Here is a 57671-nt window from a genome sequence, read left to right on the forward strand (position 1 = left end):
AGCGCGTGCAGCGCGTCCCCGTGACGCTCGGCCTGCGGGACGACGTCGCACAAAAGGTGGAGGTGCGCTCCGGGCTCCAGGCGGGAGACGTGGTGCTGCTGGGCTCGGCGCGCGACGAGGTGGGCGAAGGCGCGCGCGTGAAGGTGGAGGCCCCGCGTCCGGAGCAGCAGCAACCCGTGGCGGATGAAGGACCGGGCGTGGGCGGCTCGGAAGCACCTCCTCCTCACTGACCCGCCCGCGTCCATCGCTTCTTGACGGGAGTCACCCCGTGTTCATCTCCGACTTCGCCATCAAGCGTCCCATCGTCACCATCACCGCGATGGTGGCCCTGGTCGTCTTTGGCCTCGTGGCCCTCTGGCAGCTCGAGACGGACGAGTTCCCGGACGTCCAGCAGCCCGTCATCAACGTCACCATCGTCTACCCGGGCGCGTCGCCGGACACGGTGGAGCGCGAAATCGTCGAGCCCATCGAGGACGCCATCTTCGCCATCAACGGCGTGGACCCGAAGGAGACGACGTCCACGGCGACGGACGGCCTCGCCACCTTCACGGTGTTCTTCAACTTCGAGAAGGACATCCAGGAGGCGTCACAGGACATCCGCGACGCCATCTCCAGCAAGCGCGCGGACCTGCCGCAGGAGATGGAGGAGCCCATCCTCACGCGCTTCGACCCGGCGGACCAACCCATCGTCTCGCTGACACTGACCTCGGACCAGCTCGACGTGGCGGCACTGTCGCGCGTGGCGGACCCGATGGTGGTGGGCGAGCTGCGCTCGGTGCCCGGCGTCGCGCAGGCGGACGTGGTGGGTGACGTCGAGCGCGAGATGACGGTGCAGCTCAAGCCGCAGGCGATGCAGGCGGCGGCCCTGTCGGTAGCGGAAATCGTGGGCGCGCTGCAGGCGCAGAACCTGGCGGCGCCGGTGGGGCGCATCAACTCGAAGCTGTCCGAGGAGTCCATCCGCCTCAGGGGTCGCCTGGAGCGCGTGGAGGACTTCCGCGACATGGTGGTGGCCACGCGTAACGGGCAGGCCATCCGCCTGTCGCAGGTGGCGGACGTCTTCGTGGGCTCGGAGGAGCCGCGCACGCTGGCGCTCTATGACGGCGCCCAGGCCGTGGGCATCGACGTGCTGAAGTCCAAGGGCTACAGCACCACCGAGGTGGCGGACGCGGTGCGCGAGCGCGTGGCGGCACTGCAGAAGCGGCTGCCCGCGGGCGTGAAGCTGGCCATCGTCCGCGACGCGGGCGTGCGCGTGGAGAACGCGGTGGAGAACGTGCAGTCCGCGCTGCTGGAAGGCGCGGTCCTCACCGTGCTGGTGGTGTTCATCTTCCTCAACTCGTGGCGCTCCACCGTCATCACCGGCCTGGCGCTGCCGGTGAGCGTGCTCGCGGCCTTCATCAGCGTCTGGGTGTTCGGCTTCACGCTCAACACCATGTCGCTGCTCGGCCTGACGCTGGCCATCGGTATCCTCATCGACGACGCCATCGTCGTGCGCGAGAACATCGTCCGCCACGTGGAGATGGGGAAGGACCACTACACGGCATCGCGCGAGGGCACGGCGGAAATCGGGCTCGCGGTGTCGGCGACGACGTTCTCCATCGTCGCGGTGTTCGTCCCGGTGGCCTTCATGTACGGCGTCGCGGGACAGTGGTTCAAGCCGTTCGCCCTGACGATTGCCTGCGCGGTGCTGGTGTCGCTGTTCGTGTCCTTCTCGCTGGACCCGATGCTCAGCGCGTACTGGCCGGACCCGCAGGTGGAGCAGGGCGCGCGGCGCGGCTTCATCTCGCGGCAGCTCTCACGCTTCAACAGCTGGTTCGACCGGCAGGCGGACCGCTACAAGCGCATCATCGCCTGGGCGCTGGACCACCGGCTGGCCATGGTGCTGGTGGCGGTGGGCTCGCTGGTGGGCGCGCTCGTGTTGCAGGGCACGGTGGGCGGCGCGGGCTTCGTGCCGGTGAGCGACCGCTCGGAGGTGGAAATCCTGGTGGAGACGCCGCCGGGCTCAAGCCTGGACTACACGCGACGCAAGGTGGAGGACGTGGTGCGCCGCACCCGCACGCACCCGGAAGTCGCTTACACGTACAGCACCATCGGTGTGCCGCTGCCGCTCAGCGCGCCGGGCGTGGACCAGGCGCTGGTGTACGTGCGGCTCACGCCCAAGGCGGACCGAGACGTGAGTCAGGACGCGCTGGGCCGCATCCTGCGCGACGAATTGAAGACCCTCGGCGGCGCGAAAATCTCCGTGTTCACCTCCGGCTTCGGCGGCGCCTTCAAGCAGATTCAGTTGGAGCTGCGGGGGCCGGACCAGAAGCTGCTGACGCAGCTCGCGCAGCAGGTACAGAAGCAGGTGGAGCAGGTGCCGGGCGCGGTGGACGTGGGGTTGTCCACGCGCGGGCAGAAGCCGGAGCTGGAGGTGGACCTGAACCGCGGGCTGGCGGGACAGCTCGGGGTGACGGTGGGGCAGGTGGCGCAGGTGCTGCGGCCGGCCTTCGCGGGGCTCGACGTGGGCGACTGGGTGGACCCCATCGGCGAGACGCGTGACGTGATGATTCGGCTGGCGCCCGAGGCGCGCGACAACCCGGAGGACCTCGCGCAGCTCCCCATCCGGGTGGCCGGCGTGCAGGGCGGGCCGATTCAATTGGTGCCACTGGGCCAGGTGGCGGACATCCGCGAGACGCTGGGGCCGGCGCAGATTACGCACCTGGACCGCGAGCGCGTCATCAACATCCAGGCGAACGTGCAGGGGCGCTCGCTGAACGAGGTGATGCGGGACATCCAGACGCAGGTGAAGAACGTGCAGCTCCCGTCTGGCTACACGCTCACCACGGGCGGCGAGTCCGCGGACCAGGCCGAGGTCTTCTCGCGCGTGTTCATCGCGCTCGGGGTTGCGGTGCTGCTGATGTACCTCATCCTGGTCATCCAGTTCGGCTCGTTCCTGGACCCGCTGGCCATCCTCCTGTCGCTGCCGCTGTCGCTCATCGGCGTGGTGCTGGCGCTCATCGTCACGCGCGACACGCTCAACATCATGAGCCTCATTGGCGTCATCCTGCTGATGGGCATCGTGGCGAAGAACGCGATTCTGCTCATCGACTTCGCGAAGTGGTCCCACGAGAAGGGCATGCCCCTGCGGGACGCGCTCATCGAAGCGGGACGTATCCGCCTGCGGCCCATCATCATGACCACGTTCGCGCTGGTGGCGGGCATGGTGCCGGTGGCCATTGGCGCGGGCGAGGGTGGTGACTTCCGTGCGCCGCTGGGCCGCGCGGTGATTGGCGGCACGATTACGTCCACGCTGCTGACGCTGCTGGTGATTCCGACGGTGTACGAAATCCTCGTGGACGGCCGGAACTGGATGAGCCGCAGGCTGCGCAAGGTGTTCCACATGCGGCCTCCGCACGAGCAGGGCCCCCACGGCGGCGGCGAGCCCCGCCCGGTGCCCCAGGCGCGTCAGGACTGAGGGGCTCACCTCGTCAGGCCGCGCCCCACCGCCGCGTCCCGTCGGGCCACAACCGACAAAGGACACGGACACATGGGCTGGGCCACGGATGCGCTTCACGCGCTCGAACGGGGTGAGCCTGGTGAAGCAGGCCACGAAGGACCGGGTGCTCATCGGCAACAACGTGGGCCGCATCAACGGGTGGGCCATGCGGACGTCCGTGGTGGGCCGGCTCGTGAAGGTACCTCCGCTCGGTTCCTGAGCGCAGGGCGTGGACGCGGTGCCCCGGGGCACTCCGGACGTTGATGTTGAACGTCTGGCCCAACGGGACGTTGGCGGTCCGCGCGCGGGACTCTAGGGTGGACCGCTGCCCCTATGGCTCCAGCGCCGCTGCCCGAAGACCACCACCGACTCGTCACCGAGGCCCTCGCCGCGCTCGACATCCGCAACTGCGTGTTGAGCATCCACGACCCGAGCTTCCCCAGCCTCCCCGAGGAGGACACGGGTTGGGGCTCGCCGTACTCGGAAGGGGCGGCGCGCTTCCTCGCCTTCGCGCGGGAGCTGGGCTTCAACGGCATCCAGCTCGGGCCGCAGGGGCAGACGACCGAGTTCAACGCGTCGCCGTATGACGGCGCGCTCTTCTCGCGCAACCTCCTCAACGTGGCGCTCGCGCCGCTGGAGGAACCGGAGCCATGGGGGGCACTGTTGCCACGCGGACGAGTCGCCGCGCTGGCCGCGAATCGTCCGCGCGGTGCTTCTCCTGGGGAGCGCTACCGCCACGCCTTCCGCACGCACCTCATGGTGCTGCACGAGGCGTGGGAGTCCTTCCGCCGCCAGCGAGAGGCGCCGGATGCGTCTCCCGCGATTCACGCGCTGGCCGGACGCTTCGCCACCTTCCGTCAGCAGCACCACGCATGGCTCCTTCGCGATGCCCTCTTCGACGTGCTCTGCGAGGAGAAGCACGAGCCGGACTGGAGGCGCTGGAGCGACTCGCTCGATGGGCGACTGTGGAGCCCCCGCCGTGAGGAGGAAGCCGCGGCCGCCGCGCGCGTCGTGGAGTTGGAGGCGCGGTATGCGGAGGCGCTGGAGCGCTACGCCTTCTTCCAGTTCCTCGTGCACGTGCAGCACCAGTCCCTGCGCGAGCGCACGGCAGCGTGGCGATTGAAGCTGTACGGCGACTTGCAGATTGGCTTCTCGCCACGAGACACATGGGCGTGGCAGGGGCTCTTCCTGCGCAGGTACCTCATGGGTGCGCCGCCCAGCCGCACGAATCCGGATGGGCAGCCGTGGAACTACCCCGTGCTGGACCCGGAGCAGTTCTTCGAGCCAGACCACGCGGGCGTGGCCGCCGGGCAGCGGGCCGGTCCGGTGCTGCGCTTCATGAACGCGCGCATGGACAAGAACCTCGGCGAGTACGACGGACTGCGATTGGACCATCCGCACGGGCTCGTGTGCCCATGGGTGTACCGCGCGGACGTGCCGGACGCGCTGTGGTCGGTGCAGCACGGAGCGCGCCTCTTTTCGTCACCCGACCTGCCGGACCACCCGGACCTCGCGCGCTACGCGTTGGTGCACCCGGAGCAACTGGACCGCACGGTGCCTCGCTACGCGGATGGAGAGGTGAAGTCGCTCACGCCGGAGCAGGTGCGCCGCTACAGCGTCCTCTTCGACACGGTGGTGGGGGCGGCGCGGCGCAACGGGCGTGATTTGGGAGACCTGCTCGGCGAGGTGCTCAGCACGCTGCCGTATCCGCTGGAACGCGTGCTGGCGCAGTACCAGTTGGGACGCTTCCGCGTGACGCAGAAGGCGGACCTGAGCAATCCGAAGGACGTGTACCGCAGTGAGAACGTGGCGTGCGAGGACTGGGTGATGGTGGGCAACCACGACACGAAGTCCCTCTGGCGTCTGGTGGGCGAGTGGCAGTGGCGCGGCACGCACCAGGCTCAGGCGGACTACCTCGCGTGGAGACTGTGCCCGGAAGAATCGGAGCGAGAGGTCTTCGCGCGCAGGCTGGTGGAGGACCCGGGACTGCTCGCGCAGGCGAAGCTCGCGGACCTGTTCGCGAGCCGTGCGCGCAACGTCATGGTGTTCTTCACGGACCTGCTGGGAATGACGGAGACGTACAACACGCCCGGCACGGTGGACGAGCGGAACTGGTCGCTGCGAGTGCCGTCAGACTGGGCGCGCGAGTACCGCGAGAGGCTTCAGCGAGACGCGGCGCTCAACATTCCCGCCGCGCTGGCCATGGCCCTGAAGGCGAGGGGCACGGAGACTCGCGAGAGGTACCAGACCTTGCTCAACGGCCTGGACCGACTCGCGAGCGAGCTGCGCACCACTCCGTGATGTCAGTGCTGCACGTCCACCACGAGCCGCGCCGGCTCCTTCAATTCCATGACGCGGTACTTGTTCGGGTGCTTGTTGCCGAGCACCCACGTCACCTCGCCCTCGAAGTCACACGTGCGCTCCAGCTCCGCGATGACGGGCAGGCTCGGCTTCATCTCCCGCTCGGCGACGGTGGCCTGCCCCTTGTCGTCATGTCCGCGCGCGGGAGTGAGCGTCACCTGGAGCCAGCCCTGGCCGGCCACGTCCGTCGGGTCTCCCGAGCCGCACTTGATGATGGGCTTGTCCACGTACTCCAGCCGGTAGCCGGGGAGCTGCGCGCCGTCGAACTCGAACACCACGCGGTCGAAATCCGCATGGGTCCCCGCGCGCACCGAGCGCAGCGTCACGGGCATGCCCGGCGCGCGCTTCAGCGTCACGTTGCCCGCCGTCCACTCGCGGTTCTTCAAGTCCTCCGAAGTCTGCCCCGCCGAGGTTCCTGCCCCCTGCGCTGAAGTCCCGCCTCCAGTGGCTGTGCTCCCCGTCGTGGGCGCGGACCCTCCGGAAGGACCTCCCGCCGTGCTCCCTGAACCCGGAGCCGCTGTTCCGGAGGGAACGTTCCCTCCGCCAGCAGGGCTCCCCGTCGCGGACTCGGCCCCCGGAGTCACCTCCTCGGGAGGCGGCCCGCGCACCACGCCTCCATCGACCACGACATGGACGGGCGGCTTCGCGGCGGCCTCGCCCTCACGGGGCAGGGTGCCTGGCGGCGGACCCGAGGGCTGCGCGGGCAAATCATCCGGAGCCGGCAGCTCCGCGGCCGGATGCGGAGGCCCCTCCTCCTTCTTCGAGCACCCCGCGAATGCGACACACCCCGCGAGCCACAGCGACGTCAGCCTGCGCATCGTCCCTCTCCTGGCGGCCCGCTCGGTGAGGGCCGGCGGCCTCCCTCTCTCACGAAGCGGCGCCCGGGTGCCAGCCTCACCGCGCGGAAAGAGACGTCCCGGAAGACAGCGGGCCCTCCGTCCACACAGGGACGAAGGGCCCGAGCACACCTCACACGGCTCCGTGCCTCACTGCTCCGCGGGCGTCGCGGGGATGAGCGCACCGAGGTCCGCGTCGCGCAGGGAGTTGACGAGCACGCCGTCAATCTTCCGCACGCCATTCACCACCACGGTGGGCTTCTCGAAGAAGAGGTTGTTCCAGACGAAGTCGGCCAGGGCCTGCTCGGCGCTCGCGGGCCAGCTCGCGTCCATGGGCCCCTGGTAGTACCCGAGCTTGTGCAGCGCGCGCTTCACCACCTTCGCGTTCTCACGGTCCAGGGGCACGAGGTCCGCCGCGTACGTCACGGCGATGCCGGCCTGGTAGCGGTTCAGCTGCACCTCCAAGTCACGCAGCGCCGTCGTGCTGAGGTGGGTGACGGCGTCCGCAATCACGTGCGTGTAGAAGGCCGAGTCGTCCGTGCTGTTCCACACTCGGATGACGCCGGAGCGCTCGCCATTGCGGTCGCCGCCCACGCGCGAGCCGGCCTTGAGCGAGGCGAACAGCCGCTGCGGCAGGCTGCCCCGGGCCTTGTCGAAGGCCTGGGCCATGACGCGGCACATCTCGGCGGTGGTCTGGTTGTTGGCCTGCACCACGTAGGTGGCGCCCTTGATGGAGCACCGGAACTCGGCGCTCTCCTCACCCGTGCGCTGGCCCACCGTCACGGTGCCGTCGGGGTTCAGCTTCACCGCGGCGAGCTGGCGGTACGCGCCATACGGGTCCGCGGCCATCACCGCGTCGACGGCGGCCTGCGCCGTCTCGCCCGAGTCGATGCGGCTGATGATGGCATTGGCGTCATCCACCGACGGGAGGTACATGCTGGCCACCGCCACGTCCGAGCGCCCGTAGGGCACCAGTCCGCTCACGCCTGCGGGGAACGAGATGACGGCCGTGCCGCACGACTTCTCCACGGGGTCGCACGCGACGATGGCGCGCGTGCCGAACAGGCGCGAGTTGACGGCGGGGCGGTCCGCCGCGGCCGCGGTGGAGGACGCCAGCAACAGGGATGAGAGGACCAGCAGGCCGCGCTGTAGGAGCTTCATCGTCGGGACCTCGGGACGAGGGTGTCCGCTCCGCGCGCGCCAGGTGGCACGGCGGTGGAGCCCTCATGGATGGGAGGAGTTGAATCCCGGGGTTCGGCTGTCACCGTCCCCGGCGCTGTCAGGGCGGAAAACGCAGCACTCCTCCGCGCATATCGGAGAAACGCGACGGCTTGGGAATACGGTCAGGCAGCTCACTCAGGGCGCGGCCATCAGCCTCACCGCGCGTCCGCGGCGGGCGGCGTCCTTCGTGGAATGAACGTTCATTCCGGCATCCCCAGCGCCGCCCGACGCCCGCTTCCCGTCACCGCTGATGGCTATCCCGGCCTTTCCGGAGAGGGCCCGATGTCCTGGCTGCCTGGCGCGCGGCGGGGCCGTGTGGGCTTCTGTCCGGAAAATTGAAGCAGCGGCAATCCGGCGAGCGGATGCAAATGCATGACACACGCGAGGCCGCGCCGCGGTTATGGTGCGCGCCCGGCCGCAGTGCGCGTGCCCCCGCTAACGCGAACGAACCGGAGAGCAACACCCCATGGCAATCGACCTCACCTCCCTTCCCCGCCCCTCACGGGATGACAACACCGTGGGCACCATGGCGCGGGGTCTCGTCGGCAGCGAGATCCTGAAAATCGCCGCGCAAATCCGGGAGCTCGTCGCCAAAGGCCAGAAGGTGTGCAACCTCACGGTGGGCGACTTCGCGCCGAAGGAGTTCCCCATCCCCGACGGGCTGCGGGCGCACATCGCCACCGCGCTCCAGGGCGGGGAGACGAACTACCCGCCGTCCGACGGCGTGCTCGACCTGCGCCAGGCGGTGCAGCGCTTCTACGAGCGCGCGCTCGGCCTGAAGTATCCGCTGGAGGGCATCGTCATCGCCGGCGGCGCGCGTCCCATCATCTACGGCACGTACCGCAGCGTGGTGGACGAGGGAGAGACGGTCGTCTACCCGGTGCCCTCGTGGAACAACAACCACTACGCGTACATCATGGGCGCGAAGAGCGTGGTCGTGGAGACGGACCCCGCGCACGGCTTCATGCCCACCGTGGAGCAACTTGCGCCCCACCTGAGCACCGCGCGGTTGCTATGCCTGTGCAGCCCGCTCAACCCCACCGGCACCATGATTGCGCCGGACACGCTGGCCGCCATCTGCGAGCGCGTCGTCGCCGAGAATCGTGAGCGTGAGAAGCGCGGCCAGAAGCCGCTCATCCTCATGTACGACCAGATTTACTGGGTGCTGAGCTTCGGCGCGGTGAAGCACGTGACGCCCGTGGAGCTGGTGCCCGAGGTGGCGAAGTACACCGTCTTCGTGGACGGCATCTCCAAGGCCTTCGCCGCCACCGGCGTGCGCGTGGGCTGGGGCGTGGGCCCGCCGACGATTATTGCCCGCATGCGCGACGTGCTGGGCCACGTGGGCGCCTGGGCGCCCAAGGCCGAGCAGGTCGCGGTGGCCCGCTACCTCGATGACGTGCCGGCCACGGAGGGCTTCCTCAAGGTCATGCGCGAGCGCGTGGACGAGCGCCTGGAGGCGCTGCACAAGGGCTTCACGCGGATGCGCGAGGCGGGGCTGCCGGTGCAGCACATCGCCCCGCAGGGCGCCATCTACCTCTCCGTGCGCTTCGACATGATTGGCAAGGGTGGCTTCAAGACGAACGAGGACATCCGCCGGCTGCTGCTGGAGAAGGCGAGCTTCGCGGTGGTGCCGTTCCAGGCCTTCGGCCTGCCCGCGGACACCGGCTGGTTCCGCCTGTCCGTCGGTGCCACCTCGGTGAAGGAAATCGAGGAGGCGCTGCCCCGCGTGGAGGCCGCCCTCCGCGAGGCGCTCGGCGCGAAGTAGGCCCGCGTCAACACGCGGAGTCCGGGCGGGGACAGTCCAACCGATGTCCCCGCTCTCGGGCCCGGGGCCTGGAGAACGGACCCCGGGGCTTCGAGTCGCACGGCATTTTCGGGGAAGACGGAAGACATTCTCTGGACGGGGAACCCGGGAATACACTGCGCGGGCTTCCGTTGGTCCGCGCACGTGCCCGGCGGGACACAGGCGTCCGGGCTTTCCTCAACGCGTGCCATCTTCACCATGCTCAAGCGATTCGTGGACGTCCGGGACGAGGAGGTGGGCGCGGTCCTCGGCTCGTTCCTCTACTTCTTCACGCTGATGTGCGGCTACGCCATCCTCAAGCCCATCCGCACGGAGCTGGGCACGGCGGGCAGCGTGAAGGACCTCCCCGAGCTGTACACGGCGACGTTCCTGGTGATGCTCGCGGTGGTGCCGGCGTACTCGGCCGTGGTGGCGCGCTGGCCCCGGCGCATCGTGATTCCCCGCGTCTACCGCTTCTTCCTCCTGTGCCTGGTGGCGCTCTTCGCGCTGCTGAAGCTGGAGGTGGCGCCGGTGCTGGTGTCGCGCGTCTTCTTCGTGTGGCTCAGCGTCTACAACCTGTTCGTGGTCTCCATCTTCTGGAGCTTCATGTCGGACGTCTTCGCCAGCGGCCAGGGCAAGCGTCTGTTCGGCTTCATCGCCGCGGGAGGCACCACGGGCATGCTCGTGGGGCCCTTCCTGGTGGGGCGCCTCGCGAAGCCGCTGGGGCCGGTGAATCTCATCCTCATCAGCGTGGTGCTGCTGGAGGTGAGCGCGCAGTGCGTGCGCCACCTGTCGCGCTGGGCCCATGACGTGCAGCACCAGCCGCCGGCCGCGGAGGGGCCCGTGGGCGGAGGCGTGCTCGCCGGGCTGCGGCTGCTCCTGACGTCGCCGTTCCTGCTCGCGCTCGGCCTCCAGGTACTGCTGTACGCGGCCACGTCCACGTTCATCAGCTTCCAGGAGGTGCGTCTCGTCGCCGAGGTGGGCAGGGACGCCGCCCACCGCACCGCGCTGTACGGGGACATCGACTTCTACGTGCAGCTCGCGACGCTGGTGCTGCAGGCCGCCGTGACGGGGCGCTTCATCTCCAAGCTGGGGTTGGGCGCGGCCATGGCGGTGGCGCCGGTGCTGACGGCGCTGGGCTTCCTGGGGCTGGCGGCGGTGCCGGTGCTGGGTGTGCTCATCGCCTTCAAGTCGCTGCGCGGGGCGAGCCACTACGCGCTGGAGCGCCCGTCGCGGGAAATCCTCTTCACCACGGTGGACCGCGAGGCCCGCTACAAGTCGAAGAGCTTCATCGACACGGTGGTGTACCGGGGCAGCGACACGCTGAGCGGCTGGCTCCAGGAGGGCCTGAAGGGCCTGGGGATGAGCATGACGGGCCTGTCGCTGGTGGCGGTGCCGCTGGCGGGGCTGTGGCTGGCGGTGTCGCTGTACCTCGCACGGCATCAGCGGAATCACCCGGGCACTCCGGCCGCGCTGGCGCCCGCGGTTCCCGATAATGTCCCGGCCCGCTGAAGCGCGCGGCCCCGCCGGGCGATGTGACTTCTAGATGCAACAGGGCAACAGGAGAAACACGGCATGAAGCTGTCCCGCAGAGGAGTGATTCAGGGAGCGGCCGCGGTGGGCTCGCTCTGGATGCTGGGCTGTGCCTCGTCGAGCAAGAGTGGGGCGGGGGGTATGGACGCGGAGGCGGGCGCGCAGGCCGCGAAGCTGCCGCCGCCCTCCAAGCCGCAGAACATCCTCATCCTCGGTGGCACCCAGTTCCTGGGCCCGGCGCTGGTGGAGTTCGCGCGCTCGCGTGGCCACACCGTCACCCTCTTCAACCGCGGCCGCACCAACCCGAGCCTCTTCCCGGACGTGGAGAAGCTGCAGGGCAACCGCGACCCGAACCGGGACGACGGCCTGAAGGCGCTCGAGGGGCGCAAGTGGGACGCGGTGGTGGACACGTCCGGCTATGTGCCGCGCATCGTCAAGGCGTCGGCGGAGTTGCTGGCGCCGAACGTGGAGCACTACGTCTTCGTGTCGTCCATCTCCGTCTACAAGGACCTGTCCCAGTACGGCATCGACGAGTCCTCGCCGCTGGCGACGATGGCGGACGAGACGAACGAGAAGGTGATGGAGAACTACGGCGCGCTGAAGGCGCTGTGCGAGAAGGCGGCGGAGACGGCGATGCCGGGCCGCGTCCTCAACGTGCGCCCGGGCCTGATTGTCGGGCCGGATGACCCGTCGGACCGCTTCACGTACTGGCCGGTGCGCGTGGCGCGCGGCGGCGAGGTGCTGGCGCCGGGCGATGGGCAGGACCCGGCGCAGTTCATCGACGCGCGCGACCTGGCGCAGTGGATCATCCTCAACGTGGAGCGCCGCACGGCGGGCGTCTTCAACGCCACGGGCCCCACCCAGCCGGTGCTGATGAAGGACTTCCTGGAGCTGTGCAAGAAGACCACGGGCGGCGAGGCGAGCTTCACGTGGGCGGACACCACGTTCCTGGACAAGCAGAAGGTGGCGGCGTGGACGGACATGCCGGTATGGGTGCCGCGCACGGGTGAGGAGAAGGGCCTGGGGCACGTGGGCATCCAGAAGGCGCTGGCCACGGGCCTGACGTTCCGGCCGGCGGCGGACACGATTCGCGACACGCTGGCGTGGTTCCGCACGCTGCCGCCCGAGCGTCAGGCGAAGCTGGACGCGGGCCTGACGGCGGAGCGCGAGAAGGAAGTGCTCGCCGCGTGGCACCAGGAGCACCCGGGCACCGCGAAGGCGGGCTGAGAGGCCGGCATCAAGCGCGGATGACGGTGACGGGGAGGCCCGAGGGCGTACGGGCCTCCTCGGCGCGGGTGCGCTCCAACCTGGACCGCCATGCAACGGTCCACCCGTCCAGTCCTTGCACCCAGGCGAGCACGTTGGCAGGACAGGGACGCGGCTCGGCTCGCCTTGCACGGTGCAGCCCATCCGCCGCGAGGGAGCGACGATGACGCCCGACCTGCACCTCCTGTCCCGAGCCCGCGTGCTCGCCCTGCTCCTCTCCCTGGCCCTCGCGGCTTGTGGTGGCAAGGAGGTCCGGCCAGACGGGAGCGGTGATGACACCGACGCGGGCACGGAAGAGTCGGACGCCGGCACCGTCCCGGAGGGCGCCTGCGCTCCACTGAAGCTGGAGCGCGACGTGCAACTCGATGGCTTCCGTACCGAGCGCTACACCTGGCGCGACGCGGACTGCCACCCTCGCTCCGCCGCGCTCGTGCGCAACGACGCCACGGACCCCGCGGGGTGGAACGGCGGTTACCTCCGCCGCTACACGTACGAAGTCTCCGGCGCCACGCGCACCTGCGACGGCGCGCATGACCAGGTCCCCGGCTGGGGCATGGTGGTGTGCCACCTCAAGGACGGCGCCACCTGGGGCAACTGGACCGAGGGCATCCGCGGCACCGGCCGCACCGTCTTCGAAGGGCGCCACCACGCCCTCCACGAGTTCCGCTGGCCCCTCCCGCTCGACGGCCACGTCGTCAACGTGACGGTGCACTACCTCTTCGCCACCGGCCGCAGCCACCCGCTCTACGCGATTACGCACGACGCCTCGGGCATCCAGGCCGACGTCATCCAGGCCGACGTGCGCTCCCCGTACGGAGACCTCCTCTTCGACGCCAACGCCAACGCCGAAATCGCCGGCCTCGGCTGGGGGGACCGCAACCGCTTCGTCACGCTCTCCTCCCCGGTGAGGATGAACACCGGCTGGGACTACACCGCGCCCAACGTCGTCCCCTACACCCGCATGTGGACGGCCGCGCCCGACGCGGAGATGGGCGTGGTGCAGACGCAGACGTGGGAGCAGAAGCCCGCGGGCGGATACTGGTTCTACCCGAGCCGCGGTGCTCGCGACGCGGACGGCCCCATGCCCGTGGACTACAACTGGACGTACCAGCTCAACCAGTACGAGCTGTCTGGCACCACCCGCTCACACCGCCTCGCGTGGGGCAGCAACTTCGGCGCCGTGGGCCAGCGCCAGTACCCGCGCTATGGCGACGACGCCAACCTCTCCGGCTACCCGTACCAGAGCTACTCCACCTTCCTCGTGCTGGGCACCCACGCCGAGGACCCGGTGCTGAAGCTCGCCGCCGAGGTGGAGGCCTGGCAGGGCGTGCGCCTGTCCGCCACCGAGGGCACCGTCGCCACCCGCGGCCCCGGCGGCGTGGCGCGCAACGACGCCGTGACGTACGACGTGCCCGGCTACAACCCCGTCTACGCCACGTGGGAAGCGCAGGCCGCCAGCAACCGCGCCACGCTCCGCTTCGAGGTGGGCACCCGCACCCTCATGCACCCCGTGCTGGTGCTGCGCGGCTACACCGCGTCCTCGCCGCCCACCCGCGTCACCCTCGACGGACAGGCCCTCACCGCAGACGTGGACTACTTCGCCTCGGTGGACACCGCCGGTGACGCGCTGTGGCTCACCGTGAATCGCGCCCTCACCGGCACCCGCACGCTGCACGTGGAGTGACGCCGAAGGCCGCCGTGCCCCGAAAAAAGCTACGGGGGGTGCTCCGATGGACTCGGAGCACCCCCCGGAAAATGACCCAATCAGGAGTCGGCTCTCCCCCTCTTGGCGAGCGTGACTCCGGGTCCCCCTACCGCGGACGCCACCGCCCCCGCGATGACGTCCTCCTACCCGCCCCTGAGTGTCCGGAGGGCCTTGGACCCCTCCAGCGAACCTGCATGCGTGACGCGCATCCCCCCGGTGCGCGTTATGTCCCCACCCGGTGCGTGTCCGGTACCCCCAGTACCGACACCCGCGTGGGGCGTGATTCCTTCTTCGAGCGCTCGGCGTCCTCCCAGGGCACCGCGGGCCGCGAGAGTGCTCGCAGTCGCGCCAGCGTCTGGGCCCAGCCGAACGTCTGCGGGCGCATGGATGCGACCCGCGTCACTTCCCCCATGACTTCGCGAAGTAGCCCGGTTGCGGTCGACTTCGAGAGCACCGCCAGTTGCGCCCGCTTCGCCCCCGCGAAGATGGCCAGCAGCGGTACTTCGATTCCCCCTTCTTCCCCCTCGACCGCCCGCCGCCACTCCGCCCGGGACGGACGCCCCGGACCGCGAATCTTGGCCCCTGTGTCTCCGTGCGACATGGAGCGGGCCTTCGTGTTTCCCCCCGGAATCCGATGGCTCGACTCATGCGCAACGTGTGACATCTGCTTCCCCCCAGCACCAACAGTGAAGCTGCTGCTCCCCCTGTCACCCAGCGCCGTTGGCGATTGGCGACAACGGCATACTGACCCAGGTGGCGGGAGCAGTTTTCTTTTGCCGCGCCAAGTGCTTGCGCGAAGGCGCCAGCGCGATTGTGGCCACTCCGTCACGGCGGAAAGCCCCATTCCTCCCTCCCGTTTTCCCCAGACCTGGAGCGTTGGGGACTGTCGCGAGCGGATGTGAAGGGCGCGCCCGCGGCGCTCCTCGGTCGACAGGGCAGCGGGCAGGCGTGACAGGTAGGGACAGCGGGGGCTCGGACATGTCAGCCTGACGCGGTAGGGAGGTGGGCTTCCGCGGTGCGCCAGGGGACGACCCGGGGTGTGGGCGGAAGCGGGCGGGAGGGGAGTGGGCTTCATGAGGTGGGACGAGATGGGCGAGTCGCCCCGCGAGGACAGGCACGGGAGCAGGGACGGCGCGCCGGCGCGTGCCGGAGGGCGGGCGTCCGTCCTGGCGGTGCTGGCGGAGAAGCCGGCCGTGGCGCGCGACATCGCCCGTGTGCTGGGCGCGCACGAGCGCGGAGACGGCTACCTCCAGGGCAACGGCTACGTGGTGACGTGGGCCATCGGCCACCTGGTGGGGCTCGCGCAGCCGCACGAGATTCGCGCGGACTGGAAGAAGTGGAGCCGCGCGCTCCTGCCCATGCTGCCGGCGGAGTGGCCGCTCGTCGTCTCCAAGGAGACGCACACGCAGTTCGGCGTGGTGAAGCGCATCCTCAACGCGCCGGAAGTCTCGGCCGTGGTGTGCGCCACGGACGCGGGCCGCGAGGGCGAGCTCATCTTCCGCTACATCTACGAGGCGGCCGGGTGCCGCAAACCCATCCGGCGGCTGTGGGTGTCCTCGCTGACGGAGCGGGCCATTCGCGACGGCTTCCAGAAGCTCGCGGACGGGCGCGACTACGAGCCGCTCGCCGCCGCGGCCATGGGACGCAGCCGGGCGGACTGGCTGGTGGGGATGAACCTGTCGCGCCTGTACACGCTGGCGCACGGCGGGCACGGGGAGATGCTGAGCGTGGGGCGCGTGCAGACGCCCACGCTGGCCATGTTGGTGGAGCGCGAAATCGCCATCCGCGACTTCGTGCCCCGGGACTACCTGGAGGTGGTGGCCACCTTCGTGCCGCGCTCGAAGGCGGTGCCCGTGGGGGCGCAGTACAAGGGCACGTGGTTCCGCTCGGGGCCGGACGGCAGGCCGGTGGTGAAGCCCGGTGACTCCCCGCGCGAGGCCCGCCGCCTGGACGCGGACGGCGTGGAGGCGCAGGCCATCATCGACCGCGTGCGGCGCGGGAGCGCGGCGATTGAGTCGCTGGAGTCGGAGGAGAAGCGGATGCCGCCTCCGCTCCTCTACGATTTGACGGAGCTCCAGCGGCACGCCAACCGGCTCTACGGCTTCAGCGCGCAGCGCACGCTGGAGGTGGCGCAGGCGCTGTATGAGAAGCACAAGCTCTTGAGCTACCCGCGCACCGCGAGCCGGCACCTGTCTCGCACGGTGGCGGACACGCTGCCGGAGGTGGTGAACGCCATCCGCGCGCCCTACGAGGAGGACCTCGCGCCGGGCACGGGCGGGCGGCCGCTGGGCAAGCGGTACGTGGACGACGCGAAGGTGACGGACCACCACGCCATCATCCCCACGCCCACGTCGCCCGAGGCCGTGCGCCTGTCTCCGGACGAGCAGCGCATCTACGACCTCGTGTGCCGGCGCGTGCTCCAGGCGTGGCACGAGGACCATGTCTGGCGCGTCACCACGGTGATGACGGCGGTGACGTCCGGAGGCGCGGCGGCGCCGGTGGTGGACCGCTTCCAGAGCACCGGCACGCAGGTGGAGCGGGTGGGCTGGAAGGTGCTGGACATCGGCGGCGGGCAGAAGGCGCCGCGCCCGAAGGCGGAAGGCAAGAAGGGCGAGGACGAGGAGCGCGAGCCGGACGACGAGCCGCAGTCGCTGCCGACGGGACTGGAGCGCGGGCAGCCGCAGACGGTGGAGGACGCGGAGGCGGTGAAGAAGCGCACGCGCCCGCCGCCGCGCTTCACGGACGCGTCGCTGCTGACGGCGATGGAGACGGCGGGCAAGGCGCTCGACGAGAAGGAGCTGGCGGACGCGATGCGCGAGACGGGGCTGGGCACGCCCGCCACGCGCGCGGCCATCATCGAGGTGCTCCTGGACCGCGAGTACCTGCGCCGGCGCGGCAAGGTGATGGAGGCCACGGAGAAGGGCATCCACCTCATCCAGGTGGTGCACCCGCACGTGAAGTCGCCGGCCATGACGGGGCAGTGGGAGGCGTGGCTCCAGCGGATTGAACGCGGCGAGGGACAGCTGGACGAGTTCCTGCGCGGCATCGAGAAGTACGTCATCGAGGTGGTGGGGCAGGGGCCCGCGAGTCCGGCCGGGTCACCGGGGCCGCGCTCCTTCCAGGCCTCCGCGCAGGCGGATGAGGCGCAACCTTCCTTCCGCCCAGGCTCCGCGCCACGCGTGCCAGCGCAGGCGGCTCCGCGCTCGTTCCAGGATGCGCCCTCGTTCACGGCTGCCTCGTCGGGTGCTCGGGGCACTCAGCGCTCACCCCAGGAAGCCGCCGCGTCCGGTCAGCTCTCGGTGGGGCCGTGGTCCGGAAGCCAGGGCGGTCCGCGCCGTGCCGTGTCGAATGCGTTCTCGGATGCCTCGGTGGTGATGTCCTCGCCGGGCCGCATGGGGGCCCCGGGGCCCGAGGCCACCTCCGGCCGTGCAGGCGCTCCAGGAGACGCGGGCGCGCCGGCCCGCTTCTCCGTGCCCGCCCAGGGTGGCATGGCCGTGGACCCGACGGTCTCCCGGGCCTGGCGGGGCGCCGAGCCGGAGGAGGACTCGTGGAACCGGGGCGCCACGGGACGCAGGGCCTCTGCGCGGGCCGCCGCCGCTCCGTCAGCCCAGGCGCGCCCCGCGCGCGTGAAGCGCGCACCCACGCCGCCGGACCAGCTCCGCTCGCTGCTGAAGGAGGCCTTCGGCTTCTCCGACTTCCGTCCCTACCAGGAGGCCGTGTGCCGCGCGGCCACGGCGGGCGAGGATTTGCTCCTCGTCATGCCCACGGGCGCGGGCAAGTCGCTCTGCTACCAGCTCCCGGGCCTGGCTCGCGCGGGCACCACGCTGGTGGTCAGCCCGCTCATCGCGCTCATGGAGGACCAGGTGGCGCGGCTCCAGTCGCTCGGCTTCGCGGCGGACCGCATCCACTCCGGGCGCGACAGGGCCATGTCCCGTCAGGTCTGCGCGGACTACCTGGAGGACAAGCTCGACTTCCTCTTCATCGCGCCCGAGCGGCTCGGCGTGCCCGGCTTCGTGGAGTTCCTCGCGCGCCGCACCCCGGCGCTCATCGCCATCGACGAGGCGCACTGCATCTCCCAGTGGGGCCACGACTTCCGTCCGGACTACCGGCTGCTCGGCGCGCGGCTGCCGCTCCTGCGCCCCGCGCCCGTGGTGGCCCTCACCGCCACCGCCACGCCGGACGTGCAGCGCGACATCGTCCAGCAGCTCGGGCTGCACGGGCCCGGCGGCAAGGCGCGCACCTTCATCCACGGCTTCCGCCGCACCAACATCGCCATTGAAGTGCGTGAGCTGAACCCCGGCGCGCGCGGAGACGCCATCCGCTCGCTGCTGTCGGACGAGGAGAACCGGCCCGCCATCGTCTACGCGGCCACGCGCAAGCACGCCGAGCAGCTCGCGGAGATGCTCTCCACGGAGGAAGAACTGACCTGCGCCGCGTACCACGCGGGCCTCCAGCCCGCCGAGCGAGACCGCGTGCAGGCCGAGTTCCTCAAGGGCGCGCTGGAGGTCATCGTCGCCACCACCGCGTTCGGCATGGGCATCGACAAGCCGGACGTGCGCACCGTCATCCACGCCGCGCTGCCGGCGAGCCTGGAGGGCTACTACCAGGAGCTCGGCCGCGCGGGCCGAGACGGGAAGCCCTCGCGCGCGGTGTTGCTGCACTCGTACATCGACCGGCGCACGCACGAGTTCTTCCACCGCCGCGACTACCCCGAGCCCCACGTCCTGGAACGGCTGTTCCACGCCACGGGCACGCAGCTGGAGCCGAAGGTGGTGCTCCAGGGGCGCGTGCGCGGGGACCCGGAGGTCTTCGACAAGGCGCTGGAGCAGCTCTGGATTCACGGCGGCGTGGTGATGACGCCCGAGGAGACGGTGGCGCGCGGGCGGCCGGGGTGGCTGGCCTCGTATGCCTCGCAGCGCGAGCGCAAGCTGCTGCACCTGGAGCAGATGGGGCGCTACGCGGAGGCGCACGGCTGCCGCATGAAGCAGCTGGTGCAGCACTTCGGTGACGTGCAGGACTCCGGCGAGGCGTGCGGCCTGTGTGACGTGTGCTCGCCCGAGTCGTGCGCCACGCTGCGCTTCGTGGAGCCCACCGCCGCGGAGCGGCACTTCATGGAGCGCATCCTCGAGTCGCTGCACGAGCGCGATGGACAGGCCATGGGCCGGCTCCACAGAGAGCTGTTCGGCGAGTCCCTCCCGCGCCGCGACTTCGAGCGGCTGGCGGGCGGGCTCGTGCGCGCGGGGCTGGCACGGCTGGACGTGGACTCGTTCGACAAGGACGGGCAGGTCATCAACTTCCAGCGCCTGTCCCTGACGGACGAGGGCCGGCGCACCCGCGAGGTGGACCCGCGCCAGGTGTTCCTCCCGCTCCCGCTGGAGAAGGCGTCGAAGAAGAAGCGCCGCAAGTCGGACGCCGCGGGCACGGGCACGAAGCGCACGTCCCGCAAGCGGGGCTCGCGCTCGGGCGGGGATGACGCCGCGCCGAAGAAGCCCTGGCGCGCGAATGCTCCCTCGGGGGACTCGGCGGAGGGACGCTCCTCCTGGAATGCCTCGCGCGGTGGACGCACGGACATCGTCCATGACGACGCGCCTTCTCCCACGTCGCGCGGACGGCGCGCGGTGGTGAGTGACTCGGATGGGGCGGAGGCCTCTCCGGCGCTGGTGGAGGCGCTGAAGGCGTGGCGGCTCGCGGAGGCGCGCAGGCGCAAGGTGCCCGCGTTCCGCATCCTCACGGACCGGGTGCTGGGCGCCATCGCCGAGGCGCGGCCGGAGAATGGCCGCGAGCTCATGGCCATCCACGGCGTGGGCCCCGCGCTCACCGAGCGCTACGGCACGGAAATCCTCTCCCTCGTCTCGCGCCGGCGCTGAGGGGCTTCTCCCGGGGCGGCGCGGGTGTCACCCGCCGTCCACTCCGTCCGCCCTCACACGTCATGCGTCCGACAGGGGGTTCGCCCTCGAAGCCTGCTCGTACTCGCGGCATGACCGCATCGTGCACAGATGTGTCGCTGGCCATGACCTTGGAGGCAGCGCATGCGCGGTGCTCGGTGGGCGAAGGCGTGTGGCGCGGCACTGGTGGCGGCCCTCGTGGGCGGCTGCGAGCCGCTGCTCGATGATGACGCGGTCCACGTCACCATCTACGACTGGCACTACCAGCCCACGCACATCCGCGTGAAGCCCGGGCAGACGGTGGCCGTGCTCAACCTGGACACGGCGCCGCACTCGGCGACGAGCTCTTCGCACCCGGGCAGGTTCGTCCCCGGCGAGTCGGACGGCATCTTCTTCGACACGGGGCCCTTCCTCGGCGAGGAGCGCTCCTTCACCATTCCGGTGGACGCCGTGCCCGGCGCCATCGTCCCGTACTTCTGCACCGTCCATCACGACTTCGAGCACGGCGTGGGCCGGCTCATGGTCGTCGAGTAGCACCACGTCCCCCTCCCCCGTGGAGCGGCCGGCCAGGCGGGAAATCCTTTTCCCTGCACGTAGAGGCACTGTGCCGCCATGTGCACGGGCTTCACCTTTCGGCGCATCCGGCGCGGGGGCGCGCGGGGGAGGGGAAGCGCGAGATGGAACTGGGTTTCGAGACCATTGGCAATGCCACACTCATCTGTCACGACAACGGTCCGGTGCTGGTGACGGACCCCTGGATGGACGGTGGGGCGTACTTCGGAAGCTGGACGCTGTCTCACGAAGTCCCCGAAGCGCAGCGCGACGCCATCCAGCGGAGCGAGTACGTGTGGCTCTCCCACGGCCACCCGGACCACCTCAGCATGGAGACGCTGGAGAAGCTGCGGAAGAGCACGCTGCTGGTGCCCAACCACTTCGGCAACCGCATCCGCGATGACCTGCGTGGCCAGGGCTTCAGCGTCCACGTGCTCGCGGACAGGGTGTGGACGCAGCTGTCCCCGCGCATCCGCGTCATGTGCCTGCCGGACATGAACCAGGACGCGGTGCTGCTGGTGGACGTGGGCGGACGCCTCGTCATCAACCTCAACGACGCGGGGGACCGCGGCTGGGGCCGCTACGTGCGCGGCATCGTCCGGGGCTACCAGGAGTCGTACCTGTTGGCCCTGTCCGGCTACGGCGACGCGGACATGATCAACTACTTCACCGAGGACGGGCAGCGCATTCCCCCGTACGCCGCGGCGAAGAACCCCGTGGGCCGCACCATCGCCCGTCAGGCCGAGTTCTACGGCGCCCGCTACTTCGTGCCCTTCAGCTCCATGCACAAGTACCAGCGCGCCGACAGCATCTGGGCCTCCGAGTACACCACCACGCTGGAGGACTATGGCCGCGGCTTCGAGTCCCAGTCCTGCGCGCTGCTGCCGGCCTTCATCCGCCAGGACTTCATCAAGGACAGCACCGAGCTCATCCGCCCGAAGGAGCGCGCCCTCGTCCCGGTGGACCCGAAGTTGTTCGGCGACGACTGGAGCGAATTGCTGGAGGCCGACGAGGCGAAGGCGCTGTGCGACTACTTCCGCTCCATCGAGCACCTGGGCACCGCGCTGGACTTCCTCCGCTTCCGCGTGGGCGGGCAGGACCACGTCATCGAGTTCCACCGGCGCCGCTTCCGCCGCGGCATCACCTTCGAGGCGCCGCGCAACTCGCTGATGACGGCCGTGCGCTACCAGGTCTTCGACGACTTGCTCATCGGCAACTTCATGAAGACGACGCTGCACGGCGACTTCGGCGAGGGGAAGCTGTACCCGGACTTCAGCCCCTACGTGGCCAAGTACGCGGACAACGGCCGCGCCCGCACGCGCAACGAGCTGAAGACGTACTTCTCCGACTACCGCAATAGAGACCCGGTGGGCTTCCTGCGCGCCAAGGTGGAGGCCCACTGCGTGCGCCCCCTCCAGACGCAGTCCGCGGAGCTCCTGCGCACCCTGCTGCCCGCCGACTCCGCCGCCTTCCGCGCCGCGAAGGAGACCTTCTGGAAGGTGCGCCGCGCCCTTTTGTAACCCGCATGACGCAACTTCCCGGCGCGGTGCGCCGATACTCAAGAATCCGGCCGCAACGCGTCGGAACAGGTGACGCACCCGGACTCAGTCGGAGTCTGGGCGACTCGCACTTGCCGTATGGGCTGTCCGGCGTGTCCTGGCTCGGGACGCGCTGGCCACGTGGGGCAGGTGACCGATTACAAGACAGCACTGTCCGTTTATGGCACGTCCCGGTGCATGAGGGGATTCCCTTATGTTCACGCGGACTTGGCGCTGAAAACGTCACCTGGATTTACATCCGGGGCACTGGGACATGGAGTGCGGATACTCCAGGTTAAACAGTGTTTGCGGTTTTCACCCTCTGAAAACCTCTTGGCCCGTCAATTGCTCATCGGCGGGGCGCGCCGGACCGCGGCTGGTGGACGCCAGGCGGCCGGCGCGTCCCCCGCAGTTGTTTTCAGAGGAACCCCGATGCTCAAGTTTTCCAAGTTTGCGCTGCTGGCTGGTGTTGCCCTTCTCGGCGCTGCGTGCGGTGGCCCCGAGGCCTCCGAGACGCAGGCCCCCACCGTGTCGTGGGAGGAGTTCCGCGCGAGCGCCCACCAGGAGGCCGAGGGCGGCAAGTTCATCGTCGACGGCGACCTGGCCTTCGACTCGATGGACGACGTGAAGGCCTTCTATGACGACAACGTCGCCAAGGAGAATGGCACCAGCAACGACGGCCTCGCGGTGTACTACGTGAGCGGCGCGGACGTGAAGTGGAGCTCCACCCAGAAGGGCAACCTGACCTACTGCGTGAGCACCACCAGCTTCGGCACCCGTAAGACTTCCGTGGTCAACGCGATGAACAGCGCGACGGCGGCCTGGGAGGCCACCGCGAGCGTGAACTTCGTCCACAGCACCACCTACGACAGCAACTGCACCGCGTCCCAGACGGGCGTGCTGTTCGACGTGCGCCAGACGAGCGACACGTCCTACCTCGCGCGCGCGTTCTTCCCGAACAACGCCCGCTCCAGCCGCAACATCCTCATCTCCACCAGCGCCTTCGGCAACGTCTCGCCGTACACGCTGACGGGCATCCTCCGCCACGAGCTCGGCCACACGCTGGGCTTCCGTCACGAGCACACCCGCTCCACCGCGAGCGGCTGCTACGAGGACGCCCAGTGGCGCGCGCTGACCACGTATGACCGTTCGTCCGTCATGCACTACCCCCAGTGCAACGGCACGCAGACGGGCGACCTGGTCCTCACCAGCCTGGACAAGACCGGCGCTCGCGCGCTGTACCCGTAATCAGGTTGCGCATTGCTGACGCACCCGCCGGGGCATGAGCCCTGGCGGGCCGCGTGGGCCTTCGAGGCCGGAAGCGCTCCCCCGAGCACGAGGGGTGACGCCTTCCGGCCCTCGTCGTTTTCGGAGCGCGCGCGGCCCCTCACATGGTCGCGCCGAGCTCGTCTCCGGCGCTCGACTGCTCGAAGAAGATGAGCGTCTTCACGTGGTCCGAGCCCTCGATGTCGAGGCACTCCAGCTCGCCGCTCTCGCTCTCGTCCGCGTAGATGTGGTCCGGCGTGGAGACGCGGTGGGTGATTTCGTCGCCCGGCCGGCCGACGATGATTTCCACGGCGCCCGAGTTGCTGCCCTTCTCCTCGAGGGCAATCTCGATGAGCGGCAGCCGGCTGGCGAGCGGCTGCTCACCCAGGTCCGGGCTCTCCGTCTCGATGCGGACCCAGTGGTCCTTCTCCAGGTTGCTCAGCAGGGCGAGGTAGTCCGCCCACCCCTCCCGGGGAATCTCTCGCGTGTGGTGCATGTGCGCTGCCTCCGGCTTCCATCGCTTCTGTGGAAACCGTAAGGCGTGCGCGCCCGGGGTGAGCGGCGGGCCTGCCCTCCCGGCGTGACAGGAGGGCCGCCACCGCGCCCTCGCAGCGCTGGCCGGTGGGGGGGGCCGGAATCATTCCGCCAGCGCCCGTACCTCCTCGCCCTCCATGGCGAGACGGATGGTTCCGGAGGCGTCCGTCCGGCCGAAGTGCTCGTACGCGGCGCGCTCCAGCAGGGGGGACAGGGTGGCGCGCAGGCCGCGGGCGCCCGTCTCGCGCTTGAGGGCGCCCGCCACCACGTGCTCGCGCACGGCGGGCTCCACCAGCAGGCGCAGGCCCTCCTGCTCGAACTCGCGCTCGTACGCGCGCAGCACGTTGTGCTGGAGGATGTCGCTCAGCGTGGCCGCGTCCAGCGGGTTGAAGGACACCAGCCGGTTGAAGCGGCCGATGAGCTCCGGGATGAAGCCGTAGCGGGCGAAGGCGGTGGTCTGCTCCAACTGCTCCGGTGACACGCTCGCGGCGATGGTCTCATCCCGCATCGCGCGCGGCTCGCGGCCGAAGCCCAGTCGCTCGCTGCGGGCCATGCCCTCCGCGGTGGAGCGCAGCCCGCTGAAGGCCCCGCAGGCGATGAAGGTGAGGCAGGACAGCTCCATGTGCTCCGGCTGCAGGCGGCTGGTGAAGCCGAAGTCCGCGGGGAAGTCCGCGCTGGAGGCGGACAAGAGGTGCAGCAGGCTGCGCTGCACGCCGAAGCCGCTGACGTCCTTGGTGGTCTGCTGCCCGGCGAAGCGGCTGTCGGAGCGGCTGGTGGCGAGCTTGTCGAACTCGTCCATGCAGATGACGCCGCACGCGGCCCAGTCCGCATCCTTGTCCGCGACCTCGTACAGGCGCGACAGCAGGGTGTTGACGTCGTCGCCCACGTAGCCCGTCTCGGAGAACTGGGTGGCGTCCGCCAGCACCGTGGGCACCGCGAGGATTTCGCGGAACAGGAGCTCCACGAGGAACGTCTTCCCCGCGCCGGTGGGGCCGAGGAACAGGCAGTTCTCCCGCTGGCCCGGCTCCGGGGCGAGCCCCTCCAGGTGGAGCCGGCGGATGCGGCGCAGGTGGCGGTAGGCGAGCACCGAGGCCGCGCGCCGCGCCTCGTCCTGCCCGCGGTAGCCCAGGTCCGTCAGGCGCGCGTCGATTTCGCGCGGCGACAGCACCTCGATGGCGGCGACGCGCTCGCGCACGTCCTCACCGCGGGGGATGGGCCGTGGCTCCAGGCCAGTGCGGGCGATGCTCATTGCGGGGGCGCTCCAGGGAGGGCGCGGACGGCGATGGCCGGACCGGGCCACGCATCATCCCGGCGGACCCGCGACGTCTCAACACGGATTACCGCCCGCGCACTGGCGTGGGGCCGGCCGTCCCCGGAGGTGACGGCCCGTCAGGCGGTGGGGATCAGCGCTCCTCCCGCCCATGATGCCGGCGCGTCGGGAGGGTCATCTGGACCCATCCTCCATACCCGGCTGCTTTGAGTTCAGACAACTTCGCGCGATTACATAAACACGCGAAAATATTATTGTTTATTGAAATCTTGTAAAATGATTTTGCATCCCGGCCAGGTCTCCTGGTGGACCGAGGCTCCAGGCGGGGGCGAGGCTGCCCGTCCAAGCCCCTGGAAACAGGATGTTTTTCCCCTGGACCTGTTCTTGCTCTGCGTCCGCACCCACCCGGGTGGACAGGAGACCCCGCCCGCCCGGCTTCAACCACAGCCACGAGGGTTCGAATGCACAAGTTCCGCTCCATTGCTCTGCTCGCCGGTGCCGCCCTGCTGGGGTCCGCGTGTGGTGCTCCCGAAGGGGGCGCGCAGGACGCGCAGGCCGTCACGTACGAGGAGTTCCGCGGGCAGGTGTTCCAGGAGCCCGAGACGGGCGGCTTCGTGGTGGATGGCGACATCTACCTCCCCGCGGAGGCCCAGCTGCGTGAGTTCTACGAGCAGGCCGTCAGTGGCAGCGGCACGCAGGAGTCGGGGCTGGCCGTCTATTACAGCGGCGGCAAGGACATCAAATGGACCGCCACGCAGGCGCAGAACCTCACCTACTGCGTGAGCACCAAGTTCGGCAGCAACTACACCAAGGTCGTCAACGCGATGAACAGCGCGACCGCGGAGTGGGAGGCGACGGCGAACGTCAACTTCACCCACGTCAGCGCGCAGGACTCCAACTGCACCAACCGCAACACGGCGGTGCTGTTCGACGTGAACCCGACGAACTCCACCCAGTACCTGGCGCGCGCGTTCTTCCCCAACTACGCCCGCCGGGACAGCAACGTCCTCATTTCCACCAGCTCCTTCGGCAACATCTCGCCGTGGACGCTGACGGGCGTGCTGCGCCACGAGCTGGGCCACACCCTCGGCTTCCGCCACGAGCACACGCGCCTCACCAGCACCGGCTGCTACGAGGACGCCGCGTGGCGCGCGCTGACGTCGTACGACTCCAGCTCTGTCATGCACTACCCGCAGTGCAACGGCACGCAGACGGGTGACCTCGTGCTGACGAGCCTGGACAAGTCCGGCGCCCGCTCGCTGTACCCGTAGTCCACGGCGTCCCGCTTCGCTTTCGTGAAGCACCCACGGGCGGCTCCTCGCGAGGGGGGCCGCCCGTCGTCTTGGGGGCGCACCTGTGTCCGCGCCGATGAAGGTCCGTGGGCGCGCACGCGGCTGCGCCGATGAGGGCCGCCCGTTGTCTTGGGTACGCACGCGGCTGCGCCAATGAAGGCCGAGCGTGACGCGGGAGCTGGCCTGGCCTCCGGGCAGCCGGGGGGCCGCATCCGGACGCGCGTAGGGGCGCTGCCTAGCGTGTGGCCCATGAGCACCGTCGTGCAACACGTCGCAGCGCCTGTCCTCGCGCCGAAGCGGCGCCGGCTGCGCGAGTGGCGGGCCCTGTTCGCCCGCCTCCCCACGCCCTCGCGCGAGTCGCTGCCCGGACGTTACCGGGGAGAGCTCGTGGGGCCCGCGTGGCTGCGGCTCGGCTCGCCGGTGCTGCTGGCCGTGCTGGGCATGCGCGGCTGGTGGGGCAAGGACCTCGCGGCGGGCGCGTACGGCGGCGTCAACCTCGTGCGTCGAGGAGACGGTCTGCGCCCGTCCGTGCCGCTGCTGCTGCGCGAGGGGACTTCGCGGGCCGACGGCCGTGCGAGCCTCCAGGTGGAGTACCCGCGCGAGGCCGGCTGGCGGTGGCGTCCCTTCGTGGACGAGCTGCGCTGGCTCGACGGCCGCACGCTGCTCGCGCTCACGCACCTGGAGCTACCGGTGCTGCGGCGGCTCACGCTGCCCTTCCTGCTGCACCGTGAGACGGTGGCGCGCTGACGTTCCGATTCAGGCTCTCGCCTCGCCGAGGCAAGCGGCGCGGCTGTGCATGAAAAGGCTGTCGGAGTGGGCCTCCCCGGAGGCCGCCACATTGTCCTGACAGGAATTGTCACGGGTGCGTGCCGTGTGACGGATTTCGCCGCGAGGGCCTGTTGCGCCAGGGCCGTCATATCCCGGGCTTCGCCCGGCGTCCATGCCGCGTAGGCGCGTCTGACAATTCATTGCCCACTGAATGCTTTCCTGACTTTCTCCCTGCCTGCTAGGAACCCGAGCGAACGTCAGATTGTCGGACACTCCATCGTCGTCGTGGCCGGCACCGACGTCGCACCGGGAGACTTCATGAAAAGGCAGCAGTCTGTAGGGAGAGCCATGCCTTTCTGGCTGGCTTTGGGATTGTTCGCGGGAGCGGGATGTGGAGGCGCGGCATCCAGCCCACCCCCGGAAGCCACTCGGGCTCAATTACAGACGCGCCCGAGCGCGCTGCAACCCGGGCCGGACCTGGTGGTGACGGAGATTTCCGCCCCCAGCAGTCTGCTGACAGATGAGCCCTTCACGGCCACTGTAAAGGTTTGCAATCAGGGTGCGGACCCGGCGGCCACGTACTTTGAGCCACCCTGGCTGGAGTTGTACCTGTCCACGGATGCCTCGCTGTCGATTCCGGGAGGCGCGCCGCTTCCGCCGGACCAGCGGATGATTGGCAGTGTGCCTGTGCCCCCGCTGGCCTCGGGGCAATGCGTGTCGCGGAGCATCCAGGCCCATGCGTCCCTGCCGCCGGCCGCCTCGGGGGAGGGGGCGTACTATCTGGGTGCCATCGTCGATACGCTCCTGGTGCTCGACGAAGCGGACGAGACGAACAACGCCTTCGTGTCCGGTCTGATGGGGGTGGGCTACGACGCGGACCTGGTGGTCACGAAGGTGACGGGCCCGGCCAGCGTGCGGAACGGCGATTCCTTCACCGCCGCCGTGACGGTGTGCAACCAGGGCACCGAGTACGCGTCCTCGCCCGACGTGGAGCTGTACCTGTCCACGGACGCCGCCCTCTCGTTGCCGCCCACGGACCCGAACACGCCGCTGCCCACGGACCAGCGGCTGATTGGCCAGTTGAGCCTGCCCCCGCTGGGCGCGGGGCAGTGCGTGACGCGCAACTCGAATGTCAGCGCGAACCTGCCCCCCGACGCGCAGGGCGATGGGGCGTACTACCTGGGCGCCATCGTGGACCCCCACCAGTCCACGCAGGAGCTGCGCGAGGACAACAACGCCACCGTGGGCGGCCTGATGGGCGTGGGTGACCGCCCGGACCTGGTGGTGACGGAGGTGCGCGGGCCCGCGAGCGCGCAGCACGGCGGCCCCTTCAGGGCGACTGTCACCGTGTGCAACCAGGGGATGGGGTACGTCTACAACCCGCCCCCGGTGGAGCTGTACCTGTCCACGGACGCCACCCTCACGTTGCCGCCCACGGACCCGAACACTCCGCTGCCCACGGACCAGCGTCTGATTGGCCTGGTGTTCATGGCCCCAATGGGGCCGGGGCAGTGCCTGACGCGCGGCGTGGAGGCGAGCGCGTGGCTCCCGCAGGATGCGCAGGGCGATGGGGCGTACTACCTGGGCGCCATCGTCGACCCCTTCCAAGCCGAGCAGGAGCTACGCGAGGACAACAACGCCCACGTGTCCGGCCTGATGGGTGTGGGCCAAGGCGCGGACCTGGTGGTGACGGAGGTGAAGGGGCCGGCCAGCGTGCGGTACGGCGATTCCTTCACCGCCGCCGTGACGGTATGCAACCAGGGGACGACGTCCTCTGGTGGCTGGGGTAGCACCTGGGTGAGCCTGTATCTGTCCACGGGCACCACGCTCACGCCTCCCGAGCTCACCTTCCCGGGCTCGCCGATGCCCGGCGACCAGCAGGCGATTGGCTCCCTGTCTCTGCCTCCACTCCAGGCAGGGCAGTGCGTGACGCTGAAGCACAACGTCTTCGCGTACCCGCCTCCCGACCTGCAGGGCGATGGCGTCCTCCACCTGGGGGCCATCGTGGACCCCTATCTGGTGGAGCCGGAGCTGCGTGAGGACAACAACATCACCGTGGGTGGCCTGCTGGGCTTTGGCTCTCGTTCGGACCTGATGGTGACGCAGGTGACGGGGCAGGCCAGTGCACAGCCGGGTGCCCCTTTCACGGCCACCGTGACGGTGTGCAATCAGGGCACGCAGTCCACCTCCAGCTGGCCTGTCGTGGAGCTGTACCTGTCCCTGGGCCCCACGCTCACGGCTCCCAGCCCCGGGACTCCGCTTCCCTCGGACCAGCAGGCCATTGGCTACGTGTCCGTGCCCATGCTTGGCGCGGGGCAGTGCGCGACGCAGAGCGCGAACGTCCCCGCGTTCCCGCCGCCTGAATCGCAGGGACACGGAGCGTTCTACCTGGGCGCCATCGTGGACCCGTCCCAGTCCGAGCTGGAGCTGCGCGAGGACAACAACATCACCGTGGGCGGTCGGATGGGCGTGGGCTACGGCGCGGACCTGGTGGTCACCCAGGTGACGGGTCCGGCCAGCGCGAAGCCGGGTGACCCCTTCACGGCCACCGTGACGGTGTGCAACCAGGGCACGGCTCCCGCCTTCAGCGCTCCCTCCGTGGAGCTGTACCTGTCCCTGGACACCACGCTCTCGCCTCCGCGGCTGAACGGGCCGAGCATGCCGATGCCCACGGACCAGCAGCCCATTGGCACGGTGAGCCTGCCGCCGCTGGGCGTGGGGCAGTGCGTGACGCAGGGCACGAACGTCAACGCGTCCACGCCCTCCGCGTGGCAGGGCGTTGATGCCCTCTACCTGGGTGCCATCGTGGACCCGCTCCAGTCCGAGCAGGAGCTGCGCGAGGACAACAACATCACCGTGGGCAGCCTGATGGGCGTGGGCAACGCTTCGGACCTGGTGGTGACGCAAGTGACGGGGCCGGCCAGCGTGCGGCCCGGTGACTCCTTCATGGCCACCGTGACGGTGTGCAACCAGGGCACGGCTCCCACCTCCCGCGTTCCCTTCGTGGAGCTGTACCTGTCCCTGGACACCACGCTCTCGCTTCCACCTCCCGCTGACCAGCAGCGGATTGGCTTCGTGAGCGTGCCTCCCCTGGACGCGGGGCAGTGCGTGACGGACATGGCGTACGTCACCGCGTACCTGCCTCCCGCGTGGCAGGGCATCGAGGCCTTCTACCTGGGCGCCATCGTGGACCCGTCCTGGGACGTGCAGGAGCTGCGCGAGGACAACAACGCCACCGTGGGCGGTCTGCTGGGCGTGGGCCTCCGGTCCGACCTGGTGGTGAAGGAGGTGACGGGGCCCGCCAGCGTGCGGCCCGGTGACTCCTTCACGGCCTCGGTGACGGTGTGCAACCAGGGCACGGAGCCCACGTCCAGTGCGCCCTCCGTGGAGCTTTACCTGTCCACGGACACCACGCTCACGCCTCCGCAACAATCTGGCCCAGGCGCTCCGCCTCCCTCGGACCAGCAGCCCATTGGTATGGTGAGCCTGCCGCCGCTGGGCGCGGGGCAGTGCGTGACGCAGAGCACGAACGTCAGCGCGTCCCCGCCTCCCGCGTGGCAGGGAGGCGGCGTCCTCTACCTGGGCGCCATCGTGGACGCGTATCAGTCCGTGCAGGAGCTGCGCGAGGACAACAACGCCGCCGTGGGAGGCCCGTTGGGCGTGGGCAATGCCTCGGACCTGGTGGTGAAGGAGGTGAAGGGTCCGGCCAGCGCGAAGCCGGGTGACCCCATCACGGCCACCGTGACGGTGTGCAACCAGGGCACTGCGACCAACACCAACTGGCCCGTCGTGGAGCTGTACCTGTCCCTGGACACCACGCTCACGCCTCCGCCGCAGCCGGGCTCGGGCGAGCCGCCTCCGACGGACCAGCAGTCCATTGGCTACGTGGTCGTGCCTCAGCTGGGCGCGGGGCAGTGCGTGACGCAGAGCACGAGCGGCAACGTGTCCCCGCCTCCTGCCTGGCAGGGTGAAGGCGTCCTCTACCTGGGCGCCTTCGTGGATGCGCACCAGTTCGAGCCGGAGCTGCGCGAGGACAACAACGTCGCTGTCGTCTCGATGGGGTTGGGCAACGCTTCGGACCTGGTGGTGAAGGAGGTGACGGGGCCGGCCAGCGTGCGGCCCGGTGACTCCTTCACGGCCACCGTGACGGTGTGCAACCAGGGCACGGCGCCCACCTCCAGCGCTCCCTCCGTGGAGCTGTACCTGTCCACGGACACTACGCTCACGCCTCCCTGGCTGAACGGGCCGTGGGCGCCGATGCCTCCGGACCAGCGGTCCATTGGGAATGTGAGCCTGCCGCCGCTGGCCGCGGGGCAGTGCGTGACGCAGAGCGCGAGCGCCGCCGCGTTCCCACCTCCCATGGCGCAGGTGGACGGAGCCGTCTACCTGGGCGCCATCGTGGACGGGGCCCGGTCCGAACCGGAGCTGCGCGAGGACAACAACATCACCGTGGGAAGCCTCATGGGCGTGGGCCTCCGGTCAGACCTGGTGGTGACGGAGGTGAGCGCCCCGGCCAGCGTGGAGCCCGGCATGCCCTTCACTGCGTCCGTGACGGTGTGCAACCAGGGCACGGAGCCCGTCCAGAACTTCTCCATCGTGCACCTGTACCTCTCCACCGACACGTCGCTGGCGATGCCCATGTCGTCGTCGTCCCAGTGGAGTGACCAGGTCCGGGTGGGTTCCACGTACCTGCCGCCACTCACTCCGGGGCAGTGCTCGACGTTCCCGATGCCGGCCACCGCGACTCCGCCTCCGGACGCGCCGGGGGATGGCGCCGTCTACCTGGGCGCCATCGTCGACGCGTACCAGGTGGAGCCGGAGCTGCGCGAGGACAACAACGTTCTCCTCGGTGAGCGGATGGGCGTGGGCCTCCGTTCGGACCTGGTGGTGAAGCAACTGAGTGCCCCCACCTCGGTGCAACTGGGCAGCTTCTTCACCGCCGTGGTGGAGGTGTGCAACCAGGGGACGACGCCCGTGGGCTCCACCCAGGGCACGCCCACCCTCGGGCTGTACATCTCCACGGACACCACGCTCACGTTCCCGGGTGGCCCGGGCCCCTTCCCCGAGGACCAGTTCCAGGTGGGCACCGCCCAGGTGAGCCCGCTGGCGCCGGGACAGTGCGAGACGCTCAACGTGCAGGGGTTGGGTTACCGGCCGCATCTGGGCCAGAGCCCCGGCACCTGGTTCGTGGGCGTCATCGTGGACGCGTACCAGACGGAGCCGGAGCTGCGTGAGGACAACAACGCCCGCGCGGACTTCGCCATCGCGCTGGTCCCGTAGCAGCGCTTCACTCCGCGGAGGGCGGGGCCGGTGTGGCTCCCGCCCTTCGCGGTGGAGCGTCAGGGTGCTCGAAGAACGCGACGGAGGCGCGGGCCATGCGGGCCTCGGCCTCCGTCGTTTCACCTCAGTGCCTGAAGCCTGTCAGAGCGCGACGGCGGACGTCAGCGTGAAGGCCACGTTGGATTGGGCGCCGCCGGTGGTGGTGACGCTGGCGGGGATGCCGGGGTTGGTGGTGAAGCCCACGCCCTCGGGGCCCGCGATTTCCACCTGGAAGGCGCCGGGGATGAGGTACTTGAAGTTGGCCTCGTAGGTGCCGTTGCCGTCGGCGTCGGTGAGGGCCAGCGGCTCGCGGCTGCCCTCGGCGTTGATGAGCACCGCGCTGAAGGCGGACAGCTTCACCTGCGCGTCGCCCACCACGGGCAGGGTGACGCCGGCGCCCAGGGTCAGGCTCACCACGACGTTGGAGGAGAACTCCAGGTCCGCGCCCTTGATGACGGGGCTCATCACCCAGCGGTTGGAGCCGCCGGCCGAGTGGCCGAAGCTCTGCGCGACGTCGAAGTCCACGAGGATGACCTTCTGCTCCTGCTCGCTGGACACCGTCACGTCCGCGTCGTTGGCGAACTTCACCTTGAGGCCGGACGTGGCGAGGCTGGGCATCTGCAGCGCGCCGTCCACCGTGACGCCCTCGGGGACCTGGTCATAGTCGTCGGTGGCGTAGACGTGGCTCTCGCCGTCCTCCTGCACCTGTACGTACGCGCCGGTGATGACGAAGCGCAGCTCGCTGTAGGTGCCCTGCGGTACCTCCGCGTCCTTCACCAGGTCCGCGGTGTCGTTGGCCAGCGTGAGCAGGTCCGTGGTGATGGGCTCGTCGCGCAGCACGACCTCACCCTCGGCGCCGCCCTTCAGGTACACCTTGGAGATGGTGACCACGGCCTTCTCGAAGCCGTCGCCCGGCGCGTCCGTCAGCTTCACCGAGACGCGGGAGTTGTCGTCGCCACAGGCGGCGAGCCCCAGCATGCCGACGGCGAGCACGAGGGAAGAGAGCAGGTTGCGTTGGGTCTTCATCGAGGAAAGCTCCAGAGAAGGTCGGGATGGGCACCGGCCTGGCCCACCCGCGCTGTGTCGGGCGAAAGACCTGCCGATGCCGGGAACGGCCACCGGCTGTCTGCTTTCGCCCCGCCGTACGAAGTGGCCGTGGACTTCCCCGGGGAGTCCTCTCTCCCGACATGTCTCGCTCTGTCTTCGTGCCTGCCCACCGGGTCCGTGCTGCTTCACTCGCACCCTGGCGCCGGAGGGCGTGGGTGCTCGCACTTGCGGTGCTCGTGGGTTGTACGGAGCAGCGTGACGCGCGCACCGTCGAGTCTGGCTCCCCGCTGTGCGAGCAGGGAGCGAGCGCTTCACTGGATGCGCTGTACGTGAGCCACTTCGCGGCCAGCGCCTCCACCGGTTGCGCGAGCTCCGGCTGTCACGGCACGGGCGCGGGCGGGCTGACCTTCACCGACGCGCGGCAACTCTGGGCCGCGACGGTCAACCGTCCCGCCGCGGATGGTGCGCGACAGTTGGTGGTGCCCGGCGCTCCCGAGCAGAGCCTCCTCTATACGAAGCTGCTTCCGGACGCGGCGGGCCGCATGCCGCAGGGCGGGCCGTACCTCGACGACGCGGCGCTCGCGCAGGTGGCGGCATGGATTTGCGCCGGAGCGCCCGAGCCTTCCGACGCGGGCGTGGTGGAGCCGGTGCCCGGAGGCCCCGCGCTCACCGGCCTCACGCCGGACTCGGTGGTGGTGGGCAGCGCGGACGTGAGCGTGCAGTTGGACGGCGCGCGCTTCGAGTCGGGCAGCCGCGTGGAGCTGGATGGTGCGCCGCTGCCCGCGCGCTTCGTGAGCGCGAGCAGGCTCACGGCCACGGTGAGCGCGGCCATCAACGCGCAGGCCGCCGAGCACCGCGTACGCGTGGTGAATCCGCCGGACGGAGGCATCAGCGAGGAGCGTGTGTTCCGCGTGCTCAACCCCGTGCCCACGCTCGAGGTCATCGCTCCGGACACGGTGGCAACGGGCGGCGCCGCATTCGACCTTTCTCTTTCAGGCGGCAACTTCACGGCCAGCTCCGTCGTCCTGCTGGATGGCACCGAGGTGAGCACCACGTGGGTGAGCGGCACATCCCTGCGCGCGCGCATGCCGAGCTTCTCCGCGCCCGGTGCTCATCAGGTGACCGTGCGCACGCCCGCGCCCGGAGGCGGCACCAGCGTGGCGCGCACGCTCACCGCGGCGCTCATCGACGGGCCCACGATTACGGGGCTCAGCCCGTCGCCCGGAGAGGCGGGCCGGGCCTTCCGCCTGAGCGTCACCGGCTCCGGCTATGACTGCGCGCCCACGAAGCCCACCGTGTTGTTCGATGGCAATGCGCTCACGCCGGCCACGTGCGCGGCCACGCGGCTGGACGTGGACGTGCCCGCCACCGCCGCGGGAGAGCACACCATCCAGGTGCGCAACGCCGACGCGAAGGTGAGCGGCACCGTGACGCTTTCGCTCGTCGCGCCCAACCCGGTGCCCGCGCTCACGGGCCTCACGCCCTCCGAGGCGAGCCAGGGTGGAGCGGCGCTCACGCTCGGCGTGACGGGCATCGGCTTCGTGTCCGGCACCACGCTGCGCTTCAATGGCGTGTCGAGACCCACGAGCGTGCAGGGCGCGGGCGCGCTGAGTGCCACGCTCACCTCGGCGGACCTGACGACGGCGGGCAGCTTCCCCATCACGGTGGTCAGTCCCACGCCCGGCGGAGGCACCAGCAACGCGCTGAGCTTCACGGTGGTGCGTCCCAACCCCGTGCCTCGTGTCGATGCGCTCTCGCCCTGCGGCATGGTGGCGGGTGGCGCGGGCTTCACGCTCACGCTGGACGGACAGGACTTCGTCTCCGGGGCGAGCGTCACGTTCAACGGCACCGCGGTGAGCGTGTCCACGCAGAGCGCCACGCGCCTCACGGTGACGGTGCCCGCGTCACTGGTGGCGACGGCGCCCGCGTCCGGGGCCGCCTCCGTCGTCGTCACCAATCCCACGCCCGGCGGTGGCGCTTCCTCGCCAGCGTGGTTCGGGCTGGCCACGCGCGCCGTCTCGCTGGCCACGCACGTGCAGCCCCTCTTCGACAAGAACTGCAACTCCGGCTGTCACGGCAGCCCGTCCACGCCGGTCAACCTCACCGCGGGCCGCGCGTATGGCGAGTTGGTGGGACAGCCGAGCAGCGGCTGCACATCCACGCTGCTCGTGAAGGCATGTGGGCCGCTGCGCGGCCAGAGCGTCCTCATCGACAAGGTTCTGGCGACGAACAGCAGCCCGGCCTGCTCCGGCGCGCCCATGCCGAAAGGGCAGCCGCTCACGGCGGCGGAGAAGCAGACGCTCATCGACTGGGTGGCGCAGGGCGCGCCTCCTTGAGCCCCGCGGGGTCCACCGTCCTCCGGTTCCCATTCGGACGGGGTGGCTGCCCAGCCGTGAACACCTCACGGGTATGAGAGCAGGCAGGTGTGCGCGGAACTCCTCCCAACTTCGCGCAGCAGCATTACAAGAAGCAGCCACATGGTTTCTTCGGACAATTTTCGGGCGACCGAGGTGGCAGTGCCCCGGCTCGGGGCATGGGTGGAGGATGGGGCAAGGGTGCGGTGGCGTGTCTGGGCGCCGGGTCACCAACGCATCGAGGTGGTGATTCACGATGCGCGGGGACAGCCCGGGCGCATCCTCCCGCTGACCCAGGAGCCCGGTGACTGCTTCGGCGCGGTGCTGGAGGGCCACGGCGCCGGCACGCTCTACAAGCTCCGCGTGGACGGAGAGGGCCCGTTCCCGGACCCGTGGTCCCGCTCGCAACCGCTGGGCGTGCACGGCCCGTCGGAAGTCACCGTCCCCGACTTCGAGTGGACCGATGCCGGCTGGAAGGGCGTGGAGCCTGAATCACTCGTCATCTACGAGGTGCACGTCGGCACCGCCACGCCGGAGGGCACCTTCGAGGCCCTCATCTCGCGCCTGCCCGGTCTGCGCGAATTGGGCGTCACCGCGCTGGAAATCATGCCGGTGGCCGCGTTCCCCGGCGTGCGCAACTGGGGCTACGACGGGGTGGACCTCTTCGCGCCGCTGGCCGCGTACGGAGGCCCGGAGGGACTGCGCCGCCTCATCGACGCCGCGCACGCGCGAGGGCTCGCCGTCCTCATCGACGCCGTCTACAACCACTTCGGCCCGGACGGGAACTACCTGCGCGTGTACTCGCCGCACTACTTCACCGGCCGTCACCACACGCCGTGGGGCGACGCGGTGAACTACGACAGCGAGGGCAGCGCCTGGGTGCGCTCGCTGGTGCTCTCCAATGTGGAGATGTGGATTCGCGACTACCACGCGGACGGCCTGCGCCTGGACGCCGCGCACGCGATTGTCGACGAGAGCAGCCCCCACCTCCTCACCGAAATCGCCGAGCGCGCTCGCGCCAGCGCGCCCGGGCGCCGCGTGCTCGTCATCGCCGAGGACGAGCGCAACGAGCGCAAGCTGCTGCGGCCTCCTCCAGAGGGCCACGGGCTGGACGGCGTCTGGGCGGATGACTTCCACCACCAGATGCGCCGCGCCTTCGCGGGCGACAGCGAGGGCTACTACCAGGACTACACGGGCAGCACGGAGGACATCGCCCGCACGCTGCGCCAGGGCTGGTTCTACGAGGGGCAGGTGTCGAAGAACCTGGGCCACGCGCGCGGCACGAAGGCGGAGGGCCTGGAGCCGTGGCGCTTCGTCCACTGCATCCAGAACCATGACCAGATTGGCAACCGCCCCTTCGGCGAGCGGCTGGGGCACGACGTGTCCCCCGCGGCCTTCCGCGCCATGAGCACGCTGCTGCTCCTGTCGCCCTTCACACCGCTGCTCTTCATGGGCCAGGAGTGGAACGCGAGCACGCCCTTCCTCTACTTCACGGACCACAACGCGGAGCTGGGCCGGCTCGTCACGGAGGGGCGTCGCAAGGAGTTCGCCGGCTTCGCGCGCTTCGCCGGCGCGGAGGTGCCGGACCCGCAGGCGGTGGAGACCTTCACCCGCTCCAAGCTGGACTGGAGCGAGGCGGAGAAGCCGGAGCACGCGGGCGTGCGCGCGCTGTACCGCGAGCTGCTCCGCCTGCGCGCCACGGCCCCCGTGTTGAAGGACGTCCGCCCCGGCGGTCACGACGCCCGCGCGTTGGGCCCGGACGCGCTGCTGCTGGAGCGGCGCGCGGGAGGTCATGGCGTCCAGGTCATCGTCTCCGTGCGCGGCACGCTGGAGCACCGCGTGCCCGCGGGCGCGGAGTTGGTGCTGTGGAGTGAAGCCCCGCGCTTCGGCGGCACCGTCGAAGCCGCGCCGCTGAAGGACGGCATACTGCGGTTGCAGGGCCCCGCGGCCGCCGTCGTGCGCTTCACCACGAAGCGCTGAGCAGGACGTGGAGCGCTCCTCCGCGTGCATGCGGCACGAGCGGAGGAGCAGGCTTCGACTCACGACCGCGTTGGGAATTCCATTTCGGGACAAAGGGTACTGGGGCCCGCAGTCCGAAACGTTGACCAACCAACGCCGCTGACCGTGGCGGGAAGAGGCCTTCCTGGGCGTCTTCCGTGCGGCGGTCCGCGGATGGAAGCCCAACGCGCCGTGGGGGAACGCGGCGCACCGGGGTGAAGACATCCATCCCGGAGAGTCGTGGCACCACACGGCCTCACCTGAGGTAGTGACTTGAATCGACAGCACCTGACTTCGTCCTGGAGGGGATGGAAGCGCTTCCGCATGCCGGTAGGCGCGCTCTCCCTGGCCGCGTTCGTGGCCGCGACACCCGCCCTGGCCGCCGGGGGCTTCACTTCCACCACCGCCAGCGGGAACGACGGCAACGTGCCGGCCAATGCCATCGACGGCAATCTGTCCACGCGCTGGTCCTCCAACGGCATCGGTCAGTGGATTCGCGGCGACATGGGCGCGGTGAAGGCCATCAACGCGGTGGACATTGCCTGGTTCAACGGCACCACGCGCACCAACAAGTTCGTCATCGCCACCTCGACGGACGGCACCACCTTCACGCAGGTGTTCTCCGGTACCTCCTCCGGGAAGACGGCATCCTTCGAGCGCTACACGTTCGCCACGGTGAACGCCCGCTACGTGCGCGTCACCGTCAACGGGAACTCGCTCAACACCTGGGCGAGCATCTCCGAGATGGCGGCCATCGCAGGCTCCACCTCGCCCACTCCGACGCCCACCCCGGACCCGACGCCGACGACGGGTAAGGACAAGTTCGGCGTGACGATGGTCTATCCGACGAAGTCCGGCGGTGAGCAGTGGTTCCTCGCGGACAACGCGACGAGCGACTCGCGCTTCGACCCGCAGAACACGATTACGCGCAACTCGGACGGCTCCTGGAAGATGAAGAACAGCCAGGTGCGCATGAGCGTCTTCACGTCCACGGGCTACAGCTCCTCGAAGATTCCGACGTATGACCGCGACGTGCTCGCCAGCCGTGGCTACATGCAGGCCGCCAACGACTGGAAGAACATCGAGATGACCGGCTTCGTGAAGCTCAACGCGGCGCAGGACGGCTCGGACAACTTCGACTGGTACGCGCGCGGCGGCAAGCACAACGACAACAACTCCGGCTGCGAGGGCAGCAGCTACAAGGGCGGTCTGCACTATGACGGCCGCGCCCGCTGGCAGAAGGAGACGTGGCACGTCTCCTACGAGCAGGCCTCGTACAAGCCCGCCACCACGGCGCTCAAGGGCCGCTGGGTGGGCTTCAAGGCGGTGATGCGCAACACCACCGTCAGCGGCAAGGAAGCCGTGCGCCTGGAGATGTACGTCAACGAGAACGCCGACAAGGTGACCTGGAAGAAGGTCTACGACATGGTGGACTCCGGCACCTGGGGCGGCGACGCCCAGCACTGCGGCGGTGCCGTCGGCGCCATGCCGATTACCTGGGGTGGCCCCATCGCCACGTTCCGTTGGGACAACGCCAACGACGTGGACTTCAAGTGGCTGTCCGTTCGTGAAATCCAGCCGTAGTCGGGGATTCAAACGCTGACACGCGAGGGCGCGGAGGGGAGCACGGTCTCCTTTCCGCGCCCTTTCGCGTTGCGGGCCGGCGAAGATGCGCGCCTATGGAAGCCCTCGAGCGCTGGTTCCATCTACGGGAGCGCGGCACCACCGTGGCCACGGAGCTGCGGGCCGGCGTGACGACGTTCCTGACGATGGCGTACATCCTGCTGGTCAACCCGCAGATTCTCGCGGTGGCGGGGATGCCGGCGGAGGACGTGGTGTTCGCCACGGCGGTGGGCTCGGCGGTGGCCACGTTCATCATGGGCGTGTACGCCAACTTCCCCTTCGCGCTCGCGCCCGGCATGGGCATCAACGCCTACTTCACCTACGGAATCGTAAAGGGGCTGGGCGTGGACTGGCGGGTGGCGCTCACCGCCGTGTTCGCCGAGGGGCTGCTCTTCCTCATCCTGTCCTTCGGCGGCGTGCGCACGGTGCTCATCAACGCCATTCCCCAGACGCTGAAGCTGGCCACCACCACGGGCATCGGCCTGTTCCTGGCGCTCATCGGCCTGCGCAATGGAGGCCTGGTGGCGGCGAGCCCGGAGACGTTGGTGCAGTTGGGCAACCTGCATTCGGGCAGCGTGCTGCTGGGGCTGGCGGGGCTCTTGCTCATCGGCGTGCTGGTGACGCGGCGGGTGAAGGGCGCGCTGCTCATCGGCATCGCGGTGGTGGCGGTGTCGGCGTGGGCGCTGGGGCTGTCACCCGCGCCTTCCGGTGTGTTCCGCTGGCCGTCGCTGCCGCGCGAGACGCTGGGCGCGCTGGACTTCAGCGGCCTCTTCACCGCGAAGGTGCTGGGGGTGACGCTGGCGCTGCTCTTCGTGGACGTGTTCGACACGGCGGGCACGCTGCTGGGCGTGGGTCGCATGGGCGGCTTTCTCACCGCGAAGGGCGAGTTGCCGGGCGCGGGCCGCGCCTTCGTCGCGGACGCGCTGGGCACCATGGCGGGCGCGGCGCTGGGGACGAGCGCCATTACGACGTACATCGAGTCCGCCGCGGGCGTGGAGGAGGGCGGGCGCACCGGGCTCACGGCGGTGACGGTGGCCGGGCTGTTCCTCCTGTCGCTGTTCTGCATCCCGCTGCTGTCCGCCATCCCGGCCGTGGCCACCGCGCCCGCGCTGGTGGCGGTGGGGGCGATGATGATGTCCGGAGCGGTGGAGGTGCCGTGGACGCGCTTCGACGAGGCGCTGCCAGCCTTCCTCACGGTGACGATGATGCCGTTCACGTACTCCATCGCCCACGGCATCTCCGCGGGCATCGTCAGCTACGCGGTGCTCAAGCCCCTCACGGGGCGCCCCCGGGATGCCCACCCGGTGCTGTACGTGCTGGCGGTGTTGCTGGGCCTGTATCACGCGCTCGCCTGAGCGGCGGACGGAAGCGAGCCAGATAGGCGCCATCAGCCCGGAGGCGGGGTAGGCTGGAGGACGAGGGCTTTTCCGCTCTACCCGCGGGGTTCCCGCAGTCGACAGGGCCCGCACTCCGTGCTCTGCATCCTCACGCCATGGCCATCAACGTACAGACCGCCACCGAGTCATCCGACCGCATCTGGGAGAAGGAAATCCTCCCGGCGCTCGAGCGCTACATCCGCATCCCCAACAAGTCCCCCTCCTTCGACCCGGACTGGGTGAAGTCCGGCCACATGGCTGCCGCGGTGCAGCTCATCGCGGACTGGTGCCGCGCGCAGGCGCAGCACCTGCCGGGCCTGGAGCTGGAGGTCATCCAGCTCAAGGACGAGAAGGGCAACCCGCGCACGCCCGTCATCTACATGGAGGTGCCGGGCACGAAGGGCGACGACACCGTCCTCTTGTACGGCCACCTGGACAAGCAGCCGGAGATGACCGGCTGGCGCCAGGACCTGACGCCGTGGACGCCGGTGCGCGAGGGCGACAAGCTCTACGGGCGTGGCGGCGCGGATGACGGCTACTCCTCCTTCGCGTCGCTGGCGGCCATCCGCCTGCTGAAGGAGCAGGGCATTCCGCACGCGCGCTGTGTCGTTCTCATCGAGGCGTGCGAGGAGAGCGGCAGCTACGACTTGCCCGCGTACATCGAGGCGCTGGCGCCGCGCATCGGCAAGCCGTCGCTGGTGGTGTGCCTGGACTCGGGCTGCGCCAACTACGAGCAGCTCTGGACGACCACGTCGCTGCGCGGCATCGTCGGCGGCAACCTGCGCGTGGACATCCTCACCGAGGGCGTGCACTCGGGTGACGCGACGGGCATCGTCCCTTCGTCCTTCCGCATCCTCCGGCAGGTGCTGTCGCGCGTGGAGGACGAGTCCACGGGCCACATCAAGGTGGAGGGCCTGCACGTCGAGATTCCCGAGGCCCGGCGCCAGCAGGCGCGCGAGGCCGCGAAGGTGCTCGGCGAAGAGGTCTTCACCAAGTTCCCCTGGGTGCCCGGCGCGCGGCCGGTGTCGCAGGACGGCGCGGAGCTGGTGCTCAACCGCACCTGGCGTCCGGCGCTGGCGGTGACGGCCGTGGACGGCATGCCGCCCCTGAGCAGCGCGGGCAACGTGCTGCGGCCCTTCACCACCTTCAAGCTGTCCATGCGTATTCCGCCGCGCCTGGACCCGAAGGCGGGCCTGAAGGCGCTGAAGGAGGCGCTGGAGAAGGACCCGCCGTACGGCGCGAAGGTGACCTTCGAGGGTGAGAAGGCCAGCGTCGGCTGGGACGCGCCGCCGCTCGCGGGCTGGCTGAACCGCGCGGTGGAGTCCGCGTCGAAGTCGTTCTTCGGCCAGCCGGCCATGTCCATGGGCGAGGGCGGCACCATTCCCTTCATGGGCATGCTGGGCGAGCGCTTCCCCGAGGCGCAGTTCGTCATCACCGGCCTGCTGGGCCCCGGCAGCAACGCGCACGGGCCCAACGAGTTCCTGCACATCCCCACCGGCAAGAAGCTCACCTGCTCGGTGGCCAGCATCATCGCGGACCACTACAACCGCTAGGCGGCGCGAGACACGGCCCCGCTCTCATCCTGGAGGGCGGGGCGCGTTTCGCCGCGTGGTGACGGCTCAAAAACAGTCGGTCAGTCCGTTGTAGATGCTCTGCTCCGAGCGGGGTAGTGGTCTGCGCTGCAGCAGCACCAAGATGGAAACACCCGCGCCGAACGGAGGAGTCCCGATGAAGCTCTATTTCAATCCGAGAAGCCGTGCCGTGATTGCGAAGTGGATGCTCGACGAGTGCGGCGCGAAGTACGAGTTGGTGCACATCGACCTGCAGAAGCGTGAGCAGAAGTCGCCCGAGTACCTGAAGGTCAACCCCGCCGGAAAGCTGCCCGCGCTGGTGGACGGAGATGCGCGCCTGTTCGAGAACGCGGCCATCTGTCTCTACCTCGCCGACAAGTTCCCCGAGGCGAAGCTCGCGCCGAAAGTCGGCGCGCCGGAGCGGGGCCGCTACCTGTCGCTGGTGGTGTACTCGACGTCGCAGCTCGAGCCCTCCATGGGCGACCACATGATGAAGGCCCAGACGCCGCCCCAGCGTGGCTGGACGGACTACGAGAGCGCGCTCGATGCGGTGGAGCGCGAGCTCGGCGATGGGCCCTGGCTCTTCGGCGACTGGTTCACCGCCGCCGACGTGATGATTGGCGCGATGTTCATCTACCAGCGCATGCTGGGCGGGAAGACGGGGCGTCCGAAGCTGGAGGCCTACGTCGACCGGCTGATGGCCCGCCCGCACGGCCTGAAGCTGGGCTGAAGCAACACGGGGGACCCGCCAGGAGGCAGGGTGGGGGAGGGGGATGTTGCGAACCCCACCTCCCGGCAGGTCGGAATCGCGAAGCCGCGTCAGCTCAGTCCAGGTAGCCGATGGTCTCCGCGCGGCTCACGCCCTCGCCCTGGACGGTGTAGCCGGAGTACCAGGACGTGTCGTTGGTGCCGAGCTTGTCCTGCTGCAGGTGCGAGTGCGGACCCGTCACGTTGCCCGTGCCGCCGATGTTGCCCACCTGGCAGCGGTCACACGTGCGGTCGTACGAGTCGCTCGTCTTGATGAAGTGCCACTGGCGGAACGTCCAGCCGCTCGCCCAGACGTGCTTCGCCTCGTTCTGGTTGCCGCTGCCGCTGCCGTAGCACACGACGCCGGTGGTGCGGATGGTGACGTTCCAGGACACGGAACCCACGACGCCCGTCTCCGCGCCCCAGTAGTTGCACGTGCCGCCCGAGGCGATGTCCACGGCGCCGTGGAACTTGCCGCTGCTCGGATAGTAGGTGGTGGCGGACACCGTGCCGGTGTGCGTGCCACGGACCTCGTGGGCCGTCACCGCCGCCGGCACCAGCGCCACAGTGGCCAGCGCGGCCAGCCCCGTCTTCATGATGCTGCGCATCGTCGTTCCTTTCGGGCCGGCGAGGAGCCGGCCTCCGGGTGGACTGCTCTGCTACGGAGCCTGCTGCATCCGCTGCTTCTCCCTCAGGATCAGGCTCCACTCCTGAAGGCCCAGGCCGAGAGCCCGAATCCACGCGTCCACCTCGGGCGCCAGCGCGGGGTCCACACCGCGCAGCTGCTGGAGGTCCGGAATCGCGCCCGCGAAGCCGAGCTGGGCGATGCTCTGCAGGAGCATCTTCCGCACCCCGGTGTCCGGCTCGTCGCGGTACATGGCGAGCAACGTCTCCCGCGCGCCGGCCATCTGCTCCGCGGGCACGCCGCCCAGCGCGTTGGCCGCCGCCGCGCGCACGCTCGCGTCGTCACTGCGCAGGAGCGACTGGAGCCGGTCCGCGGACGCCGCGCTGATGTGCTCGGTGGAGACGTTGTCAAGGATGCGCGCCGTCACCTTCGCATCGCTGGACGCCGCCGCCGCCGTCACCGCCGCGTCCGCCGCCGGGCCGTGGTGGCCCGAGTAGACGTACTGGTTGTCCTCGATGAGATTGGTCGCCATCTCCTGGCGCACCTCGGGCGAGGCGTCGCGCGCCAGGCGCTCGTACAGGTCACCCGTGTTCTCCGTGGCGCTGGTGCGGCGCAGGGCGCGCAGCGAGGCGACGCGCAGGACCGGGTCTCTCTCCTCCAGGATGCGCTTCGCCACCACGCCCATGGCCGAAGGGTCCGCGCCGCGCTCGGTGCGCGCCACCAGCGCGGCGGCGAGGTGCTCCACCATGACGGGGTCCGTCTCGCACTCGAAGGCCGCGCGCAGCTCCGCGTCCGGCAGCGTGACGGCGGACTCGCGCAGCAGCGTGCGCAGGTACTTCTTGTACGCCTCCGACTTCGATTGCAGGCCCCGGCGGATGCTGTCCATCAGCCCCTCGACGGAGCACGCCTCGGCGCGCAGAGAGGGCGCGGGCTCGGACGCGGAGGCCACGGCGGGAAGGAGGTGACAGAGCGCGGCCAGGCCGAGCGCGCGCAGGAGGGCGGTGGTGCGAATCATGGCGGTGGTGGCTTTCGGGCTCAGTCGTGGCGGTCGAGGCAGCCGAACGGGTCCTGATCGGGCAGGCTGTTCCACACCCGCACGAAGTCGAGGGTGCCGCTCGCGTAGATGCGCTCGAAGGTCTGGTAGAGGGGCTGGAAGCGCGCGTCGGTCATGGCCATGTTCGCCATGACGGGCAGCGCGTCCCGTCCGGCCACGCGCGCGGCGAAGCGGAAGAGGGCCCAGCGCACGCAGACCTCCTGCTCCGTGACGAAGGACCGCGCGAAGAGCTCCAGCGTCTTCGCCTTGTCGCCGCCGGACACGGAGAGGTTGTGCGCGGCGGCCTCGCGTCCGTCGGGGCTGCCCTCGGTGGTGAGGATTTTCGCGTAGCGCGCGTGGGCCTCCTCATCCAGCACGGGTGTGGCGTGCATGGGCATGGAGAGCGCGAGGTAGCGAATCTGCTCGTCGGGCGACTCGGTGCCGATGGTGAGCAGCTTGTCCATGTACGGCGCCACGCTGCCCTTCGCGCCGAAGTCCCGCTTCATCACCCGGGCGATGGTGCGCGTGGCGGCCCAGCCCGCCTCGCCGGAGACGGGGTCCTTCGCGAAGTCGGCCAGCTTGCCGAGCATCCCCGCGTCGAGCCGCTTCTGCGTGTCCAGCGCGGAGAGGATGCCCGCGCGCCGGGGCCCGTCGAGCGTGGTGTCCAGGCCGCGCTCCAGGAGCTTCGTGGCCACCTGCGGCTGGTGCACGGCCTGCGAGTCGCGCAGGGCCATCATGATGACGTTGAACTCGCGGGGGCCCGCGTCGCGGCTCCACTCCAGCACCGTGAGCGCATGCGCCGCGTCGTTGCCGATGAGCTCCGTGAGGCGCTCGCGCAGGTAGTCGCGGACGTTCGGGTCTCGCGAGGCGAGCAGCGGCGCGGCCCAGTCGCGGAAGTTCGCAATCGTCACCGACGCGTTGAAGCGCTCGATGTCCTGCCAGCAGACGGTGGAGTCGAAGCGCGGTGGCGGCGGCACGGCCTCGGTTGCGCCCTGGCCGGAGTGCCCAGCTCCGCCGCCCGTACCCGACGGACCTCGCGCGTGGGCCGTGGGGGCGGCGCCGCCTCCAGAGGCCGCGTCGTCACCTCCAGTGCCCCAGGCAATCAGGCCCACCGCGGCGAGCAACGCCACCGCGCCGAGCCCCACCCAGACGAGGGGAGGGCGCCGGGCGCCCGTCGGAGGGGAGGCGGTGCGATGGACGGATTCTGGGGTCATGGCGGTCGAGGGCCCGTGGTGAATTCCAGCCCACCCTGGAGGGCCAGGACCCGCCGCCATCTCAAAGAATCATTTTCTAGGGATTTTCCGGGAGCTCCTTTTCCGTCTCCCTGCCTGTCCTGTTACGGAGCGGCCGGGCAGGCACACACCAGGAGCACGGGCGTGCCTCTGCTGGTCCCCGTCCCCGGGCGATACCACTGTCAGTGCATGCAGACGGATTGGCCCCAACTGGAGCGGGCGGTGGCGGTGGGGCGCGTCAGCCCCCGGGGCGTGCGGTTGTGGATGCGCTCGCCAGGAGGGGGACCTCATCGCCTCGAATTGTGGCTGGAGGCCGCGCCGTCGGAGCGCGTCGCGTACGGCTTCGACATGGGGGACCGCTCCTTCAGCGACCACACGTATGCCTTCGCCTTCCCGGACGACATCCCCGGGGCGCGGCCGCTGGAGCCGGTGACGCGGTACGGCTTCCGGCTGAGCCGCGCGGACGGCACGCGCGTGGGAGAGGGCCGCTTCGAGACGCTTCCCGCGCGGCGCGGCCAGATGCCGAAGCGCTTCTGCATCGGCGTGGCGAGCTGCCACCAGCCGTTCGACTCACAGGGCAACATGCACGAGATGGGCGTGCGGATGCTGCGCGTCGCCCGGGCCGCGTGGGAGCAGTGTGACGTGAAGCTGGTGCTGTGGACGGGCGACCAGCTCTACGCGGACTACCCGCCGGAGCAGTCGCTGTTCGACCCGGAGTTCTTCAAGACGGTGGCGCCACCGGGGCGGAAGAGCCTGCTGGAGTGCACCCACGACGAGGCGCTCGCGGTGTACCACGCGCGCTACCGGCGCAACTGGGGCCACCCGGACTGGCTCGCGTTGCAGGCGCGCTTCCCGGGCTACCCCATCCTCGATGACCACGAGGTGGTGGACAACTACGGCTCCCTCCCCGAGCACCACGAGCCGAAGTGGCGCCACCTGCGCGACGCGGCCGAGGCGGCATACCGCCACTACCAGCACTCGCGCGCGGAGCCGATGCGGCCCGGCTTCGAGGGGCCCTACGACTACAGCTTCGAGTACGGCGCCGCGGCGGGCTACGTGCTCGACGTGCGCTCGGAGCGCCTGTCCACCGACGGAGACCATGCGCGCGTCTTCGCGCCGCACCAGTTGGAGCGCTTCGCCGCGTGGCTGAATGCCAGCGAGGACGCGCCGGTGCTCTTCGTCGTGGTAAGCGTGCCGCCCTTCTTCATGCCCGGCTGGCTCTCACGCGTGGCCCGCTACGTGCCGGGCAGCTTCCGCGAGGACGCGCACGACAGGTGGATGCACCCGCAGTACCGCGCGGACCGCTGCCGCATGCTGGAGCTCATCAAGCACCACCAGATGCGCCACCCGCGTCAGAAGGTGGTGCTGGTGGGCGGTGACGTGCACGTGGGCTACGTGGCCCGCTGCGACTGGCACACCGAGCCGGAGACGTCGCTCTTCCAGTTCGTGTCGAGCTCCATCACCCACAAGATGTCCTCGCTCGACTGGCACATGGCGCGCCACATTCCCCGCACGCACTTCGTGATGTCGGATTTGGACGGGAAGCGGGCGCGCATCCACCTGCTGGGCGGCAGCCTGGCGCGCGTCCTCGAACAGCCGGTGGGCGGCCTCAACGTGGGGACGATTGAAGTCGAGCTCGAAGGGGACGACGTGCGCCTCGACTTCAAGCTGTACGGAGAGGACGAGCACCAGCCGGAGGAGCCGAAGCTCCTCTTCGAGTCCGGCTTCCAGTGAGTCTCAGGCGAGGGAGGGGCCGTCACTCGGACGGCGCTCCACGTCTCAGCGCCCCGTCTTGATACCCAGGTTGCCGCCGCCCGAGCCGGGCTTCTTCGTGCCCTGCGTGCCGCCCGTCTTCCCGCTCTGGGGCCGCAGCGCGAGGTTCACCTCGCCATCCGTTGCGGACACCCGCCGCGTCACCGGCTCGTAGCCATTGAGCGCCAGCGTCACCTCCACCGACGACTCACCGGGCTGGAGCTTGAGCGTCGTGGGCGTCTTGCCCAGCGGCTCGCCGCCGACGCTCACCGTGGCGCCGGGTGGCTCGGAGATGACGGGCAGCTCCACCGGCCGCGCCTGCTCGGGCGGAGGCTGGGGCTTCACCGTCTCGGGCGGCTTCGCCACGGCGACGGGCTGCGGAGGCGGCTGCACCGGCGTCGCCTCGGCGGGGCCGCGCAGGAAGATGAGCGCCGCGCCCGCGACGAGCAGGCCCGCGCCCGCCACCGCCACGGGCATCCACGGCACTCGGCGCTGCTCTTGCTCGGGACGGTCCAGCGCCGCGGTGCCCCGCGTCTTGTCCTGAACGGGCGGGGCCACGGCCTGGCGCGAGCGCGTGCTCGGCGCGGGGCTCTGCGATGCACGCGGGACGGCGCGCGACGCGGCGGAGCGCGGCGAGGCGCCCGGGCCTCCGGGCACGCCGCTCAGCGAGGAGTTGGAGCGCGAGTCCAGGTCCGCGTCCTCGGCGAGCTGGTCCAGCTTCGCCGGGTCCGCCTCGGTGGCGATGCGCTCCGCGTATATCTCGCGGAGGAAGGCGGACAGGTGCGCGCTGCTGGTGGGCAGCCGCAGGTTGAGGGCGTAGTCCTCCAGCGCCAGCCGGAGCGCGCCGCAGTCCGCGTAGCGCCCGTCCGGCGTGGGGGCCAGCGCCTTGAGGATGATTTCGTCCAGCCCCGGCGGCAGCCTCGGGTTGAGCTGCGACGGCCGCGGCACCTGGCAGTCCTTCACCAGCCGCAGCGTCATCATGTCGGACTCGCCCTTGAAGAGGCGCTTGCCCGTGAGCAGCTCCCACATCACGACGCCCAGCGCGAACAAGTCGCTGCGCGCGTCGATGGCGTGCCCGTTGGCCTGCTCGGGCGACATGTACGGGTACTTGCCCTTGAGGACGCCGGTGGCCGTGTTCTGGCTGCTGGTGGCCGCCTTGGCCACGCCGAAGTCGATGACCTTCACCCCGCCGTCGAAGCCGACGAGGATGTTCTGCGGAGACACGTCGCGGTGCACCAGCTTCAGCGGCCGGCCCTGCGCGTCACGCGCCTGGTGCGCGTAGTGAAGCCCCGCCGCCGCGTCCGCGATGATGCGGAGAATCAGCCCCACCGGCAGTGACTTGCCCTGCGCCCGGGAGAACTTGTCCAGACGACGCACGTCGTCACCCTGGACGTACTCCATCGCGAGGCAGTGCCGGCCCTCGATCTCCGTCAGGTCGAGGATGGTGATGAGGTTGGGGTGCGTCAGCCGCGCGACGAGCCCCGCCTCATCCAGGAACATGCTCAGGAACTCATCGTCCTCGGCGAGGTGGGGAAGGATGAGCTTGAGGACCACGAGCCGCTCGAATCCCGTCCCGTGCTCGCGCGCCAGGAACACCTGCCCCATACCCCCAGAGGCAATCTTTCGAAGCAGCTCGTACTTACCGAATGGCACAGCCATGATGTCACCCGAGGATATCCCCCTTTCTCACCGGGTGGGAAATACCCAGTAGCCGATTACCCCACAGAAACCCCGTCCTGTGGGGCAGAGGCTCAGTCGAGATGTGTGCGTCAGGCCTTCATCTTGTAGCCGGACCTGAGCACCAGATAGGTGGCGAGCGTGGCCACCACGGCGACACCGGCGAGGATGGCCCCGCCTCCAAGCGGCGAGTAGATGCTGCGGCCGAGCATGCCGTAGCGAAGCCCCTCCACCATGTAGACCATGGGGTTGAAGAGGCTGACCTCGTGCCACGGCGAGGGCAGGCCCCGCACCGAATAGAAGACGCCGCCCAGGAAGGTGAGGGGCAGCATGACGAAGGTGGGGAAGAAGTTGATCTGCTCGAACTTCTCCGCCCACACGGCGGCGAGCATGCCCAGCACGCTGAAGACGTAGGACGACAGCAGCAGGAAGTACGCGGCCACCCAGGCGTGCTCCAGGCTGAAGCCGGTGAAGAGGGCGGCCACGGCCCACGTGAGGCCGCCCACCACGAGGCCGCGCACCATGGCGCCGCCGATGAAGCCGGCCATCAGCTCGCCGGGTCCGAGCGGCGACACCAGCAGGTCCACCACCGTGCCCTGAATCTTGGTGATGAACAGCGACGAGGAACTGTTGAGGAAGGCGTTGTTGGCGATGCCGAGGAAGACGAGCCCCGGCACGATGAAGTGCAGGTAGGGCACGCCCTCCACCGTCTGCACCCGGCCGGAGATGGAGTAGCCGAAGACGATGAAGTACAGCGTGGTGCTGATGAGGGGCGAGAGGACTGTCTGGCCCGGCACGCGCATGAAGCGCCGGACCTCCTTCGCGAACAGCGTCTGCATCCCGAGGATGTTCATGGTCGTTGATGGGCTCAGGCGGCCTGCGGACGGCCGCGGAGGATTTCGATGAGCACGTCCTCCATGCGCGAGCGGCGCGTCTCCACGTCGGCGATGGGCTGCCCTTCGGCGTACAACGCGCGGAGCAATTCGCCGGAGGGCGCGCAGCCCTCGCGCTCGACGTAGGTGAGGGTGCGGCCGTCCGCGGAGAGGCTGGCGGCGAAGCGGCGGCCGGACTCGGACAGGGCGGCCTGCGGCTGCTCGAAGGTGACGACGACGCGGCGCTCGCCGAAGCGGCGCAGCAGCGTGGCCTTGTCCTCCACCATCAGCAGCTTGCCCTCGTTGATGATGCCCACGCGGTCCGCCAATTCCTCGGCCTCTTCCAGGTAGTGCGTGGTGAGGACGATGGTGGTGCCCTCCGCGGCGAGCTTGCGCACGTAGTTCCAGAGGTCGCGGCGGAGTTCCACGTCCACGCCGGCGGTGGGCTCGTCGAGGAAGACGAGGCGGGGCTTGTGCACCAGCGCCTTGGCGATGAGCAGCCGGCGCTTCATGCCGCCGGAGAGGGCGCGCGTCATCGCGTCCTTCTTCGTGTGCAGGTTGAGGGCGGTGAGCACCTCGTCGATGCGCGCCTCGTCGCGGGGCCGGCCGTAGTAGCCGAGCTGGATGCGCAGCGACTCGGCCACGGAGAAGAACGGGTCGAAGTTGATTTCCTGCGGGACGAGCCCGATTTCGTAGCGCGGGCCGACGGGGTCCTGGTCCAGGTCCTTGCCAAAGACGCGGATGGTGCCGGCCGACTTCTTCACCAGGCCGCACACGCTGCCAATCATCGTCGTCTTGCCAGCGCCGTTGGGGCCGAGCAGCGCGAAGATTTCCCCCGCGCGGATGGTGAGGTCCATCGATTGCAGCGCGGTGAAGTTGCCGTAGCGCTTGGTGAGTCCCTGGAGCTCCAGAGCGGGCGTCGTCGACATGGCGCGGCCTCGTCTAACACCTTCGAGGTTGAAGTGCTTGTCTCATGCGCGCGGAGCGGGCCGCCGTTCCTTGTAGGGGGGGGGGAGGGAGCCGGATACCTTGCCGCGCGCATTGTTGGGAGGAGAGCAACCCATGCCCCCTGAGAATAGAGCCATCACGCGCATTGAGGTCGAGGGCTACAGGTCGCTCAGGAAGGTCAACCTGGAGCCCGGCCGTGTGACGGTGCTCATCGGCGCGAACGGTGCGGGAAAGTCCAACCTGCTTTCCCTGCTGCGGATGGTCTCGCTGATGCGGACGCAGTCGCTCCGCCGTCATGTGGGTGAAGCGGGTGGAGCTTCCGCGCTCCTGCACTATGGCCCCAAGGTGACGAGAGAGATTCGCGTCCGGCTGGAGTTCGCGCAGCAGCCGGGTGCGAATGCCTACGAGGCCCGGCTGGGGTATGCGGCTGGCGACACGCTGCTCTATCTGGACGAGACCGTTGAGTACCAGCCAGTTGGGAGCGCGGAGTTCAAGGTGACGTCGCTGGGGACGGGGCACAAGGAATCGGCGCTGGAAGATGCCGCGAGCGTGCTGGGAAACCAGACGGCGAAGACCGTGCGCTGGTGGCTGTCGAAGACGAACTTCTTCCACTTCCATGACACGTCCCAGGCTGCTCCGCTGCGCCAGAATGCCCGCCAGGAGGACATGCACTTCCTGCGCTCCGATGGGAGCAATCTGGCCGCCTATCTCCGGGCCCTCGCCGTGAGCGAAGAGCCCGAGAGTCAGGCTGCATGGCGGCGTATCAATCAGCTCGTGCGGCGCGTGGCTCCCTTCATCAAGAGCCTCCAGCCGACGCTGGTCGACTCCGCACATCCGGAGACCTCGAGCGTGCGATTGGACTGGGTGGATGAGCGAGACCAGCTCTTCGGTCCACACCAGCTCTCGGATGGAACGCTGCGCTGCATCGCGTTGTTCACGGCGCTCGGACAGCCCGTGAAATCGCTTCCCGTCTTCCTCAGCATCGACGAGCCAGAACTAGGTCTTCATCCCGCTGCGCTCACAATCCTGGCCAGCCTCGTTCGCTCTGCGAGCGCGAACTCGCAGGTTCTGCTGGCAACCCAGTCTCCTGCGCTCCTTGACCTCTTCGAGCCGGAGGAAGTGGTTGTCACGGAACGAATCCAAGGGGCCACTGACTTCCGTCGGCTCGACCGCAGCGAGCTTGCGAGCTGGCTCGAGGACTACAGCCTGTCCGAGCTCTACGACAAGAACGTCATCGGGGGGCGTCCATGAGGCGCCTCTACGTCTTGGTGGAGGGACAGACCGAGGAGGCGTTCGTGAAGACGGTCCTCGGCCCGCATCTTCAGAGCCGAGACGTCTTCGCCTATCCCATCGTCGTGATGACCCGTCGCGACGAGCGCACCGGGGCGAAGCTCGGGAGGGGTGGGGGACGCTGGGCATCACTGGACGAAGGACTTGATGCGCCTGCTGGGCCAGCACCGTGGGGGTGACGCGGCCTTCACGACGCTCCTCGACCTCTATGGGCTACCCGCGGACTTCCCCCGGCTCGAAGAGCTCAGCGGGAATGCCAACACCCTCGAGCGAGCGGCTCAATTGGAAGCCGCGATGTCCGAGCAGTTCAACGACCATCGCCTCATTCCGTATGTGCAGCGGCATGCGTTCGAGGCATTGGTGCTGGCATGTCTCGGCGACCTGGCCGGCCTGCTCGATGCCGAGGACGACCTGACGGGGCTTGCGCAGTTGCGCGCCGAGGTCGCGAATCAAGCGCCTGAAGACGTGAATGACGGTCGCGACACCGCGCCTTCCAAGCGGCTCATCGCCAGGGTTCCAAGCTACAGCAAGACGTTGCACGGCCCGCTTGCGCTCGAATCGACCGGGCTTGCGAGCATCCGGGCCGCGTGTCCCCGGTTCAACGCCTGGGTGACGAAGCTGGAGAGGTTGTCGCTGACGAACGCGGCCTGAGAACTCCTCAAGCGGCGTTCCAGTAACCAGAACTTCGCGAGTACTCCGGGAAACGCCGTGTCATGCGCCGGCGCATGTCTTGACTTCACAGGGATGGTGCGGTTCAAGTGCCCTGGTCCTCAGTATTGAGAATTGTTCTCAATATCAATGGACTTGCTGAGGAGGACATGGCGCTCTCGACGCTGCTGCTGGTGCTGGGCATCGCGGTGCTCCATGGGGCTCCGGCTGAGTGGCTCGTGCGTCACCGGGTGTGGGCGAGGGCGGGTGGTGGCGTGGCGCTCGCGGCAGGCGTGGTGCTGGCGGTGAAGGCGCGGGGACTTGCCGTCGGGCTGACGTGCGCGTTGGTGCTGGCGATGCTGGCCACGGGGTTGATTGCGCTGTGCGCGCCGCTGTGGCCTCGCGCGACGCGGTGGGTGTTGCCGGTGAGTGCCGTGGGCCTCGCGCTGCTGTGGCTGGGGGCCGCCTGATGGCGCACGTGCACGGAGCCGCGCGGATTGCCGCCGCCGTGACGGGCGCACCCGGAGCCGCGGTGCTCGCCACGCTGGCCCTCGCGGCGGTGCTGCCCGTTTCCGGTGACGTGCGGTTGCTGGTTGCGCTGCTCGCCGTGCTACCCGCGGCGGCTACCGCATCGTGTCTTGCTCTTCTGTCGCGCAGTGGAGTGCGCGCGTGGGTGGGCTCGGCCCTCGTTGCCGCTGTGGCGGCTGTCGTCCTGGTGCTCACGTGAAGCTCTCCCCACGCGCGTACACCATCCTCTGGGACGCCCATGCGTGGGCCGGCGTGCTCTCGTCGCTGGTGCTCTTCGTGACGTTCTTCCTCGGCGCCTTCGCCTTGTTCGCCGAGGAGCTGGCCCCGTGGCAGGAGCCCTCGTTCCGCGCCCCCATCGCAGTGTCCGAGGAGCAGGCCGTCCGTCTCGCGCAGCAGCTCGCCGATGCGGAGGCACCGTCGAGACCGGCGTGGTTCGGAATCTCCCTGCCCACGGACGAGGAGCCCTGGCTGCGCATCTGGCGCCTGTCTCCGGAAGGGCCCATCCGGAACACATGGGTGGACCCCGTCTCGGGGCGGCGGCTCGGTGAGCGCAGCGACCTCGGCGAGTTCCTCAACGCGATGCACTTCCTGGAGCCGCTCCCCGGCGGCGTGCACGTGACGGGCGTGGCCTCGGCGGTGCTCGTGCTGCTGATTGGCACGGGGCTGCTGCTCCAGCTCGGCCGGCTGGTGCGCGAGTTCGTCCAGTTCCGTCCCGGCGCGGCGCGGCGCGTGCTCTGGTCCGACGCGCACAAGGTCATTGGCGTCATCAGCGCGCCCTTCCTCCTCGTCTTCGCGCTCACCGGCGGCATCCTCTGGCTGGATGACTGGCTCGAGCCGGCGGTGGTGAAGACGTCCATGGCCGGAGACGCGAAGGCGAAGGAGCACGCGGTGGACTGGCCTTCGCCGCCTGCGGCCTCGGGCCGGCCCGCCGCCGCGCCCGACCTCGCGCGTGCGCTGGCGCTCGCGAAGGAGCGCTTTCCTCGCTCCGCGCACCACTACTTCTTCTTCGACAACCTGGGCGACGAGAGCGGCCTCGTCCACCTGCCTGGAGAGCAGGAGGGCACGCTGCACGCCTTCACGCACGTGCGCGTATCGAACGCGGGCGAGGTGGTCTGGGCCCGCGACACGGGCGGCGGCACCACGTACACGCGAGTCATGGACCCGCTGTACGGCCTGCACTTCGCCACCTGGGCCGGCTTCCCCGCGAAGGTCCTCTACGCGCTGCTCGCGCTGCTCGTCGCCTTCGGCATCCTCGCGGGCAACCTGCTCTGGCTGGAGCGGCGGCGCGCGAAGCAGCTGGGCCGCTTCGACCGCGTGCTCGCGAAGCTGACGTCGGGCGTCTGCGCCGGACTGCCGCTGGCCGTCGCCGTCCTCTTCGTGGCCAACCAGCTGCTGCCCGGCGCGCTCGGCGAGCGTCCCCGCTGGGAACATGGCGCCTTCCACGCGGCCTGGGCCCTGGCCGTGCTCACCGCCTTCATCGACCGCTCCGCCGCGCGGAACGCGCGCCGCCTGCTCATCGGCTCCAGCGCGCTGTTCCTCGCCGTGCCGCTCATCGACGCGGTGCGCACGCTGCGGCTTCCCTTCGGCTCGGGCTCGTCCTTCGTGCTCGCGACGGAGGTGGGCCTCGTGGCGCTGGGCGTGCTCCTCGCCGGCGCGGCCGTGAGCATTCGCCGGCTCCAGCGCACGACACCTTCACCTTCACCTGCCGCGGCGGACCCGGACGCGCCCGCTCCCGTGCCGACCTGACCCACCGCGTTTCACCCCTCGAACGGAGACCCCCATGAGCAGCAGGCTTCGCCGCTTCGCGACCTCCACCCTCGTCCTCACCGCCGTCCTCGCCGGCTGCGGCGATGACGACGACAACACGCCGGACCCCGGCTCCGAAGAGAAGCCGATGTACAGCCTGGCCACCTCGGTCTTCTCGCAGGCGGGCAATGCCACGTACGTGAGCATCTTCGACTCGCTCGACGTCACCGGGCTGGACTTGGAGAAGGCCCAGGAGCACGCCGGCTTCGCGACGATTGGCGCGGTGGACGGGAAGCTCTTCGTGGCCTCGGGCGAGGCGCCCGAAGTCACCCGGTACACCCTTGGTGACGACGGCAGCCTGACGGAGGCGGGCAAGGTCAGCTTCGCCAACTACGGCCTGTCCTCCGCCCCGTTTTACCTCAACACCTTCGTGGACTCGTCGAGCGCGTACATGTCGCTCCAGGAGACGAAGCGCATCGTCTGGAATCCCTCGACGATGCAGATTACGGGCACCGCCGACGCGCCGGGCCTCGCCGCCGAGCGCGAGGGGCTGGTGGCCAAGACGAGCTTCGACCGCGGCCGCGCGGTGCGTGATGGCTACTCTTTCCAGGCCTTCTACTGGACGGACTCCAACTTCTACCGCTTCCTCCCCAGCTCGCAGATTGCCGTCTACTCCAACACGAACGACACGCTGGTGAAGCTCATCGACGCGCCGTGCCCGGGTCTGGACGTGGCGACGCAGGACGACGAGGGCAACCTCTACTTCAGCAACTGGGTGTTCAGCGCCGCGGCGCCCCTGCTGGAGGATGACGCGCCCGCCACCTGCGTGGTGCGCATCAAGAAGGGCGAGCTGGAGCTGGACGCGAGCTTCACGAAGTCGCTGTCGAGCCTGGTGGGTGACCGCCAGACGGCGGCGTTCCGCTACCTGGGTAACGGCGTGGGTTTGGTCGCCGTCTTCCACGACGAGAACGTCACCATCAACGACCAGACGGAGCCGAGCGTCATCACCAGCGGCAACCACTGGAAGCTGTGGCGTGTGAACCTCACGACTGGCGCGGCCGCGCCCATCGAGGGGCTCGACTTCATCGCGGGCGGTTACTACGCGTTCCGCATCGAGGGGCGCACCTTCCTGCTGCTGCCCACGGCCGACTACGCGAAGACGGCCGTGTGGGAGCTGGGCGTGAATGGCGCGGCGGTGAAGCGCTTCGAGACGCTCGGCTGGGCGTACCAGTTCGTGAAGGTCCGCTGAGTCTCACCTGGGCGCCCGGCTCCGAGTGAGCCGGGCGCTCGTCGGTGTCAGTACTCCAGCGTGCCCTTGAGGTAGCCCGCGCGGCCGGGCCGCTGGACGCCGTAGAAGTCGAAGACCTTCGCGTTGGTGACGTTGTCCAGCTCGACGGTGAGGCCCATGGTGAGGCCTCCCATCCGGGTGCGGTAGCCCACGCCGGCCGCCTGCACGAGCTGCGACTCGATTTGCTGCTTCGTGCTCACGTCGCCCAGGCCCTCCCAGTTGCGGAAGAAGCCGTCGATGTAGCGGGTGCTCCAGAAGGGGGACAGCTCGTCCTCCGCGCGGGCCAGTCCGCGCAGGGACATGCGGGCCGTGGCGTTGGCGAAGAACCACGGCCGGTTCGGCAGGCGCCGTCCATCGAAGGCGCCGAAGAGGCCCTGGTCCGAGACGTTGCGCAGGTCCTGGTACGTGGCGTTGACGTCGAGGCTGAACAGCCCCGCCGGCGAGCTCCACCCGGCCGCACCCTCCACGCCGAGCACGCGGGCCTCGAACACGTTCTGGTAGCTCCAGTCCCTGTCCCGGCCGGTGAGCAGGATGAGGTTGTCCGCGAGGCGCGCGAAGCCGTTGAGCTCGCCGCGGAAGGCCCCGAGCCCCGTGCGCAGCGGCACCGTGGCCACGCCCACGTTGAGGTTGTGGCTGTGCTCCGGTCGCAGGTCGAGATTTTCTTCGATGAGGATGCCGTTGCCGAACACCTCGTCCGCGCGTGGCAGGCGCG

The 57671-nt window shown here is 69.7% G+C and carries 41 protein-coding genes (2 of these 41 running past the window's edge); 28 read left to right on the forward strand and 13 right to left on the reverse strand.

The annotated features are described in order from the left end of the window. The 4 genes from ACVTJA_RS04130 to ACVTJA_RS04145 form a co-directional block, all read left to right on the forward strand. A protein-coding gene (locus tag ACVTJA_RS04130) for an efflux RND transporter periplasmic adaptor subunit (RefSeq protein WP_465833955.1) crosses the window boundary here: on the forward strand, positions 1-230 show its 3' end. 967 nt of this gene lie to the left of the window's left edge; only the last 230 of its 1197 coding nucleotides appear in the window; the start codon falls outside the window, past its left edge; it ends in the stop codon at positions 228-230. Between the two features lie 38 nt (positions 231-268). Continuing rightward, positions 269-3454 carry an efflux RND transporter permease subunit gene (locus tag ACVTJA_RS04135; protein ID WP_465833957.1) on the forward strand — a complete coding sequence of 1062 codons (3186 nt, stop codon included), beginning with the start codon at positions 269-271 and terminating at the stop codon, positions 3452-3454. Between the two features lie 88 nt (positions 3455-3542). Then, entirely contained in the window at positions 3543-3695 is a 153-nt protein-coding gene (locus ACVTJA_RS04140) for a hypothetical protein (protein ID WP_465833959.1), read from the forward strand. Between the two features lie 113 nt (positions 3696-3808). Continuing rightward, on the forward strand, positions 3809-5776 hold the full coding sequence (locus tag ACVTJA_RS04145; RefSeq protein WP_465833961.1) for a 4-alpha-glucanotransferase: 1968 nt from the start codon (positions 3809-3811) through the stop codon (positions 5774-5776). Between the two features lie 2 nt (positions 5777-5778). Here the strand turns inward: ACVTJA_RS04145 and ACVTJA_RS04150 are convergent, their stop codons facing one another. Then, entirely contained in the window at positions 5779-6654 is an 876-nt protein-coding gene (locus ACVTJA_RS04150; RefSeq protein WP_465833963.1) for an AMIN-like domain-containing (lipo)protein, read from the reverse strand. 168 nt (positions 6655-6822) lie between these two features. Next, a complete protein-coding gene (locus ACVTJA_RS04155; protein WP_465833965.1) occupies positions 6823-7833 on the reverse strand; it encodes a DUF1028 domain-containing protein in 1011 nt (336 codons plus the stop codon). Between the two features lie 526 nt (positions 7834-8359). Between ACVTJA_RS04155 and ACVTJA_RS04160 the strand changes: the two genes are divergently transcribed. The 4 genes from ACVTJA_RS04160 (at position 8360) to ACVTJA_RS04175 (ending at position 14159) form a co-directional block, all read left to right on the forward strand. Further along, a complete protein-coding gene (locus tag ACVTJA_RS04160) occupies positions 8360-9658 on the forward strand; it encodes a pyridoxal phosphate-dependent aminotransferase (RefSeq protein WP_465833967.1) in 1299 nt (432 codons plus the stop codon). Between the two features lie 237 nt (positions 9659-9895). Next, the gene (locus tag ACVTJA_RS04165; RefSeq protein ID WP_465833969.1) at positions 9896-11188 is read left to right on the forward strand and encodes an NTP/NDP exchange transporter; all 1293 of its coding nucleotides are present in this window, start codon (positions 9896-9898) and stop codon (positions 11186-11188) included. Positions 11189-11251: 63 nt separating this feature from the next. Continuing rightward, on the forward strand, positions 11252-12436 hold the full coding sequence (locus ACVTJA_RS04170; RefSeq protein ID WP_465833971.1) for an SDR family oxidoreductase: 1185 nt from the start codon (positions 11252-11254) through the stop codon (positions 12434-12436). A 202-nt stretch (positions 12437-12638) separates the two neighbouring features. After that, positions 12639-14159, forward strand: coding sequence for a hypothetical protein (locus ACVTJA_RS04175; protein WP_465833972.1), 1521 nt, complete (start codon positions 12639-12641; stop codon positions 14157-14159). Between the two features lie 244 nt (positions 14160-14403). Here the strand turns inward: ACVTJA_RS04175 and ACVTJA_RS04180 are convergent, their stop codons facing one another. Next, positions 14404-14781, reverse strand: coding sequence for a hypothetical protein (locus ACVTJA_RS04180; RefSeq protein ID WP_465833973.1), 378 nt, complete (start codon positions 14779-14781; stop codon positions 14404-14406). A 472-nt stretch (positions 14782-15253) separates the two neighbouring features. Between ACVTJA_RS04180 and ACVTJA_RS04185 the strand changes: the two genes are divergently transcribed. The 4 genes from ACVTJA_RS04185 to ACVTJA_RS04200 all read left to right on the forward strand — a co-directional run bounded on the left by ACVTJA_RS04185 (position 15254) and on the right by ACVTJA_RS04200 (position 23403). Beyond that, positions 15254-20047, forward strand: coding sequence for a DNA topoisomerase 3 (locus tag ACVTJA_RS04185; protein ID WP_465833975.1), 4794 nt, complete (start codon positions 15254-15256; stop codon positions 20045-20047). A gap of 162 nt (positions 20048-20209) precedes the next feature. Continuing rightward, a complete protein-coding gene (locus tag ACVTJA_RS04190; protein WP_465833977.1) occupies positions 20210-20599 on the forward strand; it encodes a cupredoxin domain-containing protein in 390 nt (129 codons plus the stop codon). Positions 20600-20742: 143 nt separating this feature from the next. Next, positions 20743-22137, forward strand: a complete 1395-nt coding sequence (locus ACVTJA_RS04195) for an MBL fold metallo-hydrolase (RefSeq protein WP_465833979.1) — start codon at positions 20743-20745, stop codon at positions 22135-22137. 450 nt (positions 22138-22587) lie between these two features. Next, positions 22588-23403, forward strand: coding sequence for a M57 family metalloprotease (locus tag ACVTJA_RS04200; protein WP_465833981.1), 816 nt, complete (start codon positions 22588-22590; stop codon positions 23401-23403). Positions 23404-23542: 139 nt separating this feature from the next. Here ACVTJA_RS04200 and ACVTJA_RS04205 read toward each other — a convergent pair whose 3' ends face one another. Further along, positions 23543-23917: a DUF5335 family protein gene (locus ACVTJA_RS04205; protein WP_465833982.1), complete on the reverse strand. Its 375-nt coding sequence runs from the start codon at positions 23915-23917 to the stop codon at positions 23543-23545. A gap of 141 nt (positions 23918-24058) precedes the next feature. Then, positions 24059-25204 (reverse strand): AAA family ATPase, encoded by a 1146-nt coding sequence (locus ACVTJA_RS04210; protein ID WP_465833984.1) that lies wholly within the window; start codon positions 25202-25204, stop codon positions 24059-24061. 482 nt (positions 25205-25686) lie between these two features. On the opposite strand from ACVTJA_RS04210, the gene ACVTJA_RS04215 reads away from it, so the two are divergent. The 3 genes from ACVTJA_RS04215 (at position 25687) to ACVTJA_RS04225 (ending at position 32565) form a co-directional block, all read left to right on the forward strand. Beyond that, positions 25687-26496 carry a M57 family metalloprotease gene (locus ACVTJA_RS04215; protein WP_465833986.1) on the forward strand — a complete coding sequence of 270 codons (810 nt, stop codon included), beginning with the start codon at positions 25687-25689 and terminating at the stop codon, positions 26494-26496. A gap of 282 nt (positions 26497-26778) precedes the next feature. Continuing rightward, positions 26779-27264, forward strand: a complete 486-nt coding sequence (locus ACVTJA_RS04220) for a hypothetical protein (RefSeq protein ID WP_465833988.1) — start codon at positions 26779-26781, stop codon at positions 27262-27264. A 504-nt stretch (positions 27265-27768) separates the two neighbouring features. Next, on the forward strand, positions 27769-32565 hold the full coding sequence (locus tag ACVTJA_RS04225; RefSeq protein WP_465833990.1) for a CARDB domain-containing protein: 4797 nt from the start codon (positions 27769-27771) through the stop codon (positions 32563-32565). A gap of 141 nt (positions 32566-32706) precedes the next feature. Here ACVTJA_RS04225 and ACVTJA_RS04230 read toward each other — a convergent pair whose 3' ends face one another. Next, positions 32707-33630, reverse strand: coding sequence for a DUF4382 domain-containing protein (locus ACVTJA_RS04230; RefSeq protein ID WP_465833992.1), 924 nt, complete (start codon positions 33628-33630; stop codon positions 32707-32709). Between the two features lie 236 nt (positions 33631-33866). On the opposite strand from ACVTJA_RS04230, the gene ACVTJA_RS04235 reads away from it, so the two are divergent. The 6 genes from ACVTJA_RS04235 to ACVTJA_RS04260 all read left to right on the forward strand — a co-directional run bounded on the left by ACVTJA_RS04235 (position 33867) and on the right by ACVTJA_RS04260 (position 43303). Further along, positions 33867-35987, forward strand: coding sequence for an IPT/TIG domain-containing protein (locus tag ACVTJA_RS04235; protein WP_465833994.1), 2121 nt, complete (start codon positions 33867-33869; stop codon positions 35985-35987). Positions 35988-36128: 141 nt separating this feature from the next. Further along, complete coding sequence (gene treZ, locus ACVTJA_RS04240) at positions 36129-37985, forward strand: malto-oligosyltrehalose trehalohydrolase (protein ID WP_465833996.1); 1857 nt, start codon at positions 36129-36131, stop codon at positions 37983-37985. 291 nt (positions 37986-38276) lie between these two features. Then, the gene (locus ACVTJA_RS04245; RefSeq protein ID WP_465833997.1) at positions 38277-39587 is read left to right on the forward strand and encodes a discoidin domain-containing protein; all 1311 of its coding nucleotides are present in this window, start codon (positions 38277-38279) and stop codon (positions 39585-39587) included. Between the two features lie 95 nt (positions 39588-39682). Continuing rightward, on the forward strand, positions 39683-40981 hold the full coding sequence (locus ACVTJA_RS04250) for an NCS2 family permease (RefSeq protein ID WP_465833998.1): 1299 nt from the start codon (positions 39683-39685) through the stop codon (positions 40979-40981). 137 nt (positions 40982-41118) lie between these two features. Then, on the forward strand, positions 41119-42555 hold the full coding sequence (locus ACVTJA_RS04255) for a M20 family metallopeptidase (RefSeq protein WP_465834000.1): 1437 nt from the start codon (positions 41119-41121) through the stop codon (positions 42553-42555). Positions 42556-42730: 175 nt separating this feature from the next. Then, entirely contained in the window at positions 42731-43303 is a 573-nt protein-coding gene (locus ACVTJA_RS04260) for a glutathione S-transferase family protein (RefSeq protein WP_465834002.1), read from the forward strand. Between the two features lie 94 nt (positions 43304-43397). Here the strand turns inward: ACVTJA_RS04260 and ACVTJA_RS04265 are convergent, their stop codons facing one another. From ACVTJA_RS04265 to ACVTJA_RS04275, 3 genes are read right to left on the reverse strand one after another with little or no spacing between them, the layout of a single operon-like run. Then, complete coding sequence (locus tag ACVTJA_RS04265; RefSeq protein WP_465834004.1) at positions 43398-43928, reverse strand: hypothetical protein; 531 nt, start codon at positions 43926-43928, stop codon at positions 43398-43400. A gap of 51 nt (positions 43929-43979) precedes the next feature. After that, positions 43980-44960 (reverse strand): HEAT repeat domain-containing protein, encoded by a 981-nt coding sequence (locus tag ACVTJA_RS04270; protein WP_465834006.1) that lies wholly within the window; start codon positions 44958-44960, stop codon positions 43980-43982. A 20-nt stretch (positions 44961-44980) separates the two neighbouring features. After that, the gene (locus ACVTJA_RS04275) at positions 44981-46192 is read right to left on the reverse strand and encodes a hypothetical protein (protein WP_465834008.1); all 1212 of its coding nucleotides are present in this window, start codon (positions 46190-46192) and stop codon (positions 44981-44983) included. Between the two features lie 162 nt (positions 46193-46354). On the opposite strand from ACVTJA_RS04275, the gene ACVTJA_RS04280 reads away from it, so the two are divergent. Beyond that, positions 46355-47944, forward strand: a complete 1590-nt coding sequence (locus ACVTJA_RS04280; protein ID WP_465834010.1) for an alkaline phosphatase D family protein — start codon at positions 46355-46357, stop codon at positions 47942-47944. A gap of 45 nt (positions 47945-47989) precedes the next feature. Here ACVTJA_RS04280 and ACVTJA_RS04285 read toward each other — a convergent pair whose 3' ends face one another. The 3 genes from ACVTJA_RS04285 to ACVTJA_RS04295 all read right to left on the reverse strand — a co-directional run bounded on the left by ACVTJA_RS04285 (position 47990) and on the right by ACVTJA_RS04295 (position 51440). Beyond that, the gene (locus ACVTJA_RS04285) at positions 47990-49621 is read right to left on the reverse strand and encodes a protein kinase domain-containing protein (RefSeq protein ID WP_465834011.1); all 1632 of its coding nucleotides are present in this window, start codon (positions 49619-49621) and stop codon (positions 47990-47992) included. Between the two features lie 110 nt (positions 49622-49731). Continuing rightward, a complete protein-coding gene (locus ACVTJA_RS04290; RefSeq protein ID WP_465834013.1) occupies positions 49732-50493 on the reverse strand; it encodes an ABC transporter permease in 762 nt (253 codons plus the stop codon). Between the two features lie 14 nt (positions 50494-50507). Beyond that, complete coding sequence (locus ACVTJA_RS04295; protein WP_465834015.1) at positions 50508-51440, reverse strand: ABC transporter ATP-binding protein; 933 nt, start codon at positions 51438-51440, stop codon at positions 50508-50510. A gap of 217 nt (positions 51441-51657) precedes the next feature. Between ACVTJA_RS04295 and ACVTJA_RS04300 the strand changes: the two genes are divergently transcribed. The 6 genes from ACVTJA_RS04300 to ACVTJA_RS04325 all read left to right on the forward strand — a co-directional run bounded on the left by ACVTJA_RS04300 (position 51658) and on the right by ACVTJA_RS04325 (position 56920). Next, the gene (locus ACVTJA_RS04300) at positions 51658-52710 is read left to right on the forward strand and encodes an AAA family ATPase (RefSeq protein WP_465834017.1); all 1053 of its coding nucleotides are present in this window, start codon (positions 51658-51660) and stop codon (positions 52708-52710) included. Between the two features lie 186 nt (positions 52711-52896). Beyond that, positions 52897-53400, forward strand: a complete 504-nt coding sequence (locus tag ACVTJA_RS04305) for a DUF4276 family protein (protein WP_465840305.1) — start codon at positions 52897-52899, stop codon at positions 53398-53400. A gap of 167 nt (positions 53401-53567) precedes the next feature. Beyond that, positions 53568-53867, forward strand: a complete 300-nt coding sequence (locus ACVTJA_RS04310; protein WP_465834019.1) for a hypothetical protein — start codon at positions 53568-53570, stop codon at positions 53865-53867. After that, complete coding sequence (locus ACVTJA_RS04315) at positions 53867-54124, forward strand: hypothetical protein (protein WP_465834020.1); 258 nt, start codon at positions 53867-53869, stop codon at positions 54122-54124. Before ACVTJA_RS04310 ends, ACVTJA_RS04315 begins: the two co-directional genes overlap by 1 nt. Beyond that, positions 54121-55671, forward strand: a complete 1551-nt coding sequence (locus ACVTJA_RS04320) for a PepSY-associated TM helix domain-containing protein (RefSeq protein ID WP_465834022.1) — start codon at positions 54121-54123, stop codon at positions 55669-55671. The genes ACVTJA_RS04315 and ACVTJA_RS04320 overlap by 4 nt, the downstream gene beginning before the upstream one ends. 34 nt (positions 55672-55705) lie before the next feature. Then, the gene (locus tag ACVTJA_RS04325) at positions 55706-56920 is read left to right on the forward strand and encodes an MxcI (protein ID WP_465834024.1); all 1215 of its coding nucleotides are present in this window, start codon (positions 55706-55708) and stop codon (positions 56918-56920) included. 47 nt (positions 56921-56967) lie between these two features. On the opposite strand, the gene mxcH is transcribed toward ACVTJA_RS04325, so the two are convergent. Then, positions 56968-57671: the end of a TonB-dependent siderophore myxochelin receptor MxcH gene (gene mxcH, locus ACVTJA_RS04330; RefSeq protein ID WP_465834025.1), read on the reverse strand. It continues 1903 nt past the right edge of the window; the window shows 704 of its 2607 coding nt (coding positions 1904-2607); its start codon lies off the right edge, out of view; its stop codon occupies positions 56968-56970.

The sequence above is a fragment of the Pyxidicoccus sp. M6 genome, assembly GCF_055568925.1.

Coding starts and splice junctions, on each gene's coding strand:
- ACVTJA_RS04140 (WP_465833959.1), top strand. CDS start 3,543: ATGCGCTTCACGCGCTCGAACGGGGTGAGCCTGGTGAAGCAGGCCACG.
- ACVTJA_RS04145 (WP_465833961.1), top strand. CDS start 3,809: ATGGCTCCAGCGCCGCTGCCCGAAGACCACCACCGACTCGTCACCGAG.
- ACVTJA_RS04150 (WP_465833963.1), bottom strand. CDS start 6,654: ATGCGCAGGCTGACGTCGCTGTGGCTCGCGGGGTGTGTCGCATTCGCG.
- ACVTJA_RS04155 (WP_465833965.1), bottom strand. CDS start 7,833: ATGAAGCTCCTACAGCGCGGCCTGCTGGTCCTCTCATCCCTGTTGCTG.
- ACVTJA_RS04160 (WP_465833967.1), top strand. CDS start 8,360: ATGGCAATCGACCTCACCTCCCTTCCCCGCCCCTCACGGGATGACAAC.
- ACVTJA_RS04165 (WP_465833969.1), top strand. CDS start 9,896: ATGCTCAAGCGATTCGTGGACGTCCGGGACGAGGAGGTGGGCGCGGTC.
- ACVTJA_RS04170 (WP_465833971.1), top strand. CDS start 11,252: ATGAAGCTGTCCCGCAGAGGAGTGATTCAGGGAGCGGCCGCGGTGGGC.
- ACVTJA_RS04175 (WP_465833972.1), top strand. CDS start 12,639: ATGACGCCCGACCTGCACCTCCTGTCCCGAGCCCGCGTGCTCGCCCTG.
- ACVTJA_RS04180 (WP_465833973.1), bottom strand. CDS start 14,781: ATGTCGCACGGAGACACAGGGGCCAAGATTCGCGGTCCGGGGCGTCCG.
- ACVTJA_RS04185 (WP_465833975.1), top strand. CDS start 15,254: ATGAGGTGGGACGAGATGGGCGAGTCGCCCCGCGAGGACAGGCACGGG.
- ACVTJA_RS04190 (WP_465833977.1), top strand. CDS start 20,210: ATGCGCGGTGCTCGGTGGGCGAAGGCGTGTGGCGCGGCACTGGTGGCG.
- ACVTJA_RS04195 (WP_465833979.1), top strand. CDS start 20,743: ATGGAACTGGGTTTCGAGACCATTGGCAATGCCACACTCATCTGTCAC.
- ACVTJA_RS04200 (WP_465833981.1), top strand. CDS start 22,588: ATGCTCAAGTTTTCCAAGTTTGCGCTGCTGGCTGGTGTTGCCCTTCTC.
- ACVTJA_RS04205 (WP_465833982.1), bottom strand. CDS start 23,917: ATGCACCACACGCGAGAGATTCCCCGGGAGGGGTGGGCGGACTACCTC.
- ACVTJA_RS04210 (WP_465833984.1), bottom strand. CDS start 25,204: ATGAGCATCGCCCGCACTGGCCTGGAGCCACGGCCCATCCCCCGCGGT.
- ACVTJA_RS04215 (WP_465833986.1), top strand. CDS start 25,687: ATGCACAAGTTCCGCTCCATTGCTCTGCTCGCCGGTGCCGCCCTGCTG.
- ACVTJA_RS04230 (WP_465833992.1), bottom strand. CDS start 33,630: ATGAAGACCCAACGCAACCTGCTCTCTTCCCTCGTGCTCGCCGTCGGC.
- treZ (WP_465833996.1), top strand. CDS start 36,129: ATGGTTTCTTCGGACAATTTTCGGGCGACCGAGGTGGCAGTGCCCCGG.
- ACVTJA_RS04250 (WP_465833998.1), top strand. CDS start 39,683: ATGGAAGCCCTCGAGCGCTGGTTCCATCTACGGGAGCGCGGCACCACC.
- ACVTJA_RS04255 (WP_465834000.1), top strand. CDS start 41,119: ATGGCCATCAACGTACAGACCGCCACCGAGTCATCCGACCGCATCTGG.
- ACVTJA_RS04260 (WP_465834002.1), top strand. CDS start 42,731: ATGAAGCTCTATTTCAATCCGAGAAGCCGTGCCGTGATTGCGAAGTGG.
- ACVTJA_RS04265 (WP_465834004.1), bottom strand. CDS start 43,928: ATGCGCAGCATCATGAAGACGGGGCTGGCCGCGCTGGCCACTGTGGCG.
- ACVTJA_RS04270 (WP_465834006.1), bottom strand. CDS start 44,960: ATGATTCGCACCACCGCCCTCCTGCGCGCGCTCGGCCTGGCCGCGCTC.
- ACVTJA_RS04275 (WP_465834008.1), bottom strand. CDS start 46,192: ATGACCCCAGAATCCGTCCATCGCACCGCCTCCCCTCCGACGGGCGCC.
- ACVTJA_RS04285 (WP_465834011.1), bottom strand. CDS start 49,621: ATGGCTGTGCCATTCGGTAAGTACGAGCTGCTTCGAAAGATTGCCTCT.
- ACVTJA_RS04290 (WP_465834013.1), bottom strand. CDS start 50,493: ATGAACATCCTCGGGATGCAGACGCTGTTCGCGAAGGAGGTCCGGCGC.
- ACVTJA_RS04295 (WP_465834015.1), bottom strand. CDS start 51,440: ATGTCGACGACGCCCGCTCTGGAGCTCCAGGGACTCACCAAGCGCTAC.
- ACVTJA_RS04305 (WP_465840305.1), top strand. CDS start 52,897: ATGCGCCTGCTGGGCCAGCACCGTGGGGGTGACGCGGCCTTCACGACG.
- ACVTJA_RS04310 (WP_465834019.1), top strand. CDS start 53,568: ATGGCGCTCTCGACGCTGCTGCTGGTGCTGGGCATCGCGGTGCTCCAT.
- ACVTJA_RS04315 (WP_465834020.1), top strand. CDS start 53,867: ATGGCGCACGTGCACGGAGCCGCGCGGATTGCCGCCGCCGTGACGGGC.
- ACVTJA_RS04325 (WP_465834024.1), top strand. CDS start 55,706: ATGAGCAGCAGGCTTCGCCGCTTCGCGACCTCCACCCTCGTCCTCACC.